The sequence below is a fragment of the Bacillus sp. AFS018417 genome, assembly GCF_002560985.1.
In the GTDB taxonomy this organism is placed as follows: domain Bacteria; phylum Bacillota; class Bacilli; order Bacillales; family Bacillaceae_G; genus Bacillus_A; species Bacillus_A rhizoplanae.
In genome coordinates this window covers 1-42,700 of the sequence record NZ_NTTM01000010.1, presented here as the reverse complement: position 1 = coordinate 42,700, position 42,700 = coordinate 1, and the positions used below count along the sequence as shown (strand labels likewise).

General features: G+C 35.0%; 38 protein-coding genes, 1 pseudogene and 3 other annotated features. Of the genes and pseudogenes, 13 read left to right on the top strand and 26 right to left on the bottom strand.

Annotation, left to right across the window (positions count from 1 at the left end; translation table 11 throughout):
- Positions 1 to 447: 447 nt before the first annotated feature.
- Entirely contained in the window at positions 448 to 1,275 is an 828-nt protein-coding gene (locus CN326_RS05685) for a peptidoglycan-N-acetylglucosamine deacetylase (RefSeq protein WP_098307109.1), read from the top strand.
- Between the two features lie 204 nt (positions 1,276 to 1,479).
- On the opposite strand, the gene CN326_RS05680 is transcribed toward CN326_RS05685, so the two are convergent.
- From CN326_RS05680 to CN326_RS05665, 4 genes are all read right to left on the bottom strand, one after another.
- A complete protein-coding gene (locus CN326_RS05680; RefSeq protein WP_098307107.1) occupies positions 1,480 to 1,920 on the bottom strand; it encodes a sigma-70 family RNA polymerase sigma factor family protein in 441 nt (146 codons plus the stop codon).
- 23 nt (positions 1,921 to 1,943) lie between these two features.
- On the bottom strand, positions 1,944 to 2,057 hold the full coding sequence (locus CN326_RS25380; RefSeq protein ID WP_098307105.1) for a sigma factor-like helix-turn-helix DNA-binding protein: 114 nt from the start codon (positions 2,055 to 2,057) through the stop codon (positions 1,944 to 1,946).
- 180 nt (positions 2,058 to 2,237) lie between these two features.
- Positions 2,238 to 2,714: a YbaK/EbsC family protein gene (locus CN326_RS05670; protein ID WP_098307103.1), complete on the bottom strand. Its 477-nt coding sequence runs from the start codon at positions 2,712 to 2,714 to the stop codon at positions 2,238 to 2,240.
- A 143-nt stretch (positions 2,715 to 2,857) separates the two neighbouring features.
- Entirely contained in the window at positions 2,858 to 4,486 is a 1,629-nt protein-coding gene (locus CN326_RS05665) for an ABC-F family ATP-binding cassette domain-containing protein (RefSeq protein WP_098307101.1), read from the bottom strand.
- A 705-nt stretch (positions 4,487 to 5,191) separates the two neighbouring features.
- On the opposite strand from CN326_RS05665, the gene CN326_RS24955 reads away from it, so the two are divergent.
- Positions 5,192 to 5,347 (top strand): hypothetical protein, encoded by a 156-nt coding sequence (locus CN326_RS24955; RefSeq protein ID WP_255258097.1) that lies wholly within the window; start codon positions 5,192 to 5,194, stop codon positions 5,345 to 5,347.
- A 155-nt stretch (positions 5,348 to 5,502) separates the two neighbouring features.
- Here CN326_RS24955 and CN326_RS05650 read toward each other — a convergent pair whose 3' ends face one another.
- Complete coding sequence (locus tag CN326_RS05650) at positions 5,503 to 6,312, bottom strand: YitT family protein (RefSeq protein ID WP_098307115.1); 810 nt, start codon at positions 6,310 to 6,312, stop codon at positions 5,503 to 5,505.
- An 80-nt stretch (positions 6,313 to 6,392) separates the two neighbouring features.
- Positions 6,393 to 6,502, bottom strand: a pseudogene (locus CN326_RS24080) (IS6 family transposase); the annotation flags it as partial.
- Positions 6,503 to 7,320: 818 nt separating this feature from the next.
- Here CN326_RS24080 and cdaS point away from each other — a divergent pair.
- On the top strand, positions 7,321 to 7,944 hold the full coding sequence (gene cdaS, locus CN326_RS05645; protein WP_098307097.1) for a sporulation-specific diadenylate cyclase CdaS: 624 nt from the start codon (positions 7,321 to 7,323) through the stop codon (positions 7,942 to 7,944).
- A 390-nt stretch (positions 7,945 to 8,334) separates the two neighbouring features.
- Here the strand turns inward: cdaS and CN326_RS05640 are convergent, their stop codons facing one another.
- Positions 8,335 to 9,558 carry an MFS transporter gene (locus CN326_RS05640; protein WP_098307095.1) on the bottom strand — a complete coding sequence of 408 codons (1,224 nt, stop codon included), beginning with the start codon at positions 9,556 to 9,558 and terminating at the stop codon, positions 8,335 to 8,337.
- A gap of 318 nt (positions 9,559 to 9,876) precedes the next feature.
- Here CN326_RS05640 and CN326_RS05635 point away from each other — a divergent pair, with 318 nt between their 5' ends.
- Positions 9,877 to 10,083, top strand: a complete 207-nt coding sequence (locus CN326_RS05635) for a hypothetical protein (protein WP_098307093.1) — start codon at positions 9,877 to 9,879, stop codon at positions 10,081 to 10,083.
- 79 nt (positions 10,084 to 10,162) lie between these two features.
- Here CN326_RS05635 and CN326_RS05630 read toward each other — a convergent pair whose 3' ends face one another.
- From CN326_RS05630 to CN326_RS05595, 8 genes are all read right to left on the bottom strand, one after another.
- Positions 10,163 to 11,335, bottom strand: coding sequence for a GNAT family N-acetyltransferase (locus CN326_RS05630; RefSeq protein ID WP_098307091.1), 1,173 nt, complete (start codon positions 11,333 to 11,335; stop codon positions 10,163 to 10,165).
- A 112-nt stretch (positions 11,336 to 11,447) separates the two neighbouring features.
- Positions 11,448 to 12,740: a 3-phosphoshikimate 1-carboxyvinyltransferase gene (aroA, locus tag CN326_RS05625; protein WP_098307113.1), complete on the bottom strand. Its 1,293-nt coding sequence runs from the start codon at positions 12,738 to 12,740 to the stop codon at positions 11,448 to 11,450.
- Between the two features lie 24 nt (positions 12,741 to 12,764).
- The gene (locus CN326_RS05620; RefSeq protein WP_098307089.1) at positions 12,765 to 13,865 is read right to left on the bottom strand and encodes a prephenate dehydrogenase; all 1,101 of its coding nucleotides are present in this window, start codon (positions 13,863 to 13,865) and stop codon (positions 12,765 to 12,767) included.
- Positions 13,858 to 14,952 (bottom strand): histidinol-phosphate transaminase, encoded by a 1,095-nt coding sequence (hisC, locus tag CN326_RS05615; RefSeq protein ID WP_098307087.1) that lies wholly within the window; start codon positions 14,950 to 14,952, stop codon positions 13,858 to 13,860. Before hisC ends, CN326_RS05620 begins: the two co-directional genes overlap by 8 nt.
- A gap of 15 nt (positions 14,953 to 14,967) precedes the next feature.
- A complete protein-coding gene (aroC, locus tag CN326_RS05610; RefSeq protein ID WP_098307085.1) occupies positions 14,968 to 16,140 on the bottom strand; it encodes a chorismate synthase in 1,173 nt (390 codons plus the stop codon).
- A gap of 113 nt (positions 16,141 to 16,253) precedes the next feature.
- Positions 16,254 to 16,485 (bottom strand) — a binding site (T-box leader).
- A gap of 7 nt (positions 16,486 to 16,492) precedes the next feature.
- Positions 16,493 to 17,569 (bottom strand): bifunctional 3-deoxy-7-phosphoheptulonate synthase/chorismate mutase, encoded by a 1,077-nt coding sequence (locus tag CN326_RS05605; protein WP_098307083.1) that lies wholly within the window; start codon positions 17,567 to 17,569, stop codon positions 16,493 to 16,495.
- Positions 17,570 to 17,711: 142 nt separating this feature from the next.
- Positions 17,712 to 17,944 (bottom strand) — a binding site (T-box leader).
- A 55-nt stretch (positions 17,945 to 17,999) separates the two neighbouring features.
- Positions 18,000 to 18,232, bottom strand: a binding site (T-box leader).
- Between the two features lie 99 nt (positions 18,233 to 18,331).
- The gene (locus tag CN326_RS05600; RefSeq protein ID WP_098307081.1) at positions 18,332 to 21,847 is read right to left on the bottom strand and encodes a DUF4020 domain-containing protein; all 3,516 of its coding nucleotides are present in this window, start codon (positions 21,845 to 21,847) and stop codon (positions 18,332 to 18,334) included.
- Between the two features lie 206 nt (positions 21,848 to 22,053).
- A complete protein-coding gene (locus CN326_RS05595) occupies positions 22,054 to 22,299 on the bottom strand; it encodes a DUF2651 family protein (protein WP_098307079.1) in 246 nt (81 codons plus the stop codon).
- 155 nt (positions 22,300 to 22,454) lie between these two features.
- Between CN326_RS05595 and CN326_RS05590 the strand changes: the two genes are divergently transcribed.
- Positions 22,455 to 22,904 (top strand): YndM family protein, encoded by a 450-nt coding sequence (locus CN326_RS05590; RefSeq protein ID WP_098307111.1) that lies wholly within the window; start codon positions 22,455 to 22,457, stop codon positions 22,902 to 22,904.
- A 242-nt stretch (positions 22,905 to 23,146) separates the two neighbouring features.
- Here CN326_RS05590 and CN326_RS05585 read toward each other — a convergent pair whose 3' ends face one another.
- The 3 genes from CN326_RS05585 to CN326_RS05575 form a co-directional block, all read right to left on the bottom strand.
- Positions 23,147 to 23,851 (bottom strand): YoaK family protein, encoded by a 705-nt coding sequence (locus tag CN326_RS05585; protein ID WP_098307077.1) that lies wholly within the window; start codon positions 23,849 to 23,851, stop codon positions 23,147 to 23,149.
- A gap of 525 nt (positions 23,852 to 24,376) precedes the next feature.
- Positions 24,377 to 25,405, bottom strand: a complete 1,029-nt coding sequence (locus CN326_RS05580) for a DUF2332 domain-containing protein (RefSeq protein ID WP_098307075.1) — start codon at positions 25,403 to 25,405, stop codon at positions 24,377 to 24,379.
- A gap of 198 nt (positions 25,406 to 25,603) precedes the next feature.
- Positions 25,604 to 26,935 (bottom strand): D-serine ammonia-lyase, encoded by a 1,332-nt coding sequence (locus CN326_RS05575; protein ID WP_098307073.1) that lies wholly within the window; start codon positions 26,933 to 26,935, stop codon positions 25,604 to 25,606.
- A gap of 184 nt (positions 26,936 to 27,119) precedes the next feature.
- Here CN326_RS05575 and CN326_RS05570 point away from each other — a divergent pair, with 184 nt between their 5' ends.
- The gene (locus CN326_RS05570; protein ID WP_098307071.1) at positions 27,120 to 27,674 is read left to right on the top strand and encodes a helix-turn-helix domain-containing protein; all 555 of its coding nucleotides are present in this window, start codon (positions 27,120 to 27,122) and stop codon (positions 27,672 to 27,674) included.
- A 508-nt stretch (positions 27,675 to 28,182) separates the two neighbouring features.
- On the opposite strand, the gene CN326_RS05560 is transcribed toward CN326_RS05570, so the two are convergent.
- The 3 genes from CN326_RS05560 to CN326_RS05550 form a co-directional block, all read right to left on the bottom strand.
- Entirely contained in the window at positions 28,183 to 28,686 is a 504-nt protein-coding gene (locus CN326_RS05560) for a GNAT family N-acetyltransferase (protein ID WP_098307069.1), read from the bottom strand.
- Between the two features lie 146 nt (positions 28,687 to 28,832).
- Positions 28,833 to 29,354, bottom strand: a complete 522-nt coding sequence (locus CN326_RS05555; RefSeq protein WP_098307067.1) for a cysteine hydrolase family protein — start codon at positions 29,352 to 29,354, stop codon at positions 28,833 to 28,835.
- Entirely contained in the window at positions 29,354 to 29,905 is a 552-nt protein-coding gene (locus tag CN326_RS05550) for a GNAT family N-acetyltransferase (RefSeq protein ID WP_098307065.1), read from the bottom strand. Before CN326_RS05550 ends, CN326_RS05555 begins: the two co-directional genes overlap by 1 nt.
- A gap of 170 nt (positions 29,906 to 30,075) precedes the next feature.
- Between CN326_RS05550 and CN326_RS05545 the strand changes: the two genes are divergently transcribed.
- Positions 30,076 to 30,624, top strand: coding sequence for a DUF1572 family protein (locus CN326_RS05545; protein WP_098307063.1), 549 nt, complete (start codon positions 30,076 to 30,078; stop codon positions 30,622 to 30,624).
- A 247-nt stretch (positions 30,625 to 30,871) separates the two neighbouring features.
- Positions 30,872 to 31,321, top strand: a complete 450-nt coding sequence (locus CN326_RS05540) for a DUF5946 family protein (protein ID WP_098307061.1) — start codon at positions 30,872 to 30,874, stop codon at positions 31,319 to 31,321.
- A gap of 339 nt (positions 31,322 to 31,660) precedes the next feature.
- On the opposite strand, the gene lsrB is transcribed toward CN326_RS05540, so the two are convergent.
- From lsrB to CN326_RS05520, 4 genes are read right to left on the bottom strand one after another with little or no spacing between them, the layout of a single operon-like run.
- Positions 31,661 to 32,653 carry an autoinducer 2 ABC transporter substrate-binding protein LsrB gene (lsrB, locus tag CN326_RS05535; protein ID WP_483295636.1) on the bottom strand — a complete coding sequence of 331 codons (993 nt, stop codon included), beginning with the start codon at positions 32,651 to 32,653 and terminating at the stop codon, positions 31,661 to 31,663.
- Positions 32,654 to 32,700: 47 nt separating this feature from the next.
- Positions 32,701 to 33,696: an ABC transporter permease gene (locus CN326_RS05530; protein ID WP_098307057.1), complete on the bottom strand. Its 996-nt coding sequence runs from the start codon at positions 33,694 to 33,696 to the stop codon at positions 32,701 to 32,703.
- The gene (locus CN326_RS05525; RefSeq protein ID WP_098307055.1) at positions 33,693 to 34,661 is read right to left on the bottom strand and encodes an ABC transporter permease subunit; all 969 of its coding nucleotides are present in this window, start codon (positions 34,659 to 34,661) and stop codon (positions 33,693 to 33,695) included. The genes CN326_RS05530 and CN326_RS05525 overlap by 4 nt, the downstream gene beginning before the upstream one ends.
- Entirely contained in the window at positions 34,658 to 36,151 is a 1,494-nt protein-coding gene (locus tag CN326_RS05520) for a sugar ABC transporter ATP-binding protein (protein WP_098307053.1), read from the bottom strand. Before CN326_RS05520 ends, CN326_RS05525 begins: the two co-directional genes overlap by 4 nt.
- Positions 36,152 to 36,349: 198 nt before the next feature.
- Between CN326_RS05520 and CN326_RS05515 the strand changes: the two genes are divergently transcribed.
- From CN326_RS05515 to lsrF, 4 genes are read left to right on the top strand one after another with little or no spacing between them, the layout of a single operon-like run.
- Positions 36,350 to 37,282: a sugar-binding transcriptional regulator gene (locus tag CN326_RS05515; RefSeq protein ID WP_141524973.1), complete on the top strand. Its 933-nt coding sequence runs from the start codon at positions 36,350 to 36,352 to the stop codon at positions 37,280 to 37,282.
- Positions 37,282 to 38,844, top strand: coding sequence for an autoinducer-2 kinase (lsrK, locus tag CN326_RS05510; RefSeq protein ID WP_098307049.1), 1,563 nt, complete (start codon positions 37,282 to 37,284; stop codon positions 38,842 to 38,844). The genes CN326_RS05515 and lsrK overlap by 1 nt, the downstream gene beginning before the upstream one ends.
- A gap of 25 nt (positions 38,845 to 38,869) precedes the next feature.
- Positions 38,870 to 39,226, top strand: a complete 357-nt coding sequence (locus CN326_RS05505; RefSeq protein ID WP_098307047.1) for a cupin domain-containing protein — start codon at positions 38,870 to 38,872, stop codon at positions 39,224 to 39,226.
- Positions 39,227 to 39,239: 13 nt separating this feature from the next.
- On the top strand, positions 39,240 to 40,022 hold the full coding sequence (gene lsrF / locus CN326_RS05500) for a 3-hydroxy-5-phosphonooxypentane-2,4-dione thiolase (protein ID WP_098307045.1): 783 nt from the start codon (positions 39,240 to 39,242) through the stop codon (positions 40,020 to 40,022).
- A gap of 158 nt (positions 40,023 to 40,180) precedes the next feature.
- Here lsrF and CN326_RS05495 read toward each other — a convergent pair whose 3' ends face one another.
- Positions 40,181 to 40,342 (bottom strand): DUF4083 family protein, encoded by a 162-nt coding sequence (locus CN326_RS05495; RefSeq protein WP_098307043.1) that lies wholly within the window; start codon positions 40,340 to 40,342, stop codon positions 40,181 to 40,183.
- Positions 40,343 to 40,728: 386 nt separating this feature from the next.
- Here CN326_RS05495 and CN326_RS05490 point away from each other — a divergent pair, with 386 nt between their 5' ends.
- Positions 40,729 to 42,159 (top strand): PQQ-dependent sugar dehydrogenase, encoded by a 1,431-nt coding sequence (locus CN326_RS05490; protein ID WP_098307041.1) that lies wholly within the window; start codon positions 40,729 to 40,731, stop codon positions 42,157 to 42,159.
- Positions 42,160 to 42,700 lie beyond the last annotated feature (541 nt).

The following is a 42,700-nucleotide window of genomic DNA, read 5'->3' as shown; positions in this document are numbered from 1 at the left end:
ACGTCTGGAGGTGCCAGAACGTTTTTCTAACACTTGCGTTTGAAAAGCGAAATGCTTCGCACGATTAAATACGAAAAGAGCCTGTCCAATAGCTTCAACATACTTCGGATTCAGTGCATTCTTGTAGATACGAATGGAAAAATATGCTTTTTTCATTGGACACGCTCCTTTCTTGTTTTGTATACACAAAGCATATCAAAAAGGAACATACGTTTCTATTTATATACTTAAAAAAAAACAAAAAAAGCGATTCATCCCCCACCTATCTGCTTCGCGCTTGAGGTGGGGGTCTTCTCGCCAGATATGATAAAAACAAAAAAATCTCACATGCGCGCCATTAATCCCTTTCATTCATGTAAACATATTTTTTTACAATACTATACATACAATTACTAATATAATAGAATGGAATGGAATGGAATTATAGAAATAGAAAGAAGGACATGTATGCGTAGCAAACCATCTCTTGTAACCTTATTTAAAAGAGCTTTTATTATGTGCGTAGGAATTTCGTGCATATATGGAGTATCCGGAGGAGCAAAATACATTGTAAATGCGAGTACAGAAGATTCCTCACAATCAGTTCAGCTAGTAAGTGAAATACAAACTTCACTGGCTCCAAAGCAAGCACCCGAACAATATAATGGTCAAGTTAGAAAAGTTGCTTATCTTACTTTTGACGATGGACCAGGAAAGTACACAGCTCAATTATTGGATATACTAAAACAAAACGATGCGAAAGCTACTTTTTTCCTGGTCGGTTCCAATGTTAAAGCATATCCCGATTTAGTAAAACGTGAAATATCAGAAGGACACTATGTTGGGATGCACAGTATGTCTCATGACTATAATAAATTGTACAAACAAGGCGGTTACGTAAATGAAATGAAAGAGGATCAAGCATTAATTGCCAATATTATTGGATATGCACCAAAATTAACACGTCCACCATACGGTTCAATGCCAGGTCTTACTGAAGCCGAACGAAATCAAGTCGTTGAAAATGATTTGCGAGTATGGGACTGGACAATTGATTCTTTAGATTGGAAATATAATAAAATACCAGTGGATGCTGCTTCTGCTCAAATTGTACAACATGTACTTGATGGTGCAAAATCAAACAATGAAATCATTCTTTTACACGATATTCATCCGCAATCCATTTCTGCTGTACCTGCTATTATTAAAGGGTTAAAGGAAAAAGGTTATGAGCTTGATAGTTATAATGAAAATGAACATTTCCCATTAAATTTTTGGCACGATAAACGAATTTAACATGGTAAAAGGCTTACATTCTATTATAAAGAATGTAAGCCTTTTATATTTTCATAATAAAGTGAAACTTTCATCAATAGAGGACTTATTGCTCTTTAATACGGATAAAATTATATTTTTCATACAGTATGTGAAATTAAATCATATCCAGTTCGCAAAGCAAATGAACCATCATTAACAATTCCTAGTAATATAATTCCTTTCTTAACTAGCTGAATGCGTATCAATATGCAAATGTCTTAACTTATCAGGATTTAAAATAATATAAATGGATTTAATTTTATTTCTTTCAAATTCAAAACTCAGTACTGCCTGTATTCCTATATGATTTCTTATTACAATTCCACTCCAACCATTTACTTCTATTTGCATCATAGAGTAGTCTTCTTGATTCGTAAGAAATTTAGTTGCTAAAGAAATAAGAAGTTGTTTTACACGCACTGCACCGTATATAGGTTTTACTGCAGCTTTTACTTTTCCGCCGCCATCTGCATAGTAAGCAACATCTTCCCGAAGAACTTCCATAACTTGATTTGTATTTCCCTGCTGAATAGCATTTATAAAACATGTGATAACTTGTTCATGATTTACCTTTACATTTTCAACCTCAATGTGCTTTTCAAGTTCTGGAAGCATTTTTTTCATTCTACTTAAAATCTTACGGCAATTCACTTCCTTTTTTGTACAATTTCAGCAATTATTTCATAGTCATATTCCAAAATTTCACGGAGTATAAAGATTGCTCTTTCAATTGGATTCAATTGTTCAAATAATACAAGCAAAGCCTCCGCCTAAAATAACAATATGTTTCATTTTAATTCCCCCTTTACCCTTAAAACGATTTGACCTCCTGACTTGTGACATATTGAAAGGTGAAATTAAGAAACAATAAACTACCTGTCCCTCCACTGAATATAGAAACAGGTAGTTTATTGTTTTAATGTGCATTCCATTTTAATAGCTCACTTTATACAAATTACTTGACCCTTTGTCATTTGTACTAGTTCATCAGGTGTTAAACGAAATATTGCTTTCGGGTGCCCTGCAGCAGCCCAAATCACATCGTACTGCAAAAGATCTTCATCAATGAATGTCATAATAGGCTCTGTATGTCCTAATGGCGGAACACCTCCGATTACAAATCCAGTATGCTTACGTACAAAATCAGCATCAGCTTTTCCTAATGTATCATCTAGCTGTTTCGTAATTTGCTTTTCATTAATTCGATTTGTTCCACTCGCGACAACTAACAGTGGTTTATCAATCGTTTTGAGCCTAAAAATAATCGATTTACCAATTTGCGCAACTTTACAGCCAATTGCTTCTGCTGCCTCTTGAGCAGTTCTTGCGCTTTCTGGTAATTCTATTACTTGATTTGCATATCCTAGCTCTAACAATTTATTTTGTACCCGTTGTGCACTTTCTTTCAAATCTTTCATGCATTTCATTCCCTTCAACTTTCTAAAATATTTACTATCTATTCTTTTTAAAAAGCAAAGACTCCTCTTATTATGCAGCATCAATTTTACCTATTCCATAAAACATAAAAAAGCATCCCCTCCATATAAGGGGATGCTAGCATTTATTTTGCTTCTTTATACATCGCTGCTACTTGTTTTTGAAGCTCTTCGTTTTCTAAATACTCATCATATGACGTTTGTTTATCAACAACACCGCTTGGCGTTACTTCAATAATTCGGTTTGCAATCGTTTGAACGAACTGATGATCATGAGATGTAAATAGAATTGTACCTTTAAATGCCATTAAACCGTTGTTTAATGCTGTAATAGACTCAAGGTCTAAATGGTTTGTTGGATCATCAAATGTTAATACGTTTGCACCGCTTAACATCATTTTAGAAAGCATACAACGCACTTTCTCTCCTCCAGATAAAACAGATACATTTTTCTTTACTTCTTCACCAGAGAATAGCATACGACCTAAGAAGCCGCGTAAGAAACTTTCAGACTCGTCTTGTGGTGAGAATTGACGCAACCACTCTACTAAGTTATACTCACTATTTTTGAAGAACTCAGAGTTATCTCGTGGGAAGTATGCTTGAGATGTTGTTACACCCCATTTAAATGAACCACTATCCGGCTCCATTTCACCCATCAAGATTTTGAATAATGTTGTCATCGCAATATCATTGCGGCCGATAAATGCAACTTTATCACCTTTATTTAAAGTGAAGTACACGTTATCTAATACTTTTTCACCGTCAATAGTTTTTGAGATGCCTTCTACTGTTAATAAATCATTACCTACTTCACGTTCTGGTGTAAAACCAACGAACGGATAACGACGAGAAGATGGTTTAATATCATCTAATGTAATTTTATCTAATAATTTCTTACGAGAAGTTGCTTGCTTCGCTTTTGAAGCGTTCGAGCTGAAACGTGCAATAAAGTTTTGTAATTCTTTTACTTTCTCTTCTTTTTTCTTATTAGCATCTTGTGTTAATTTTAATGCTAATTGACTAGACTCATACCAGAAGTCGTAGTTACCAACGTAAAGTTGAATTTTACCAAAGTCAAGATCAGCCATGTGCGTACATACTTTGTTTAAGAAGTGACGGTCATGGGATACAACGATAACTGTGTTTTCAAAGTTCATTAAGAAGTTTTCTAACCATTGAATCGCTTTTAAGTCTAAGTGGTTGGTAGGCTCATCTAGTAATAAGATATCTGGCTGACCAAATAATGCTTGTGCAAGTAATACTTTTACTTTCTCTGCCCCTGTTAACTCAGACATTTTTTTTGCATGAAGGTCTTCTCCAATGCCTAATCCTTTTAAAAGAATTGCAGCTTCTGATTCTGCTTCCCAACCGTTTAACTCAGCAAATTCGCCTTCTAACTCAGCTGCACGCATGCCATCTTCATCACTGAAATCTTCTTTCATGTAAATCGCATTCTTCTCTTGCATTACTTCATAAAGACGTGTATGCCCCATAATAACTGTTTCTAAAACTGGGAATTCTTCATATTCAAAGTGATTCTGTTTTAAAACAGCTAAACGCTCACCTGGTGTAATATGAACATCTCCTGTTGATGGATCAATTTCACCGGATAGAATTTTTAAGAATGTAGATTTACCAGCACCGTTTGCTCCGATTAAACCGTAACAGTTACCTGGTGTAAATTTTATATTAACATCTTCAAAAAGCTTACGATCTGCAAAACGTAAACTTACGTTACTTACTGTAATCATGTAGTTCCTCCTAGTAATACCGCTGTTTTCAGCGTTTTCTCGCCAATTGCCTTAAAAGTCGCAGCTTACGACTCACTTATTTTAGACTATTGCTATTATATAGTAGAACTTGAATGAATAGCAACGATAGATTCATTTTCTGCAAGGAAATCAAAGAGCTTTCTGCGGCAATTCCTCGTCTTTCTCTCATAAATTTCACTTCACTATCCTATATATTAAATGTCGTCTAAATACGATTCTCTTCCTACAAATGTATATTACTATTCTGAAAGAAGCTCAGGAAGCATAACTTTTTGTTCAAAACGCGTAGACAATACCATCAAAGGAGATGTGAATGTATGAGCTATCATAACAATCGAAATGATTCCAATGGTTTAAAGATACAACACAAAACTTCTAATTTTGATGCTTGGAAATATGAGTCTATTTATAAATATTCTCCTCTATTTTCTTATAAAAAGCTTTTCAAAACTTTTTTTCGTATCTTTTCCACAAATAACAAAAAATTAAATAGCTAAAGTTATTGATATGAAGAAAACTATTATAAGTAAACAATTAACTCATCTTTACGCTACTAAAGAGTCTTAAATATAAAATTACTCTATTAGCTTTGTTTATCTAGCTTTTGGATATTAAAGTTTTAAAAGTTATTGATAAAATGGAATTGTCATGTATTGAGACCTATAGAAGGCGGAGGGATTTGTAGTGCAGAGTCAAATTGAGTTTCAAATATATAAATTTTGTAAAGAAGAAATACCTAGACTTATTGCTCTTTCAGCTTCAGTTGGTTGGGATTATGATGAGAATGAAATCAATACAATTATGTCAGTAGGTATTGTATATGGGCATAAAATAGATTAGGGTGAAATTATTTCAAGTGCAGCCCTTATTCCTTATGGAAATAACTTAGCTTCTATAATTATAAACACAATGCTTATAAGATCTAAGACATACCGTCAGAGATAAATTCTTCCTATCCTTATATGCGGCTCTAGGTTGCATAAATGACCAGCTCATTATTCTCTTCGAAATACCCCTACCACATCGACTGTTTGTGTAATATTTACGAAAGCCTTTGGATCAATCTTGCGAATAAAATCTTTTACATCTGATAACTCGTAGCGAGTAATTACCATCATGATAACTCCCTTTTTTTCGTCAGTAAAAGCCCCTTTCGCTTCCCAAATTGTCATTCCCCGATTAAAATGAGGAAGCAGTTCTTGTTTGATGTTATTTGGCTTCGATGAAATTATAGTCAGGGTTAACTTTAATTGGGTAGTATGAACTACGTCAACGAGCCGCCCGGTTGCATAAATGAATATAATAGTATATAACGCATTTTCCCACCCAAAAATAAAACCAGAAATTGCAATAACCACTGTATTTAGAATGAAACCCAATGCTCCTACTGGAATGTCGCGTTTTTTTCTAATTACGAATGAAATGATGTCGAATCCGCCTGTTGATCCTGAAGATCGAAATATTAATCCGATAGCAACTCCCCCAAAAACTCCTCCGAATACTGAAGCAAGAAGAGGATTGGATGTTATCTTATAAACTGGGATATATTGCATAAAGATAGTTGTTGTAACAACCGAAAATATACTGTAAAAGATAAATTTCTTTCCAAGTTTAAAATATCCCAGGATAAAAATAGGTAAATTTAGAAGAGAAATCATAATCCCTGTATTTAAAGGGAACAGATGTCCTAGAATCATTGCGACTCCAGTGACCCCACCGCTAAGAATTTTATTAGGTATAAGAAAAACATTATAAGCAACACATAATAAAATTGAAGAAAGAAAAATTATTAATAACTGAATCATAACTCGGAACATTTTCCTCACCTCTTTTCGCAATAGCATCCCCATTATTGATGGATGGATTCTTTCTGATTTTGGACAGACTAATCCCTTAAATCAATCTGTTCTTTTTGGCTGTCTGAAAGGATTTGAATCCTATCATAGAACGTACTCGCTTTTTAATGAAGCGAGTAGAATTAACATGACGATACTGATGGCTTTCACAGGTGCCGCCTTCACTTTTAGAGTAATCATTATAGTGTTATTATAAATACACATGAACTTTTTATACTTAATCGAAACTTGGTTCATTCTAAAAATACTTATTAATGAGGAAAAGTTAATTATATTAATGAGGGAAAGGAGATATGACATTGAAATTTAATGGACTTGATGAAACAGATCAATAATTCATAAGTTTTGAAGCAGACTTTAAAAGGCACATCGAAATCAAAAGATTATTTCTAGACGAAAATATCTAATTTAATCAAATATATAAAATATATCCAAGAACTTCCCCATGAAGCTCTTAAGCAAAAAGAGATACTAAAAAATTGTCACCTAGAAGAAAAGGTCAGCTTCCGATGATTAAAATTATTAAATCATAACATATTGTATATAAAATTAATGGAAATCAAGTAGACATCCCGATCCAAAATCATGCTCCTAAATCTCTGCCTGTCTCTTTCTTATATGCCTCTCCTCCTTTAATGCTGGCCGCGATTACTTCAACCTCATTGAATGATTCGGTTAAAATTAACAAGTTATATTAACCGAATAACTTACTGATACTATCTTCAACTACACTAAATTGAACAAGAATGGAACCCACAAGATATGATTTGAAGATCCCTGGATTCTTCCTGCCAAGTCCCTCCTTGTTAAGAAGTATGAATTAGTGAAGATAGGATATAGGCATTTAGGTATCACCATACCTAAAAAAGAAGATGTGTTGCTTAGAAATTTACCGTTCGATGATGCTAATTCAAGCAACTACACACTATCATAAATAACAAGTGGAGGTATATGCACATGAAGTATACAGATTGCGATTTTTCACCTATGAAACAACGGATTGCAGAAAATATACAACAAATTATCCAAGCACTTCAACATAACTTAAACATGCTGGGAAATGAAAATTATTGCACACTAGGCAACCTTCAAGAGATTAAGGGAAATTTTTTACATACTCAATCAATAGCCGCTTCTTTTTATCTAAATTGTTATTTATCATCTTATACTGACACGTACAAAGACTTATCTAGCTGTGTTCAACATCTATCTGAACAGGGGCATGGTGCTTTGATTGTTGTCGAACGTCGCGACCCACTTGATGCCATCATTCAAAAAGGAACAATGGTAGGAGCTGCTGTAACTTCAACTCTATTGGAGTCCATATTTTATCCTGGAAATCCTCTTCATGACGGTGCTGTTTTAATCCGGGCTAATGAAATTGTTTCAGCAGCGAACGTTCTTCCTTTAACGATAAAAGATCTAGGGAAAAAGAAAGTAGGGACACGGCATCGTGCCGCGCTGGGAGTAACGGAACAAAGCGATGCTCTTGCACTAGTTGTATCTGAGGAGACACGAGCGATTTCCTTTGCCTTAAATGGGAAGCTCTATCCAATTGTTGCCCAGCCACTCTTTACATGAAAAGAACACTCTCATTAGAATCTTGCTTCTCGCTCTTTAATATTAAGTAATGTTTAACGATTGTTGCCACGAATTTAAAGAAACTGACAAGCTAGATATGGAAGAAACATATTCAACTTGAAACTTGCCCTATACACGACAATACCCCCATTCAAGTCTCTCAATGAAATGGGGGTGCCGATAATCTGAAGAAATCTATCCATTCACTTTATTATAAAGACGGGCGTTGGCGATTTAAATTTGCCATCTCAATAGTCGAAACAGCAGCCTCCCAACCCTTGTTTCTGGCTTTTGTGCCGGAACGCTCAGTCGTTTCCGTTGTCAATTTCTCGGTTTTATAAACGAGGAATTAGGATTTCCTTTACATTGTAAATTCATATTTTCTCGGCTCTATCCAATTGTATTATGAACATTCATTTTCTCGTTTTTCGTTTTAAGTAAAACAAAAGATAGTCCAGCCGAAATACAAATAAGTATAGCTCCAAATATATAAACCATTCTGATACCCAGGTATTCAGCTATAAGGGCAATTATAAAAATAGAAAGACTCGAAATCGTTGATAGCAGCACGCTACGAGATGCATATACTTTTGGAAGTAATGACACCTCTATATTTGTTTGAAATGCAGTTTGCTGTGCTACATCCCGTATTTGATATGCCGGCCCCATGGCAATACAGAGTATAAGTGATAAGACAGGAATACTACTAAGCCCATATAACAAAGTAAGAATGCTAAATAAAAAAGATCCTGCTACCATACTGAGTATAAGATTTTTTTGAATCTTTTTCGCTAGATATATTGTTATAAACCCTCCTACAATTGTACCGATATAATAACTAGCGTTAATGTAACCCCACCATTGCTCTCCTTTGTGAAGTACCTCCTTTACATAAACCAATGTAATCGCACCAACCCATATTTGACCTGCAATCCCTTCAATTACATCCATTAACGTAACCAATCGCAAGGTTGAGTTACTCCAAAGGTGAATCCACCCTTCCTTCATAAGGGTCCATTTGGATGCCTCATGATTTTGTGTTATCTGATCATAAAAAGAGCGAATTGCTATATACAAACAAACGATAGAAATCCATAACAAGACAGCCGTTATTAGTAAAGTAGGAATATGTCCTATTTTTACGACAATAAGTCCTGTCAGAGTATAACCGCCAATTTGTACCGCTTGATTAGAAATACTTAACAAGCTATTAGCTTTCACGAGCTCTTCCTTTAAAACAATTTGGGGAACTATAGAATTTAATAAAGGACTCCCCCATCCTTCTACGAAAGAAAGTATCAATATGTAAGCGAATAAAATATAAATATGAGAAGTTAAGAATGTAAATCCTAATAGTAATAAAGTGATCAAAATGGTTTTAGTAATTTGTAAGTTTACAAGTGTTTTTGACATAGAAGTATTTTGTAGGATTAGTGGTGCTGACAAGCCAGCTATTAATCTTGTAAGGGCCTTAAAAAAAGGAAATAAAGAAGCGAATAATACAGATTCTGTTTTCTGATAAATATAAGTCGTAATGACCATGATGTATACGACATCAGCTAATGAGATGCTTGTTTGAGCTATCCAAAATGAATAAAATCTATAATTTTTCATCGCCACCTCCAAATAAGAAATACAATTTAATTATAATTATTATAAAATAAATATTATTAAAAATAAATAGAAATTGAACGGGCGCTATATATATTCAGAATACAAACTGAAGATATGAGTACATAGCATTTTTTTTAATGAACTGTAAACAATTGAATGCTCTTATCGATGGAGTAAAAGTGAAATAACCACTTCCTGAAGGTAGAAATTACAAACAAGAAAAAGAACCTTTACAATCCTAATTAAAATTCACCTGCACACTTCAAACAAACGAAAGAATATACTATTTCATACATGATCCATTGGAGTGAACATATTATGAACCTCTTTCTAACAAGGGTTGTTGCTGGCATTCCTGTAGCAACCCCTTCTGCCGTTCACGTTGCTGCTATTCATACAGCAAGCCCCGTTGTAGGAGTTGTAACGCCTTTCATTTGGCCATATCCACCCATTCACTTATCAGTAACACATCCACAAGTCAGCTATTATTACCATCACATTCCTACAATATATAGAAAATATTGATGAACCATTTAATTTTTAAGAACATAAAAAGCGCTATTTTCACATAGCACTTTTTATGTTCTTTATCTATTCACAGCAATTAAAAGAAATCATAAATAAATGGTTGCTGGGAAGGAATCAAGTTTTCAAATTGATTTATGTCTTCTTCTGTTCCGGAAATGATACCTATTTGATTTAATTCCCATGGACTTCTATAGCCGAAAAGAGCTGTAGACAAAGCATTAATATTTAGGTGTACGCCTTTTTCTTTCAACGCTATAGCTTCTTCTTCTTTTACCATAACTACCTCTTTATCTCGTAATAAGACTGTCTGATTATTCCAAGGTGCAAATGAATCAGAAATATGTAAAATAAGCTCTTCCTCGTTATGTTCCCAAGCAAATGGATATTGCTTAATAAAACGCTCAACATCTACGATTCTAACCATAAAGTAAGGTTTTATTTCAGCCTTAACACGAGGCTCTTGCAGTGAAAACAGCAATGGTTCTTTTTCATGAACAATCATTTCAAGCTCTTGAATCATCGAATCATGCTGACAAATAAAATTCCATAAACCGCTTCTAGCCTCACTGTTTAATGGCACAAATTCTTCTACTTTCATCTTAGAACTCTCTATTTTATAAAGTATATAACCTGTAGGTTCATCAACTTGATTATAATAAACAGCTGCATGCAGATCACCATAAACAAAATCCAACCAGAAATCCTGATTACGAACTAACATACCAGAATATCTTTTTGCAAATTGCTCATATACAATTTCAACCTCTTTCAAATGTGATTCCTTATTAAAACGTTTTATACTTCCTGGTACGTGTTCTTTCATGATTAAATCAGCTTTTGATAATGAGCAAACAAGGCGATTCGCAAACAATTCCCATCCATACTTCCTATAAAAAGAAACAGAAAATGGGTGTAGCATTGAAACGCTATAACCATCTTGTCTCATTGTCTCTAATACGTACTTTAATAGTTTTTTTACATACCCATTGCGTCTAAATTCTGGATATGTAGCTACCCCTGCAATTCCACCCATTTTGAACTTTTCTTCACCTAAAAAGATTTCAAACGGAATTAGGTGTAATTTTGCGGCAAGCTCTTTTCCTTCTAATATCCCAAATATTTGATGATACTTTTTAAAAAGCTGAAGACGTTTTTCAATTTGATCTTCTGGTACTTTATATTGAAAGGCATATTCAGATAGTCTGACTGCCTCTCGATGTTGTTCTTCTAATAATTGAGTTACTTCCATGCTCCCGCTCTCCCTCCATCGTATTACTAACTGCACATGCACAATGAAATATAACACAATAATCAGAAAACATAAATCTTTCAAATGAAAACCCGATAGATTTTATATCAATCTACCGGGTTTCTAACTTCAATTTCTCAATTTCTTCAAAAAATCCCGGATACGATACTCCAACAGCTTCCGCATCCTGAATTAATGTTTCTCCCTCAGCAATGCATCCAGCCACTGCAAGCATCATTCCAATCCGATGATCACCATGACTATTTACGGTATTTCCCTTTAATGATGTTTTCCCATAAATAATCATACCATCGTTCGTTGCTTCTATACGCGCCCCTAATTTTGTTAATTCTTCTACAACGGTATCAATTCGATTTGTTTCCTTCACTTTTAATTCATGTGCATCTTTGATAATTGTAATACCTTCTGCTTGCGTTGCTGCAAGAGCGATAATTGGAATTTCATCAATTAATTTTGGAATCATATCGCCGCCAATCTCAATTCCTTTTAACTTTGATGTTTCAATTATAAGATTAGCAGCAGGTTCTGCAGCATCTGTATCATATTGTTCAATTTCTAACTTTGCTCCCATTTTTGTAAGAGCATCGATAATTCCCGTTCTTGTTGGATTGATTCCAACATTTTTTAATGTAAGTTTGCTATTCGGAGTGATGGCACCGCCTACTAGGAAAAATGCAGCCGATGAAATGTCTCCTGGTACATGAATGTTCGTACCTTTTAGCTGTTGCCCACCTTCTATTGAAACTTTTGTTCCATCTCGTTTTACTTGTACACCAAATGCTTGAAGCATTCTTTCCGTATGATCTCGTGATATATGAGGTTCTGTAACACTTGTTACACCCTGCGCTCTAAGGCCTGCTAATAAAATAGCAGATTTTACTTGAGCACTTGCAACAGGTGAAATATAATCAATCGCTTGAAGATTTCCTCCTCGTATCGTTAGCGGTGTATACGTTCCGTCTTCTCTTCCATCAATTGTTGCTCGCATTAGACTAAGCGGTTTTGTAACGCGTTTCATTGGTCGTTTTCCAATTGAAGCATCACCTTGCAAACAAAAATGAAGATTTGTATTCGCTAATATTCCAAGCAATAAACGAATCGTTGTACCAGAATTCCCAACATCAAGTACTCGCTTCGCTTCTTGTAAACCTTCAATTCCTGCTCCAATTATCTCTACTTCATCTCCGTTTTGCGTTATCGATACGCCCATCTCGCGAAAACAAGAAATAGTACTTAAACAGTCTGCTCCTGGTAAAAAACCTTTAATCGTTGTTTTTCCGTGGGCGATTGCGCCAAACATGACAGAACGATGCGAAATTGATTTATCACCTGGAATAATAATCTTTCCTTGCAAACCTTCTATAGCTGTTTGTACAGTTTTCATATTTGTTACGGCACCTTCTTTCATTTAAATATTTTCATATGTTTGATACTGTTCATGCTGTAAAGATTGCGTTGCTCTCATACGATCCTCTTCTGTTTGAAAGCTAATACGTAACACCCCGAGTAATCCTTCACGCGCTTCTAGTATTTGCAAGTTTGTAATACTAATCTCTTGCTTTGCAAGTATGCTTGTAATATGCGCTAACGCCCCTACTTTATCTAAAACATCAACGTATAAATCATGATAAGCAGGAATCGCACCGCTTTTACGAACAGGCATGGAATCACGGTATTCTTTTGCATTCGCAAAGTAAGTGTGTAGTACTTCTGCATCTCCTTCTGCGACTGTATGCTGTAATTGCTTCATTTCCATAATCCATTCCTCTAATAACTGTAATAAATGAGTACGGTTTTGTCTTACAATATCACTCCACATTTTCGGACTACTAGAAGCGATGCGGGTAATATCTTTAAAACCGCCAGCTGCCAGCATATGAATCAATGGATTGTCACCCGCATGTTTTTCTACTTGTTTAACTAAGCCTGCAGCAATTAAATGCGGAAAATGACTCACAACACCTGTTACATAATCATGTTCCTCTGTATTTAACACAAGAAAATGCGAACGCGTTCCCTTTAACCAAGCCTTTAATTGTTCGACTTTCTCCGTCTGAACAGTATTCATTGGCGTTAAAATGTAGTAGGCATTTTCAAATAAGTGTGCCTTCGCACTTTCTACACCCGTTTTATGAGATCCTGCCATCGGATGCCCACCAATAAACGTAATACCGTTTTCTAGTAACGTCTCAGCTTCATTCATAATTGTTCCTTTTGTACTCCCGACATCCGTAACGATAACATCTTCACGCAATTGATATGAAGCAAGTTTTCTAAGCAATTTTGTTGTTTCTTCGACAGGAGATGCAAAGATAATTAAATGTGCTTCTTCACACATTGTCTTTAAGTCCACTCCCACTTCATCGATTACATTCAATCGTTTTGCACGTTTTACTTGTTCACTTTGAATGTCATAACCAGTAATGGTTACACTATGTTCTCGCTTAATTGCTAAAGCAAGTGAACCGCCAATTAGTCCTGTTCCAATTAATACAACTTTTTTACACATGCGCCTCATCTCGAGACCTACTATTATTAAAATGTTGTGTTAACACTGCAATCACTCCTTCATTTTGCTCACTCGTGCCAATCGTGATCCGAACACCATTCGGAAACGGACGAATGATATACCCAGCGTGTGCACAAAGTTCATAAACTGTTTGTGCATCTTCTAACGGTAGAAAGATAAAATTTGTTTGAGACGAATAAAACGAAATTTCATTTTCTTTGCAAAATCTTTCATATTGCTCCAAGCCTTCTCGATTTGCACGAATTGTCTTTTGTAAAAACTGTTCATCGTTCCATGCAAGCACTGCTGCTTTTTGTGCAAGTGCTGACACATTAAATGGAAGGCGAACGACATTCAATTTCTCAATTATTGCTTCATTCCCAATTGCATAACCAACTCGAAATGCAGCTAATCCATACGCTTTTGAAAATGTTCTTAATATAAGAAGGTTCTTATACTCTTTTAATAATGAAATTGTATCTGGAAGATCACTCGCTGTGACATATTCATAATATGCTTCATCAATCACAACCAATGTTTCTTTATGAACTTCCCTCATAAATTCACGTAATTTTCGGTCATTTACATATGTTCCTGTTGGATTATTCGGGTTACAAATCCAAACAATCTTTGTTTTCCCATCGATTGCTGACGCAATTTCATCTAAGTTATAAGTTCCATTCTGCAACGGAACTTCCTTCACCTCACACCCCTCGATTACTGCGTGATGACGATATTGCGGAAATGTTTCTCCAGCCGTAACGACATTATCTCCTTGACAAAGCATCGTTCGGCTAATGATTTGAATCACTTCATCAAGCCCACTTCCACATAAAATTTCTTCCTTTTTAACATGTAGTTTTTCCGCAATTGTTTGACGGAGTTCAACCGCTCCCCCGTCTGGGTATAAAGCATGTTCATTCCACTCTCCTTGTAACCCTTCCATAACACGAGGTGAACAGCCAAATGGATTTTCATTTGAAGCTAATTTTACAAATGAATGAAAACCATAATCTTCTTGCATTTGTTTTGCCGATTTACCCGGTTTATATGGTTGCAGTGTTCCTAATTGTTCTTTTACTTTCACGAAAATCCCTCCTTTTTAAAATTCTTTTGCGTACTTGTTATGCTGAGCAATATTATGTTTAATAAGATCCATACGATCTTTCCCAAACTGTTCTACTAATGTAGTTGCCAGCTCCCACGCAACAACTGATTCTGCTACTACACTTGCTGCTGGTACTGCACAGCTATCTGAACGTTCAATACTTGCTTGAAACGTTTCCTTTGTGTCAATATCTACACTTGCCAGTGGTTTATATAATGTAGGAATTGGTTTCATAACACCTCTCACAACAATTGGCATACCTGTTGTCATCCCGCCTTCTAACCCGCCAGCGTTATTCGTTTTTCGTGTGTAACCCGTTTCTTCATCCCATAAAATTTCATCATGAACAGCACTCCCTGGTTGCCAGGATGCCTCAAAACCAATGCCAATTTCAGCACCTTTAAACGCATTAATACTCATGATGGCTGCAGCTAATTTTGCATCTAATTTCCGGTCATAATGAACGTAACTCCCAACACCAATCGGCATGCCTTCAGCAATTACCTCAACGATTCCGCCAATGGAATCTCCATTACTTTTCGCTGCATCAATCGCTTCCATCATCGCTTGCTCTGCTTCTTGATCTAAGCAGCGAACAGATGAGTTTTCTGAAATAACCTGCAGCTCTGCTAATGATACATGTGGAACTTGCTTGGCTTTCACACCACCAATTTCAAGCACATGCCCTGCGATAGTTACTCCTAATTCTGTTAAAATCTTTTTTGCAATAGCTCCTACCGCTACTCTCACAGTCGTCTCTCTTGCTGAAGAACGCTCCAATACATTACGTATATCACGATGACCATATTTAATTGCTCCATTTAAATCAGCATGCCCTGGACGTGGTTTTGTAATCGTTCGTTTCATTTCTTTACTTTCTTGTTCAGAAATCGGTTCAGCGCTCATTACTTTTGTCCAATGCTTGAAATCATCATTTTTCACAACTAATGTAATTGGCGAACCAAGCGTATAGCCATGACGCACACCACTTACAATTTCAACAGTATCCGTTTCAATTTGCATACGTCTTCCGCGGCCGTGACCTTTTTGTCGTCTTAATAACTCTATATTAATATCTTCCGCAGTTAAAGAAAGACCAGAAGGAACACCCTCCAAAATAACTGTCAACTGCGGACCATGTGATTCTCCAGCTGTTATATATCTCATCTTTGTTTCCCCTTTACGATTTTATCCTGCTACTTTTAGACAGCGAAAGCTTATATGTAGCCTCTCCACTACTGGAAGTTCACCCTATAAAAAAGCCCCTACTGATTCAGCTCAGTAGGGGCGATGATATCGCGGTACCACCCTAGTTATAGACAAGTATGTCTATCTCTTTTTATTGTTAACGATCATATTGACCGTCTTTCCCTTCATAAAGACTTCTATCTTTACTACGAAAAAGATGCTCCAGGGCTGTAATTCACATTTACCTTTGTACTGATTTCCACCAACCATCAGCTCTCTGTAACAAGGAGATAAATACTACTGTTTTCCTTTCAACGCAATATCTATTTAATTATGATAACTTATTTTTAAATCCTTTTAACTCTTCCATGAATGCATGGAACTGTGGAATATCCATTTGCTGTGCGGAATCTGATAATGCAACCGCTGGGTCTGGATGCACTTCTGCCATAACTGCATCTGCACCGATTGCTAGTGCTGCTTTCGCAGTTGGAAGAAGTAAGTCTTTTCGTCCTGTTGAATGTGTTACATCCACAACAACCGGTAAATGTGTTTCTTTCTTTAAAATTGGTACTGCTGAAATATCAAGTGTATTACGCGTTGCTTTTTCGTATGTGCGAATACCACGCTCACATAAAATAATTTGATCGTTTCCTTGTGCAATAATGTATTCTGCTGCATGGACAAACTCATCAATTGTCGCTGCTAAACCACGTTTTAATAATACTGGTTTATTTACCTTTCCAACAGCTCTTAATAAATCAAAGTTTTGCATATTACGAGCGCCTACTTGAATCACATCAACATAATCAAGCGCCATTTCTACATCATTTGGATTTAAGATTTCACTAATGATTGCTAAATCAAACTCGTCTGCTACTTGGCGTAAAATTTGCAAACCCTCTATTCCTAATCCTTGGAAATCGTAAGGGGATGTTCTCGGTTTGAACGCACCGCCGCGCATTAATTTTATACCTTGTTCTTTCATTGCCTGAGCAACTTGGCGAACTTGATCTAAACTTTCAACTGCGCAAGGTCCCATAATAAATGTTTGTACACCGCTACCTAATAATTCACCTTTTACATCAACAACTGTGTTTTCTTGTTTCTTTTTACGTGAAACTAATAATGCTTTACGATTGTCATCTTCTTGCAATTCTAAACTTGCTTTAAAAATTGTTTTGAAAATATGTTGCACTGTAGATGTTTCAAATGGCCCTTCGTTATGTTCAGCAATCATATCAAGTACTTCACGCTCACGAACAGGATCGAAGCGTTTCGTACCTTGCAGTTTCTTTTGTTGACCAATTTCTTGAACAACCTTTGCACGCTCATTTAATAAGTGCAGAAGTTGTAAGTTAATTTCATCCACCTGTTTACGTAATTGTTCTAATTCATGATTTCCCATTGAAAATTCCTCCTTGTATCATTTGAAAATTTATAATAGGGGATTGAAAATTCCCTATTTTCTAAACCTAATATTTGTAACAAAAGAAGGTTGGTAACGATTCCTTGTGAAAAATATACAAAAAACCCCTACTGATCCAATCAGTAGGGACGATTATTATCGCGGTACCACCCTAGTTGCAGACAAAATTGTCTACCTCTCTTCTTTGTTAACGATCACACTGACCGTCTTTCCCTTCATAAAGACATCATCTTTACTACGAAAAAGATGCTCCAGGACTGTAATTCATGTTTGTTTATGTACTGGTTCACACCAACCACCAGCTCTCTGTTACAGGGAAACAACCACTACTATTTTTCCTATCATCGCGCTTATTATTTTATTGTCATATAGGTCCGCATATATGCAAAAAATCCCTACTGATTCAATCAGTAGGGACGATTATTATCGCGGTACCACCCTAGTTGTAGACAAATATGTCTACCTCTCTTCTTTGTTAACGATCATATCGACCGTCTTTTCCTTCATAAAGACATCTGCCTTTACTACGAAAAAGATGCTCCAGGACTGTAATTCACGTTTACCTTTGTACTGATTTCCACCAGCCATCAGCTCTCTGTTACAGGGAGATAAACACTACTATGTTCCCTTCAATGCTTTATTTTTATTAAGTATTGATTTGTATTATAAAGTGTTATTTTTAACCATGTCAACACTTTTTCATTATTTTTTAAAAATTCTACTCACACTGCATCGTATGTTTCATAATAACAAATGTGAATCATTTGCATTTCGATTGATCAATCCGATGCGCATCATCTCATTTTGAATACATTCAAATAGTGTATTTTCAAGCTTTGTTTCATCAAATATTTTCTGAAGATTAATGATTTCATTTTCAATACACTCTGCATCATTTAGCTTTGTTAATAAAACGAAAAATAAATTTGCATACACTTTAGGATTTTGATGAATTAGCTCACTTTTTTCCAGCATCTGTTTGAACAAATATTTCACTTCTTGTTTCTCTTTATGCAGTGAAGATATAGAAAAATACGATAAAACAGCTTCAATCCCTTTTTCAGCAATAGCATCCATGTGTAACACAAACCGCAGAAAGATGATATATTCTTTCCCTAATATTATACTCATTTTGGGACGTTCTACTAAAAAATCTGCAAGCCAGTCTTGCCAAAACTTTTGTTGTTCTTTTATACTTAATGTTTTTACATAGTAAGATACATTTCCGACAAACTTTACTTTTTCTAGCTCTTCTCCCTGTATAAAAAGAGTGTATAACCAATCTATTTGTTCATCCCAATATAAAATACACTTTAGAAAGACGAGACTCAGCCACTTCATAAATACTTCTTGTGTTTGTTCATTCAACAAATGTAAATGGCGAACAGCAAAAGCAATATATTTCTTTGTTTGTATAAATAAAGGCAAATTAATTTGAGTATTTACAAACCCAGCCCATGCATACTTTGTTTCCTCTTCATTTTTCTGCAAATCTAAATAAGGAATCATATGCTTTCTACACCATTGCTTCTCGATATGATAGAGAAATGTTAAATCAGCTGTGAGCCTAGCAAGCATAACATTTACGTAGTATGATTTTTTTCGCATCTGCTCTTCAAATACATACAAATAAGCATGTATATTTCGATCATATAGATGTTCATATGCAAGAAGTTTTAATAAAACTGATGTTATTTTCCCTACCGGATGCTGAACAGCCTCATTGTAGTAATCCGTTTGCTCTTTTCTTCCTCCTTGCTCGCCTTTCATAACATGAGGGAACAACGAAAAAGCAAGCTGCTTTACTGCTCGAATTGTGTCTTCTTGAAATTCCTCTAACCGATTGCTCTTTTCATACAGAAAACTACTAATAAGCCAATGATAAGTGGCATATCGTACAAATTGATGTAACAATGGTAAAATCTCTTGTATTTGCTCATTTGTTAATTTTCGATTATTGCGCCACTCCCTCATTAATACAAACCATACTTCTTTACTCACTTCTTTATATCTAACTAATTGATATGCAAGAGAAATACTCCATTGTGCATTTGTTTTACAAGCCTTGGAAAGCATTTCTAAAAAATGATGTTTCTCAAACAATCCTTCATGTGAATATTGAAGAACTTGCCTTACCATTTCTTCCTCTCTCATATGCAACAAACCATCTGCTGTTAAATTGCATGTAATCGGCTGTAACGTCCGCTCTTCTTGTAAATCCGGATACTTTCTCGATAAAAAATGAGGGAATTTCTGTTTCATAAATTCATATGTTTGTTTCGTAGACTCGTTATCTGGAGCGCACATGTAAAGCCAATCTATTAAGTTACAAGCCGCGTAACAAGTTTTTACTTCAAAGTGTTTCATTACGTTTTTTAACACTTTTTGTTTTGAAGATTCAGATGCCTGTTCATAATGATTCTTTAACAGTTGAAACACCTCATGCTTGCAAGAGTCTTCAATAAGCAATTTATGTTGTAATAACCATTCAATTTTTTCATTTTGCGTTCGGAACACAGTATGGTTCATACTATGCACTGCAATTCTCTTTTGCAGTGTGTTTCCAAATTCAAGCATATAAGCAATATAAAAATTTGCTTTATTTTCATCATGTGCACAAATATAATTCATACAATCTCTAACAATATTAATTAAAAAAGAAAATTCACGCGGCTGGCTATCTTGCTCATGCGGTTCGATTGCACTTCGTAATTCACTGATTGTATCATGGATTTGAAGGGTCTTTTGTTTTAGAGCTAATCTCTGTAATTTTTCTAATCCAATCTGCAAAATTGGTATAGCAAAATAAGAAAGATGCGGCTTTATTTTCACTTCCCATATGTGCTGCATTTTTGAAAAAGTTGCAGCTGACAGGTGATTTGTTTCCGCTAACTCTACAACATCTTGCGTCTCTTGTTCCCATTGCCGAAGTCGCTTCAATTTCAGTTTTCCATCTAATATACAAGTTAGTAAAAGAACCATAATTTCTTTATGCTCCGGGTACGTACATTTATGAAGTAAAGAAGGCAAATTGCCAATAAAAAATTCTTTTGTTTTCGCCTTTTCTAACAATAATAAAAGCCATTTTGCAAAGGAAATCGTATGTATCGGTTGTTCCATATCTACTAAAAACGTGCATATCGTATTCCATAACAAGGCCGATATCTTCGTATTATTTTTATACATTAACTGAAATAATTCATTTTGATGACTTAATAAAAAATGATCAACAATCCACTGTGCAAGCAACTGATCTTTCTCAGAAGTATCAGTTTCTTCTGAAAATAAATTCCGTAACTGCCCCTCTTTTTCTAGCCATTCCACCCATTCGTAGTCTCTTGCAAACTCTACAAAATATCGAAGTGTTTCAATCTTTTTTACAGATTGTTTAATATAAGACAGCTGCTCCTGCTCTAAAGATGGTGGAACCGTTACGATATCACGAATCCGTGTTCTTTTTGTAATATAATTATCACCCATTAGCTCTGCCCATCGCTGTACTGCTTTTGCTAATGACTGATGATTTTGCATCTTATTCGGATATACAATCGGCTTAACCCCTAAATGCTCCCAGTGATATGTATTTTCTCCATGAGCAACAAAGGCATACCTTCTCGTACTAGGTGGTAATCCAGTTGCTAAATACTTCATAACAGGGTCATTATGACTATAACCAATAAATAAAACGGTATAATTAGAAAATAGGTCTACTAAAAACCGCCTTGCCCATCCTTCTGTTAAGTAAGCCCTTCCAAAATCACCATCTGTCAAGATTAAATTTTCTTTTTCTTGTTCCACATTACCATGAATGTATGCCAATCCTTTAAAAGCTCTTCCAGTTGGAAGTGCCGGAGCATAATATATATTTACTTTACGCTTCGATTCCTCGAGTAAAGTTGTAAAATGTTGATCAAAATTTGTAGTTACAATACGAACATTTTCATCAGCTGCAAATAATTGTAAAATAGAATCATGCAATGGATTTGGCTTTGAATACGCTACATGAACAAGATTCTTAGCAATCTGATGAACATCTTTCGTTTTCGCAATTTTTCCAAGATAATAATCGTGCGGTTCATTTTCCTCACGCTTTTCTACATATAGAGCGTTCGCAATATAATCAACTAAGTCATCAAAATTCGGTAAGTTTGAATTACCTTTCATAGATACTCCAGCTCCAACAAATACCACCAATTTCCCTTGTTCGAGTTTATCAAATAATTCATCTGGAATTTCTACCTCTGAAGTAATCCACATCTCTATCCCTCCTTACCTAAAAATGTTAATTTCCTCTTTTTAATATAACATTTTTTGTGTTTTTTTAACATTCAGATAAATGAAGAGTGATAAAAATTTTTACTTTTAAAAATCAGTTCTACCTTTGAGAATAACATTTCATTTTCCTTTCAGTTCATTCAAAAATCCTTCAACTTAAAGTTAAACAGCAGTTCAAATCACTAAATTCATTTAGACAAAATAAATTTGAACAAAAGCCCTACCAATATTGATAAAGCTGAATATAAAATTACCCAATAGAGAAATGTTTCATTTGCATACATAATCATAAAGACTATTGAAAGCAGAAAAATGATTAAGGGCATAACAAATAAATTTTTTAACCTTACATAAGCGATTGCACTTAAAATTACCGTAACAACCGGAAACAGAATGAGTACTAAGAACATCGGATTGATTAATAATTGAGTCATTATCTTCCTCCTATTTAGGTATTCGAATTAGGTGTTTATCTTTTTTACAATGATACATTGTTAATTTAACTCCACCTTACAATTTGAACTTTAAATTTCCATGCATAAACTTCCTATTTTCATTCAAACTAAATAGAAAAAGAGAGGTTCAGATGATGAATCATATTACTATTCTGCTTATAAAGTTTGTATCCTGCATAATTGCTTTTGCAATTGGCTTGGATTTTTTCTTTGATGCAACATTTGTTGACATCTTTTCCTTCAGTCTATTTATCACGATTGCCTCGTATATGTTAGGAGACCTAATCTTCTTACCACGGGTGGGAAATACCGCTGCAATCATGGTTGATTTTCTTTTCACTTATATGAGTGTATGGATTTTCGGCAGCGTACTTCTAGATAATTATATGCAAATTGCTTGGGGAAGTATTTTATCAGCAATAGTAGTTACAGTAGCAGAAGTCTTTGTTCATAGTTATTTACTCAGTCGTATTTCTACTCAGCAAACAAGCAATAAAAAAGATATTAATTTCCACCGATCGCTAGCTTATGGAACAGAGTTTGCTGAAGAACAGAATGTTACAGATGCGAAAAAACGGAAATGATACATTTCGCACAGCTATTTACGATAATACTCTATCAAAGATAACAAAAAAGTGATCTCTCACAGGATCACTTTTTGAATTGCAATAAGTTATAGTCGTCAGTAGTTACTGACCTTAAATTCAATTGGAAAAATCCTGAGAACCATTATTTCTCAGGATTTTTTACCGAGCTACGATTTTTATGCTATCAGCGCGTTGCACTCCACATGAGGGATTATTAGAGCAACATTTTTTAAAAATTTTCATTTCAACGTTACGGATTTTCTCCAATAACCTCTATCTTTATGATACATAATAAGAGCAATCACTAAAATTCCAGATGCAATCCAAATAGATTTGATCCCTATATGAGTGGTGGAAAAAGTCCCTAACAGCACACCAAATATAAAAGAAACAATGATAACAAGAAATTCTTTAAATCGTTTTTTCTCTTCCTGATCATGTTCTTTGAATGCTAAATATGCTGCCTGCGTTGCAATTCGAAGATTACCTGTTGTCATCGTTGAATTGTAAGCCCACTTGTCTAGTTTATTAAAAGTAGAGATCTGTAAAGATGATACAAACGAAATACATACTGTTACCACTATGTTAGGTATACTTTTTGGCAAGATACCTACAATGATTAAAACAATACATTCTAGCATAAGAATAGAGCGTCTATAACTATGTAATAAATGCCTTATATGAGGAATCTTTACTACTTCTGATATTAAAACACCTAATATAAAAGCTAAAATAGGCGGGATATAAAGCAAAGCACTTCCCCATTCCCCATTAGCTGCTCTTATAGCGAGTAGTACTACATTTCCTGTCTGTGCATTAGCAAATACTCCGTCCCTGCTAATGAAAGTGTAAGCATCTAAAAACCCTCCAACTACAGCTAGCAAAACACCCAAATAAACAGAGTTTGAAGATAATGAGGGGATTGTACTTAGTTTATCTTTCATATTATTATCTCCTTGTACCTTATATTGAAAATATTCATTTATAGTTAATATTCTATTTATACAAAAACAGCGTTCCTTTAAAATCCTTCATAGTAGAATAGCAATCCTTATCTTGATTTCGCTTTCCTTTTCTTTTTCCCATATTAGCTATAACAATGTATAACCATACCAAGTTTTTTTACTATAATCAACACAATTATTTAACATATTTCACTCGTTTCATTTCGTTCATATTCAAAGGTATTACCAACATGACAGTTCCAGAGTACGTACAGACCGGAGATAGCCCTTTATCAAAAATAACCCCAAAAGTGTTCTTACACAGAATCACTTTTGGGGTTACCATAAGTTATAGTTATCGGTAGTTACTAATTTTAATTTCAATCGGGAAAATTACGTTTATGCCTATCTTAGTTAATTCCTGCTGAATGTAATAACAATGTTCTGCTCCAATAGTTACTAAGATCTTTTCTTCATGGCGATTTTAGCCATAAAAATTTTCTCCTTAATACATTAAGTAAAAATCTACTTCAAGTCCCAATCAAACCATCTACCATGTCCATCTGTTTCTCCGATAGTTTGATTATATTCTATACCATTTAAAAAATAATCAAGATGAAGTTTTCTATCCCACATATTGTTGTAAATATGAAAAACATCTCTTTTACTTCCAATCGTTTTTATTTTTTCTATTAGTTCATACTTAGAACCTTCTGGTATTTGATTTGCAACGTGAGTATGGAAAATACAAATAGCATTATCATTTGAAAGTTTTTCTACAACATTTGTAAGTAATGCCACTCCATCCCCTTCTACAAGTTTTACTGGATTCTCGATAAGGCATTTAGCTGCACTTTCAAAAAGCGCTAACCTTTCTTCATGTTCAGGCCAAATAAGCGACTTTAACCATAAATAATCTTCTGAATTTCCTAAATCACTAATATGTAAGTCTAATCCTACTTTTGAAGCTACTGGAGGACTAGATAAAAGAAATGGCGGCGTATGATTTCCTTTTATTTCAGATGTTATATGGACATTTGAGTCTTTATCTCCATAAACCTCATTTGTTCCATATGAATAACTATACTTGTCCCATAACAATTGCAGACCAGCACTTGTTCCAATTTCTATTAGTGATAAGGGCTTCTTTACAACGTTGTAAATATAGCAAAAAATTGGATATAGATAAGCAGAACGTCTTACTTCATTAGTCTGTACTAACCTGCTTTTTAAGATAGAAATAATTTCGTCTCTATACATTCGGCAAAAATCCTTAAAATGAATAAAAGAATCTTCTATTTCTCTTGGATGCTTAGTAATACTTGGATAATACTTTTTTAAAACATGTTCTTTTCCTTTTAACAATAGATAATGAACAGCCCCTAAAAATAAATTAGGAACTGGTTGCCCTTCTCGAGAATTTGCACATAACTCCATTAACTCATCATCTTCTGAAATCTTTATAGATAAATACTCATACAGTTTACTTGAACCTCTGCATTCAATTTTAGCAAAATTTTTGAATCGTTGAGATAGTTGAGTTGTATTCAAAATAATCCCCCTTCATCAGTTAGAATTTTTATAATTTTACAAACATCTTTATTATAACTGAAACTAATGTTATGGTAAATTATTCTTGTTACTATTTTGTTATAGTAATATATTAAATCAAAAAGAATCTTATAAAAAACAAAAAGTACACCACTTTAGATAAAGTGATGTACTCTTAAATATACATTAGACACAGATTGTTTACCCTTTTTGATAATATTCTTCCATAATGTGAGGTGGAACCATACCTCCACCTGTTCCCCACATGATATGCGTTGCATGCATCATTTTTTCTTGCAGATGATTTTCTTGTATATATTGCTGTTGTTTGAACAATTGAACAGGTCCGTATACACTTGCCAATGCTGACGGCTCTAATTTGATTCCTTCTGTATCGACAAAAGCTTTTAATAGTCTATATAATTCTTGATCACTTACTGTGTAACATCCACTTAGCAGCGGTTCAATTACTTTTCCAACAAATCCAGATGCTCTTCCTACCGCAAGGCCATCAGCTTCTGTCACATTATCAATGCCAAAGTCTTGGACAGAAATTTCATCGTGAAGACCTGTCAGCAAACCGAGTAACATACATGGAGAATGAGTTGGTTCCGCAAAGAAGCAATGTACATGATCACCAAACAATAATTTCAAACCAAATGCTACGCCGCCAGGACCTCCGCCGACACCACATGGTAAATAAACAAATAATGGATGGTCAGCATCAACAACAATATTTTGATCCTGCAGTTGTTTTTGCAAGCGAGAAGCAGCTACAGCATATCCAAGAAACAGATTTTTTGAATTCTCATCATCAACGAAATAACACATAGGATCCGCTTCGGCTTGTCTTCTTCCTTCTTCTACTGCTTTACTATAATCCGCTGCATATTCAATAACTGTGACATTTTTACTTCGAAGTAAATCTTTTTTCCACTGCTTTGCATCAGCGGACATATGAACTGTCACATTAAATCCTAATTTTGCACTCATAATGCCAATACTAAGCCCTAAATTCCCTGTTGAACCTACTGCGATTGAATATTGCGAGAAGAACGTGCGGAATTGATCACTATCTAAAATGGAATAATCATCTTGTTTATTTAATAAATGATGTTCTAAAGCTAAATCTTCCGCATGTTTAAGAACTTCATAAATTCCGCCTCTTGCTTTAATAGATCCTGATATCGGAAGCTGACTATCACATTTTAGTAATAAATTCCCTACTATATGCTGCTCATACTCTTGTTCTAAATGTTGTTTCATAGAAGGCGTTGTCACTAAAGGAGATTCAATAATCCCATTCGTATCTTTTGTTTCAGGAAAGGCTTTCGCAATATACGGTGCAAAACGTTTTAATCTTTCCTCAGCATCTTTTACATCGTCTTTAGTAAGAGGTGCTTTTTTAATTCCGGTTTCAAACTCTTCTTTATTAGGATTGACCCAAAATACTTCCTCCGTCAAAACGAGTTGATTTAGTAAAGGGTGCTTTTCTTTTAAGATTTGTATAGCTGTGCTATCATACTTCTTCATTTGTGAATTCTCCCTTCTTTATCCTTATTTAATTAATGTTAGATGTTAGCATTTTAAAATTTAATTTTATTTATTATAATTAAACTAAATTTAACACACAAACGAAATTAATTAAATATATATTAATAAATTTAAATTAAATTTAATAAAAATCTTTAATAATTCATATACAAGGAGAATCAACATGAATGATATAAATGTCGGACAAAGAATAGCAGAATACCGAAAAGCACAAGGCTTGAGTAGTCGAGAACTGGCAACACTCGTCAATGTCACACCTTCTATGTTAAGTCAAATCGAAAAAGGATCTGCAAACCCATCCTTGCAAACCCTTAAATTAATATCTAACGCATTAAATATTCCTATGTTTAATTTCTTTTTGGAAGATACAAGTGCACAAAGCTTAGTTGTAAGAGCTGACCAACGAAAAAAGATTAGTTTTCCTGAAAGTGAACATTTGTCATATGAATTACTATCTCCAGATTTAACGGGAGCCCTTGAACTTGCTCTTATGACTTTATTACCTCAAGCCTCTTCTTCCGAAAAACTAATAGAGCATAAAGGTGAAGAAATCGCATTTGTTTTAGAGGGAACTGTTACTCTAAATTTAAATCAAGAAACATTAACTTTATACACAGGTGATAGTGTAAAAATCCCATCTTATATGAAGCATAAATGGGAAAATCCGTATAAGGAGAAAGCAGTAGTAATCTTTGCAATTACTCCTCCTACTTTTTAACTCCGCATGACATTGACTAATTTCGGCGAGAAGAACTGTGTAAGGACTTAATGAAAAACTAAATTTACTTATAAATAAGCATCATCTCTAGGGATTTATGTAGCTTTGAAAAAAAGTTTGATCAAAAATACCTCGCAATCCCAAATTTTACGATAAATAAACAGAATCCATTTTGAAAGAAGATTGATCAAAATGGATTCTTCTAAGCAGATTTAAGTTTGGTTTTTATAAAAAAGTTTGATCATTTCTACCTATGTTGTTCAACAACCACGCCCGATTCTTGAAGATCGTCTCTTAAATCTTATTCAAGATAAGCACTCAGTTAGTGCAATAAGATTTTTGTCCAGCCACCTTTTTTTGTCACTACTTCAGCAGGAGTAAATGCTTCGTATTGGTTATAGTTTGTCACTATTTGGGTTATAAACCAGCCCTTTTACCTGTATCTGGATTCTCCCCTAAAGTAATGACCTTTTCTCCTTTTCCATAGTTTCGGAAAAGGTCGGAATCTCTAAAGATCGCGTACGTTCCAAACTATCTCACCGCGCTCGTCCCACGTGCTGTGGTGCCGCTCAAATCCTATCTTTTCTAGCACTCGGAAGGACGCAACATTCCAAGCGCCTACAGTCGACCAAAGCCTGTTGCGCCCGGTAGCAATCGCAGCGTCCAGGACCACGGATGCTGCCTCAGTCGCATAGCCTTTACGGTGAACGCTGCGGAACAGCTCATATGCGATCTCCGGCTCTTCAAGTGTGGAACGACCGATAATCAAGCCACAGTATCCGATGAAATCGCCTTCGTCTCGGCGGCGAATAGTGAGAAGGGAAATGCCATTTTCGACTGCTCTCTTGCGCATCTCGATAATCCGGCTACGGGCGGCGTCAAGAGTCGGCATGTCCACACCACGTTCACCAATTAGTTTTCTCAACCAGGCTGCATCGGATTCCTCCCACATACTCAGGTCAAGTCGTTCGGTTTTCAGCTGGAACGCCATAGGTTCAAAGAAAGCTGTCATAGTGGAAACCTCCTAGTTATGTCACTGCACTCATATATAAACGGTTGAACTTTGTTTTAAATCCACAATTCACTCTAAAAATGGTGGCTTAACTTTCATCAAAATACACTTAGATTATGAAATATTTCTCTCTACATACTATGTTTCTAATTTAACTTTATATCTTTTACATCTACTATATTCGCAAACCAGCCTAACACTTTATTGTGGTGCTGAATGATATCTTCTGCACATAATTGCTCTGAATCAAACGTACTATGTGCACCATGAATAAGTGTTACTTTATACCCTTCACTAAAGGCACGGCGAACGGTTGTATCTACACAATATTCGGTTTGCAGTCCACAAATGAAAAGATGTTTAATTCCTTTTTCTTGCAAAACTGCACGAAGATTTGTTTCATGAAAAGAATCAGGTGTTTCTTTTTCCACTACAACCTCATTTGACATCGGAGTAATTTTAGAATGAATGTGCCAACCCGGTGTTCCTTTTTCTAGCGGATGACCCTCAGTTCCATTATGTTGTACATAGATAACAGGTATATCATGTGTACGACATTTTTGAATTACTTCCTGTAAATTTTGCAATAAGCCAGAGCCATTATGTACAGGCACACCTGCTGTATACATTCCTTCTTGCACATCAATTACTATAAGTGCTTGTTTCATCAACCAACTCTCCCCTCATTTTTATACTCCATCATCCAGCAATCTTCCAATACTCCTTCATGTAATTCATGTTTTTTCAACAATTTCACTTTTTGAAAACCACACTTTTCATAGCAACGAATTGCTCGTTCATTTCTTACCCTTGGATCCATCGCAATTGCGACTGCACCTAATTTGTTACTGATATATGTAATTACAGCTTGCACAAGCTCTGTACCAATTCCTCGGTTCCAGTATGCTGTTTCTCCAATAAATTGGTCCATCCCCCATACATTCTCTTTCTTACCATATCCATATAACGCTTTCCACTCTGCATCTAAAGGATACATTTGTACATAGCTAATAGCTCGGTCTTTATATTCCACAATACACTTTTTCTCTTTATCTTCAGAACTACTTATATAACGCTCTCGAACTTGTTCTACTGATTGTGGTTTGTCTCGCCCTTCATAAAAACGTAAAACTTCAGGATTTGATAACCAGTTTGATAATGTTTGAACATCATCTTCCGTTATGTATCGAATAGATAGCTCTCCTTGTTGAAATAACATATGATTACTCCTCTCTTGCAACATTACTGTATTCGACTTATAACGAAACAACCCTTCCTTATGAAAGAAAGGGCTGTTAAGAACTTTATATTCCACTACGTTCAAATAAAAGGTTACAACAGGTAAATATCGAATCCTTTATAAAAGTATTTTTTAGGTAGGTGTTTATAATGGGAATTGAAAAAGAGTATTTACGCTGTGTATTAAAAACATTTCATTCTATGAAAAAGTTAGGCGAAGATGCTATCGATCAATTAAGTTATGAAGAACTCCATATATATCCGAATGAAGAATCTAATAGTATCGCCATTATCGTCAAACACATGTGGGGAAACATGCTTTCTAGATGGACTGATTTTTTAACAACAGATGGGGAAAAATCAACTAGAAACCGTGATGATGAATTTACTGGGGAATTTCCCTCTAAAGCAGCCTTATATGAGGCATGGAATCAAGGATGGAAAGTTTTATTTACAGCATTGAATAGTTTGAAAGAAAACGATTTAGAAAAGACAATTCATATACGCGGAGAGGCTCATTCTGTAATTGAAGCTATTGAAAGGCAAATATCACATTATTCCTATCATATTGGCCAAATTGTATATGTAGGGAAGTTACTTAAAAATGAGAAATGGAAATGCCTTTCTGTTCCTAGAGGAAAATCGATTGAATATACCGAGAAACTCATGAGCAAACATAAAAATCTAGAGAATAAATGAAAATCATACTTTTGGGACAATCAAAGGTAAAAATGGTGATAAAATATTGTCCGTTTTTATGATAGGCTCTGTTAAAGTATAGTGTTGATATTTAATACATTCTCGAATCCTTAGTATATTTGTTATAAGAACAAACATTCGCGGAGGAAGCAAGAATGAGCAAAGCATTTAGTAATCTACTTAAGCACATTGATAAATTACCACATACCCAAAAAGAACAAGTATATCAGTGGAGGATTTAACGACAATGGTTGACAATAATACAATAATGGAATCTGGTAAATGTATTGAATGTGGAGCAAATGAAATAGATGGACTTTCCTGTTACGAGATGTTTCAATTCCCACTGGTTTGGGAGCATAACGACTCTAAATTATATGATTTACATTTTTGGCTTGTTTCTTGTTATATGATTCAACACCCATCTAACTATACTAAAGATGGATATAATCATTTGATAAACTTATTCACTGGAGCTTATGATAATAATTGGGATACTGGTTATATTCTTAGAAAAAATAGGGAACTCGTTTCAAAAGTAGGTAAAATAACCAATCCACTGCCAAACCACAAAAGAAAACGTATATATAGAAGATGGTCAATGACAATTGAAGATTTATATAATGGTGGAGAAAAAAATGCAATAAACAACATCAATAAATGGAAAGAAACAATTAGAAAGGATTTAAAAAAATAATGACTGTGAAATTTAGACAGTCATTGTTCATATTCACTTATCAACATTTTAGTTTAACAGAGCCTTATGATAAGAAATAAAAGGGGCTGCATCTGCTCCTTTTGTTTCTATATCTAGCCCCCTTTTTCAGTCTACAACTATTTTTCCCTTTGGACAGCAATCATTCTTGTAATTCTACTTCACTCGCATCGGGGCTCCTTTCTCAAAGCTTTCACTCTATATTCTCTCGATTTTCAAAAAAGTTTCATTTTTATTTCATAAAAAAGAGCAACCATATTAGGTTGCTCTTCACTTGAAAATATTCATCATTATAATTAATTTTTCTTTAAAAACACACTATTAAAAATTATATTTTTCAATGTTATCCTTTGTAAACACAACCCGTTCTGGCAATACAATAATTCCATTTCCTTCTGCTTCATAATCGTATCCTTGAATCGAATTTGGTTCCACTTTCACTTTTCCAATACCAGGAACTTCAAAGCTATCACCAACTTTTAACTTTTTACCCTTTACAACCATTTCATTTGCAACATAGGTTGCAAGTGCACCTTGTTGTTTTACATCCCACAAGCCAAACTGTTGAACTGTACCACGCTTCACATAATCTCGCATGACATTAGGTGTTGAAAAACCAGTAATAACAACTTTCTTATCCACTTTTAAATTTTCTGCAGCTTGTGCCATTGCTGGTAATGCAGTTGCATCAGGGCAAATGACTGCATTAATATCTGGATATGTTTTCAAAATGCTTTCACCTACTGCTAGTGATTTTTGAGCATTGTTTTCCCCATACTGGGTCGTCACAATTTCCCAATTCGGATATTTTTCTTTTATAATTGCTTTCGCTTTTGTAACCCATTGATTCTGATCTGTTACTGTTGGACTAGAATAGAAGAATGCTACTTTTCCTTTATCACCAATTTGTGAAGCAGTCATTTGAATAAGCAAATTGGCCAATTGTTCTGGTGTTCCTTGACTTATATAGAAAGAGCGATCTTTCGGATTAACGTCAGAATCCCATGTTAATACTGTAATCCCCTTTTTCTTTGCACGTTGCAAAACTTGTGATAAACCGTCGACAGAAGTAGATGAAACCATAATCGCATCATAGTTTTGATTAATAAAGTTATTAATATATTTTACCTGTCCTGATACACTTGCCTCAGAAGGTCCATCGTATTTTAAATTTACACCGAGCTTATCCGCCATTTCTTTTGCGCCTTCTCCGCCCGATGTAAAGAAACCGACTCCAGTTAATTTAGGAATAAAGGCAAATTTCACATCTTTTGATTTATTCCCATCTGATTTTGTATTTGTACATGCCATCATAGAAACAACAAACACCAATAAAATGATGAATACACTTATCTTCTTTTTCATGTTGTTTCCTCCCTATGTGAAACAATTTTTTTGATAAAGAAGTATCTTATCTTGGAATGGCGTACCATAACAGAGAGAATTAAAATAATACCGATTACAACATTGGATTGCTCATTTGTTAATCCTGTCATCTGTAGCCCATATTGCATAATTCCAATAACAATACTTGCAAGAACAGTTCCTACAATACTTCCTTTTCCACCAGTAATAAGAGCACCGCCTAATACAACTGCTGTAATGACTGGTAAAATTGCTTCGTTTCCTAAATCCGCTCGAGCTGAACCAAAGTAAGCCGTTAGAAATATTCCACCTAATCCACCGCCTAGACCAGAAAGCATATATGCTAAAATAACAACTCGCTTCGTTTGAATTCCAGAATATTTAGCTGCTTTTTCATTCATGCCTATTAAAATTACATATCGACCATATCTTGTATAGCGCAGCAGAATAGAGAATAAAACAGTCATAATAAGGAGTAACCAAAATAAATTAGGAATTCCTAAGAATATTCCATTTGCAAACTGGACATATGAATCTGGCAATCCGCTAATTCCTTCATATCCAGTTGCTTTAGATCCACCCGAAATTACAAGAGCGATACCCGAATATAAAAACATTGTTCCTAATGTTATAACTAGCGGTTCAACAGATGTCATTTGAATAATAACACCGTTTAAAAAACCAGCTAATACGCTTATAATAAGAGCAATTATTACCGCAATACCAATAGATGCCCCATTTATCCATAATACACCGATAAGAATAGATGTAAGCCCCATAACTGCCCCAACTGAAACATCGATTCCTCCCGTCATAATGACAAATGTCATCGGTATCGCGGCTATTGTAATAAAAATAAAATCATTAATACTAAACAATAAATTCCCTATATTTAAAAAATCTGCATTTAATAAGCTAAAAACGATAAACTCCATACATAACAAAAGAAGGAGTGCTCCCTCCCAGCAAAAGAGCCAGTGATTAGACTTCATATTTCCACCTCCCTCCGCCTCTGTTTCCTCCATTTCTGTACTACACTATCTAGAATAATAATAAGTAATAATAAAAATCCTGAAATTGCGTTGTTCCAAAAGGCTGGGATTTTTAAGTATACTAATGAACTACTAATCACCTCTAAAAACAATGCTCCTAAAGCTGCACCAAAAACTGATCCCGTACCACCTTTTAAACTAATACCACCAAGCACCGCAGCAGCGATTACTTGCAGTTCAATTCCTGTTCCTGTTTGATTCGGTACAAACCCAATATTCATAACAAATAGACATCCAGCAATTGCAGCAGTAATGCCCGAAATCATAAAGGCTAAAATTTGCACAAACGATACCGGAATCCCAATCAGTCTTGCACCTTCTTTATTATCTCCTACCGCATAAAAATATCTTCCGAACGACATCTTTGTTAGGAAAAGATAAGCAGCTATTAATAATAGTCCGATGAACCAAACTGTTATCGGAATCTCTAACCATGTTACGGAAGACAATTTTTTATAGTCATTTGGAATATCTTCGATCCATTTCCCTTCTGTATATATAATCATCAAACCTCGAATAATACCTAGCATTCCTAGTGTCATAATAATTGCTGGAACATGAAACTTTGTCACACCTACGCCATTTACAATTCCGATAAACGCACCGAGCAAAAATGTAATTATAATTGCACTAAAAGGATTATTTCCACTGGTCAAAAACATTCCACACGAAGCAGCACATAAACCCATTATCGATCCTACCGAGACATCAATATTTTTAGTGAATAACACGAATGATTGACCAATTGCGAGAACAATTAAAATAAGACTTGATTTTAAAATAATCGAAAAAGAATCCAATTGAAGAAAATCTTTGTTCATTACACTAACAAAGATAATATAAAGAAATAACAGCCCTACAATAGAGGTTTCACGCACTTTCAATATATATGTAACATATTTCATCCATTTGAAACCTCCTCTCCCCCATAAGCAGAACGTGTAATACGATCCAATGAAATGTCTTCCTGTTCTAAATGTGACACGATATTACCATTTCGCATTACATACACACGATTTGCTAAATTCATGATTTCTTCTAAATCTGAGGAAATTAACAATACCGCTAAACCATTTTCTCTTAGTTCTTTAATTGTTTCATATATTTCGAATCTCGCTTTTGCATCTATACCACGTGTTGGTTCATCTAAAATAATAAGCTTAGGCTGACAAGCAAGATATTTCCCTAACACTACTTTTTGTTGATTTCCTCCCGATAAAGACTCTATGCTTTGATTTGTATCGTGAACCATAATTCGAAAATTTTTAATATACCCATCCGTTAAAGCGCTTTCTTTTTCTTGATTTAAAAAAAATGCACTTAAACGATATAAGAGAACAGAGGTCATATTTTGTTGTACAGAAGCAATTGAAAAAATCCCATGCCTCGCTCGGTCTTCAGGTACATATATAATTCCTGCATCAATTCTCTTTTTTGTTGACCACATTGTAATTTCATTCCCATCTAATAGAACGTTTCCTTCGGTTGCAGATGTAATACCATATAATACTTCAGCTAATTCCGTTCTTCCCGCTCCCACAACACCAGCAATTCCAACAATCTCTCCTGCTTTTACTTCTAATGAAATATCTCGAAATCTATGACTAAATAAATGATTTACTTGTAATACTTGCTTTAACGACGCTGTCTCGTTATATAAACTCTCTCTCTTTTGAATTTGCTGATAATCTTCTGGTAGTAGTCCCTGTAATAGGATATCGTAAGTAAATTCATTTGCATTACCTTGGTTAGAAATTACGCCGTCTCGTAAAATAGCTACTTGATCCGCAATTGCAAAAATCTCTGGAAACCTATGAGTAATATAAATCATGCCAATTCCTTGTTCTTTCAAATTTTTCATCACAACAAATAGACTCTTAATTTCATTTTCTGTTAACGTCGATGTAGGTTCATCTAAAATAAGAATCTCTGCCTCTCTTATTAATCCTCTAACTATTTCTACTAATTGCTGCTGTGCAATAGGCAACAATGAAGCACGCTCACCCAGCCTTAGATTCCAGCCAAGTTGCCTCATGAGTACATCTAATTTCGTCCGAAGCTCTCTTTTACTTTGCCTCATGCCTAATAAAATATTTTCTTCAATAGTCATATTAGGAAAAATAAGCGGTTCTTGCGGAACTAAATAAATACCGTTTCGATGAGCCTCAGATGGATTGGAAAATGTAACAGATCTCCCTTTTATTTTGATTTCTCCTTCATCATAAGTGTACAACCCTGTCAATATCTTCATTAACGTCGACTTTCCAGCCCCGTTACCACCTACTAATGCGAAAATATCCCCTTTCTTTACTGTTAAATTGATTCCTTTTAGCACAGGTTGCTGTAAGAATGCTTTTTTTACATTTTTAACTTCCAATAAAGGAACTTGTTCCAAGCTTCTTTCACCTACCTTTAACAGGAAACAATTTTTCAACCGTTAATTTTTTGCTCTACTTGTTTTGTAGCATTGTATATCCTTTTCCTCATATCTAGAACTTATTTTTCTCAAGTAAACCTCCTATTACAGACGGTATAAATAAAAATATACTTACATATGTTTAAACATCGGTCATTTGTTGAAAGGATGAAAAGCATGACACAGCTGAACTTTGAAGAAAATTTGTTAACAAAAGCTGCTTGGTATTATTACAAAGATCACCTTACCCAACAAGAAATCGCCTCATTACTACATATATCCCGGAACAAAGTTGTCCGTTTATTAGAAAAAGCACGGACTGAAGGAATCGTTACATTTCATATTAAAGGCACTGGTTTACATTGTTTAAGTATAGAAAGAGAGCTTGTAAAAGCGTTTCAACTAATAGATGCTTTCATTATTCCAACGCCGAAAGATAATCTTTCTGATTCATTAGGTAAAGCAGCTGCGCAATATTTAGAAACACATTTACAACACGGCGATTTACTCGGTATTGGCTGGGGTGAAACTATCTCAAAAACGCTGGACAATATTAATTTTGATGTAACTATGAATATTTCTATGGTCACGTTAACCGGCGGCGTAAGTTACTATCTTCCTAAAAAACAAAATTACCTTAATCAAGTACATGGAAATCTCCATATTATCCCTTCTCCATTTTTAGCTTCTACACAAAAAATGGCAGACAGCATACTATCTGAACCATCTGTGAAAGACATGTTGCATGTTGCATCGCTCGCAAATACTGCTGTTGTTGGAATTGGCGGCTTATCTTCTGATGCGACTATTTTAAAAGAAGAAAAAATGACCCTTCGGGAAATGACATATATTCGAAATCAACATGGTGTTGGTGATATTCTTGGACAATTTTATACCATCGATGGAGACATCCTAAGTTTATCTCATCATAAACGAATTATCGGTACGCCTCTTTCTATACTTCGGAATATGAAACACGTCGTTGGAGTAGCTGGCGGTAAACAAAAAGTTGATGCGATTTACGGGGCATTGAAAGGCAGGTACATTCATACATTGATTATCGATGAAGAAACTGCCCTTTCTTTATTGGAAAAGGAGAGTGGAATATAATGGCTGCTCTATTAGCTTATGATGCCGGAACTGGTAGTATCCGAGCTGTTTTATTTGATTTACAAGGTAATCAACTTGCTGTTAGTCAACGAGAATGGGTTCACATAGAAAACCCACGATACCCAGGTTCAATGGATTTTGACGTAAAGGAAAACTGGAAACTTATTCAAGAATGTACAAAAGATGTACTACAAACAAGTGGTATTCCTCCTTCTTCTATTCAAGGAATTAGTGCAACAAGTATGCGCGAAGGATTTGTTTTATATGACAAAGATGGTACTGAAATTTGGGCGTGTGCAAATGTTGATAACCGTGCTGTTGCTGAAGTTACACAACTTAAACAACTACACCCTCACATTGAGCATAATCTATATACGGTATCAGGGCAAACGTTCGCTCTAGGTGCATTACCAAGGTTACGATGGATTGCGGAACACCAACCAGAGATTTATAAGAAAGTACATTCTATTACCATGTTAAATGACTGGATTTTATATAAACTGTGCGGCGTATTACAAGTTGACCCTTCCAATGGATGTACAACGGGAATTTTCAATTTACAAAATAGAAATTGGGCTCCAGAATTAGTGGCCCAATGCAAACTTTCCTCTGTGCTCTCACCACAAATAAATGAAGCCGGAACTCTTATTGGAAACGTAACAAAACAAAGCGCAGCAGAAACTGGATTATTCGAGGGAACGCCTGTTGTTACTGGAGGTGGAGATGCGCAAATGGCTTCTCTCGGTTCTGGAGTTGTCAAAAACGGGCAAACATTCATTTGCGGAGGAAGTTTTTGGCAACAAGAAGTGAATGTAAACAATCCTGTACCAGATCCAAATGCTCGCATTCGTGTAAATTGTCACGTTCTTCCTACTCTTTGGCAATACGAAACAATTGCCTTTTTTCCCGGCCTTGTTATGCGCTGGTTTCGGGACGCTTTCTGTCAAGAAGAAAAACAAAGAGCAAAAGAACTAGGTATCGATGCTTACGAATTATTAGAGGAACAAGCAAAGCATGTCCCAGTTGGATCACACGGTATCATTCCGATTTTTTCTAATGTCATGAACTATATTTCTTGGCGCCATGCATCTCCCTCTTTTATAAATTTAAGCTTAGATTCTGAACAATGCGGGAAGAAAGAACTGTTTCGATCAATTGAAGAAAGTGCTGCTTTTGTAACATATGGAAATTTAAAATTAATTGAAGAATTAACAGGACATTTCCCAAGAGAAGTAGTTTTTGCTGGGGGGGCTTCAAAAGGAAAGTTATGGTGTCAAATTGTAGCTGATGTATTAGGTGTTCCTGTAAAAGTTCCAGTAGTAAAAGAAGCTGCTGCTTTAGGAACAGCAATAGTTGCAGGAGTTGGTGCTGGTATTTATCATTCAATGGAAGCCGTTTCTGAACAATTTGTAAAATGGGAAACAACGTATATACCAAATATCGAAAACCATCAACAGTATCAAGAATTATATCAAAACTGGAAAATTGTATATCAGCAGCAACTACAATTAGCTGATCAAGGATTTACTTCTCATATGTGGATTGCACCTGGCGCTCTGTAAATTGTTACATAAAGGAGTGAAAAGCATGCTAAAAGTAAATGAAGAAGATTTTTCTTATCGCTTCGGTGATAATGGACCAAAATATTTAGTGAAGGGACCTAATATTGATATAGGTGTTGTTGTCATTAAACCAGGGCAAGATTTTCAAAACCATTATCATACAACTTGTGAAGAAATTTTCTACGCATTAGAAGGTGAAATAGATTTCTATATTAATCATGTAAAAGTTCCTATTAAACAAGGCGATGTCTTACAAGTTCGTCCTCATGAATCCCACTATCTCATCAATCGTTCTTCTCAAAATTTTAAAGCGCTCTTTATTAAATCGCCTCACTTGCAAGAAAAAGATACTGTACAAACAGAAAATCCAAAATGTAATTAAGGAGTGATATCCTATGACTTGGGGATTTCAAAATCGCTTAAATACTATTTTGCCTGACGGAAAAGCAGTTATGCTAGCAATTGATCACGGTTACTTTTTAGGGCCAATTCATGGATTAGAACAACCTCTTGAAACAGTAAAAAGCTTACTTCCATATACAGACTCCCTCTTTTTAACTCGAGGTGTCCTTAGCTCTTGTATACCGGAAAATTGTAAAACTCCTATGGTCCTTCGTGTGTCAGGTGGGGCCACTGTAGTTGGGAAAGATCTTGCCAATGAAACAATTGTTACTCCAATAAAAGAAGCACTGCGTCATAACGTAGCTGGGGTTGGTGTATCTGTCTTTGTTGGATCTGATTATGAAACTCAAACTGTAACAAATCTTGCCAATGTTGTATCCGAAGCACATGATTACGGTTTGCCCGTACTAGGAATTACTGCAGTAGCAAAAGAACTTCAAAAACGAGAAGCACGTTTTTTAGCACTAGCTTCACGCGTATGTGCTGAAATGGGCGCTGATATTATTAAAACGTATTACTGTGAAGGCTTTGAGAAAATCACAAGTACATGTCCTGCCCCAGTCGTTATTGCTGGAGGACCAAAATTAGACACAATAGAAGCAGTGCTAACAATTACATACAACGCACTGCAAGAAGGAGCAATCGGTGTAGATATGGGACGGAATATTTGGCAATCTGAACATCCGGTTGCTATGATTCAATCTATTCATGGCATCGTAAAAAATGGATTGAATGTAAAAGAAGCTCTAGAATTATATAATACTATTATAAATTAAATACTCAGATAGCATTTATGTTCGATATATTTGTGATTATTAAGAACAAGAAACATGGTTTATCCATATTTCTTGTTCTTTTCTAAATTTAATATTTTCTTTCACTTGTATTATTGAAAATATTAATTTTTTTCTTTCTCCTCTAACATCTCAATAATTCAATCTAACTTCTTCTCAATTTCAACTAAAGAAGTCCTTCGACTAGATTGATTGATGAATCGTGATCGTATAAACGCTCCAAGCGAAACAAAAAATAATACGATTAAACCGAAAAAGAGAATACTAAAAATGATATTTATGATTGAAAAATGATCTACCATCCTATCTATCCTCCTATTTCTTCTTGATTATTAGGGTATGTTAATTTTCATTGTTAATATTCTACTTAATAGTTCGTTAAATTAAGAGGTTATTCCCTTACAAAACTTTAATGTTGAATCTAATTTAACCGAACTAATGTAAATACTTTTATCTTTTTAATAACACCATTCAATATAAATGCAAAAGCACCATCTACAATTGCGTTGAGTAATATAAACAGTTTGAAATTTCCATATACTCATCTTAATATCCACATAAAACCTACCAAAAACGGACCAATATTAAAAGGAAATTCCCCTAATTCCCCGGCCCTAATTTGATACTAATAGAACAGTTCTAGTCATATTCTTATAAAAGAAAACAATAAGAAGGAGTGTAAAATTAGTTGATAAAAGTTAAGGTTCGTTTACGACCTATTGTAAGTAAGATAAATTTACCCACCGTTTTGAAAACAACTATACTTCCGGGTGATTCAATTGAACGACTATTTATTGCAACCCAGGTAGGAGAGATCTTTTACATAGGAGACGGAGTTATCAAGACTTTTTTAGATATTCGCCCGCGAGTCATAAAATTAGGTACTTCTGAGGAAGGTGTTTCTGGTAGTGGATATGATGAACGTGGATTGCTAGGGCTAGCATTTCATCCAGAATTTTATTATAACGGTCTGTTTTATCTTCATTATTCAGTAGCTGGAACACAAGGTCCAGGTGCTCTTTCTGAACATTTTAAGCCTAACCCGTGTGATCCCAGAACTTTAAACCTAAGGTGGACAAATAGAGAAACTCAATATGATCATATTGATACAGTTGAAGAATGGATTTTACAATCGAATGGTCAACCTCAAAAACGACGGACATTACTTAACATAAGAAGACCATTTTTTAATCATAATGGTGTCAATAGCTTAAACTTTTCACCTGAAACTGGAAAACTTGTTCTAACAACTGGTGATGGTGGAGCAGGTTATGATCCATTTAATTTAAGTCAGGATAATATGGAAATATTCGGTAAAATAATTGAAATTGATGTAGTTAAGAATACATTTATCAATAATCCACCCGTGGTCACACGTTTTAATGAACTTCCCGTACCTATCCAGGAATCGCTTACGGTAATTGCCAAAGGGGTTCGTAATATAACAGGCATTTCATTTCAAAGGTTTTATAATCAGTATATCAAATATGTAGGGATTGTCGGACAGGATTTGGTAGAGTCGATTTTTTCATTCGTACATTATAAACCAATACCGGTTACTCAGCTTATTCAAGCTTCTTTAATGAGATCTAACCCTGATCAAGAAGGATTTATTAACTTTGGTTGGCGGGGGTGGGAAGGTGCTTTTCCTACTGCGTTTATAAGTAGCTGTTCTGCGAATCCGACTTTGGATGAGAAAACAATTGCTTATTACAATGAAACAGTAAAAACTTCAGTGAGGCGTCTACAACCTTTAACTAGTTATTTTCATAAAGATCCCAGATCAGACAAGTTTGGAGGAACTGCACTTACAGGAGTCCAGCCATATATGGGGAATGGAATCCCAAATTTAACGGGAAGCGTTGTGTTTACCGATTTTGCTCGGCATGAAGAATCTCGACCTCCGGTTAGAGGGGTTTTAGCTTATACCAGGGTAAGTACAGATTGTAAACTAAATGATTTTAGTATTATTGAAACCGATTATAATTTTGGGTCTCAATCAGCTTATTATGTTAGTTTGGGAACGAATCTGGATCAAACCAGACTATATTTAGGCGTTTATGGCTCTATGAAAGTGACTGATTTTAACCAAGGTACTGTTTTTGAAATTGTACCTTGATTTATAACTATAAAATTCGACGGCTGGAGTATTTGTCATATATTCACTACATTTATGAAGATAAAGATAAAGAAGGAGAAAATTTCAAAATAGAGCGAATTGTAGTTTTGAAATAAAGTTTGTTCAAAAAATACCTCGCAAACCCACGTTTTATGATAAATAAAAAGAAACCATTTTGAAAAAAGATTGATCAAAATGATTTCTTCTTCAACAGACTTTAGTCTGGCTTTTATAAAAAAGTTTAATCATTTTCTACCTGTATTGTTCAACAATCGTGCCCGATTGTTGAACAGATTTAAAAAAATTGAATGGTCCATAGACAAAGCAAAGTTGCCTGACTGATCTAACTCAAAAACAAAAAGCTCCCTGTAAAATGATGGGTTTCTTTGGGATTACTGCGCAAAAAGATCACATTTCGTATCACAACGTCTTATGTGAATAACCCCTCCTTATCCACCTTCCGGTCGATTGAATAAGGGGCTTCCTATTTCATAAACTGTTGCATAGTCGGGTGTCCCACTACGTCTTACACAGTCTCCAC

Excerpts from the sequence above, each read along its gene's own strand:
- CN326_RS05685 (WP_098307109.1), top strand. The coding sequence starts at position 448 with ATGCGTAGCAAACCATCTCTTGTAACCTTATTTAAAAGAGCTTTTATT.
- CN326_RS05680 (WP_098307107.1), bottom strand. The coding sequence starts at position 1,920 with ATGAAAAAAATGCTTCCAGAACTTGAAAAGCACATTGAGGTTGAAAAT.
- CN326_RS05670 (WP_098307103.1), bottom strand. The coding sequence starts at position 2,714 with ATGAAAGATTTGAAAGAAAGTGCACAACGGGTACAAAATAAATTGTTA.
- CN326_RS05665 (WP_098307101.1), bottom strand. The coding sequence starts at position 4,486 with ATGATTACAGTAAGTAACGTAAGTTTACGTTTTGCAGATCGTAAGCTT.
- CN326_RS05650 (WP_098307115.1), bottom strand. The coding sequence starts at position 6,312 with ATGATTCAGTTATTAATAATTTTTCTTTCTTCAATTTTATTATGTGTT.
- cdaS (WP_098307097.1), top strand. The coding sequence starts at position 7,321 with ATGAAGTATACAGATTGCGATTTTTCACCTATGAAACAACGGATTGCA.
- CN326_RS05640 (WP_098307095.1), bottom strand. The coding sequence starts at position 9,558 with ATGAAAAATTATAGATTTTATTCATTTTGGATAGCTCAAACAAGCATC.
- CN326_RS05635 (WP_098307093.1), top strand. The coding sequence starts at position 9,877 with ATGAACCTCTTTCTAACAAGGGTTGTTGCTGGCATTCCTGTAGCAACC.
- CN326_RS05630 (WP_098307091.1), bottom strand. The coding sequence starts at position 11,335 with ATGGAAGTAACTCAATTATTAGAAGAACAACATCGAGAGGCAGTCAGA.
- aroA (WP_098307113.1), bottom strand. The coding sequence starts at position 12,740 with ATGAAAACTGTACAAACAGCTATAGAAGGTTTGCAAGGAAAGATTATT.
- CN326_RS05620 (WP_098307089.1), bottom strand. The coding sequence starts at position 13,865 with ATGTGTAAAAAAGTTGTATTAATTGGAACAGGACTAATTGGCGGTTCA.
- aroC (WP_098307085.1), bottom strand. The coding sequence starts at position 16,140 with ATGAGATATATAACAGCTGGAGAATCACATGGTCCGCAGTTGACAGTT.
- CN326_RS05605 (WP_098307083.1), bottom strand. The coding sequence starts at position 17,569 with ATGGGAAATCATGAATTAGAACAATTACGTAAACAGGTGGATGAAATT.
- CN326_RS05600 (WP_098307081.1), bottom strand. The coding sequence starts at position 21,847 with ATGTGGATTACTTCAGAGGTAGAAATTCCAGATGAATTATTTGATAAA.
- CN326_RS05595 (WP_098307079.1), bottom strand. The coding sequence starts at position 22,299 with ATGACTCAATTATTAATCAATCCGATGTTCTTAGTACTCATTCTGTTT.
- CN326_RS05590 (WP_098307111.1), top strand. The coding sequence starts at position 22,455 with ATGAATCATATTACTATTCTGCTTATAAAGTTTGTATCCTGCATAATT.
- CN326_RS05585 (WP_098307077.1), bottom strand. The coding sequence starts at position 23,851 with ATGAAAGATAAACTAAGTACAATCCCCTCATTATCTTCAAACTCTGTT.
- CN326_RS05575 (WP_098307073.1), bottom strand. The coding sequence starts at position 26,935 with ATGAAGAAGTATGATAGCACAGCTATACAAATCTTAAAAGAAAAGCAC.
- CN326_RS05570 (WP_098307071.1), top strand. The coding sequence starts at position 27,120 with ATGAATGATATAAATGTCGGACAAAGAATAGCAGAATACCGAAAAGCA.
- CN326_RS05560 (WP_098307069.1), bottom strand. The coding sequence starts at position 28,686 with ATGACAGCTTTCTTTGAACCTATGGCGTTCCAGCTGAAAACCGAACGA.
- CN326_RS05555 (WP_098307067.1), bottom strand. The coding sequence starts at position 29,354 with ATGAAACAAGCACTTATAGTAATTGATGTGCAAGAAGGAATGTATACA.
- CN326_RS05550 (WP_098307065.1), bottom strand. The coding sequence starts at position 29,905 with ATGTTATTTCAACAAGGAGAGCTATCTATTCGATACATAACGGAAGAT.
- CN326_RS05545 (WP_098307063.1), top strand. The coding sequence starts at position 30,076 with ATGGGAATTGAAAAAGAGTATTTACGCTGTGTATTAAAAACATTTCAT.
- CN326_RS05540 (WP_098307061.1), top strand. The coding sequence starts at position 30,872 with ATGGTTGACAATAATACAATAATGGAATCTGGTAAATGTATTGAATGT.
- lsrB (WP_483295636.1), bottom strand. The coding sequence starts at position 32,653 with ATGATGGCATGTACAAATACAAAATCAGATGGGAATAAATCAAAAGAT.
- CN326_RS05530 (WP_098307057.1), bottom strand. The coding sequence starts at position 33,696 with ATGAAGTCTAATCACTGGCTCTTTTGCTGGGAGGGAGCACTCCTTCTT.
- CN326_RS05525 (WP_098307055.1), bottom strand. The coding sequence starts at position 34,661 with ATGAAATATGTTACATATATATTGAAAGTGCGTGAAACCTCTATTGTA.
- CN326_RS05515 (WP_141524973.1), top strand. The coding sequence starts at position 36,350 with ATGACACAGCTGAACTTTGAAGAAAATTTGTTAACAAAAGCTGCTTGG.
- lsrK (WP_098307049.1), top strand. The coding sequence starts at position 37,282 with ATGGCTGCTCTATTAGCTTATGATGCCGGAACTGGTAGTATCCGAGCT.
- CN326_RS05505 (WP_098307047.1), top strand. The coding sequence starts at position 38,870 with ATGCTAAAAGTAAATGAAGAAGATTTTTCTTATCGCTTCGGTGATAAT.
- lsrF (WP_098307045.1), top strand. The coding sequence starts at position 39,240 with ATGACTTGGGGATTTCAAAATCGCTTAAATACTATTTTGCCTGACGGA.
- CN326_RS05495 (WP_098307043.1), bottom strand. The coding sequence starts at position 40,342 with ATGGTAGATCATTTTTCAATCATAAATATCATTTTTAGTATTCTCTTT.